72 protein-coding genes and 2 tRNA genes are annotated in these 52,451 nt (G+C 63.5%); 62 read left to right on the top strand and 12 right to left on the bottom strand.

Annotated features, from left to right (window positions below; all coding sequences use genetic code 11):
* Positions 1–104: 104 nt before the first annotated feature.
* The 10 genes from BLU04_RS17130 to BLU04_RS16100 all read left to right on the top strand — a co-directional run bounded on the left by BLU04_RS17130 (position 105) and on the right by BLU04_RS16100 (position 5,792).
* Positions 105–236, top strand: coding sequence for a hypothetical protein (locus tag BLU04_RS17130; protein ID WP_255360054.1), 132 nt, complete (start codon positions 105–107; stop codon positions 234–236).
* Complete coding sequence (locus tag BLU04_RS16135) at positions 233–841, top strand: hypothetical protein (protein WP_093288333.1); 609 nt, start codon at positions 233–235, stop codon at positions 839–841. Before BLU04_RS17130 ends, BLU04_RS16135 begins: the two co-directional genes overlap by 4 nt.
* A gap of 25 nt (positions 842–866) precedes the next feature.
* Positions 867–1,604, top strand: coding sequence for a hypothetical protein (locus BLU04_RS16130; protein ID WP_093288240.1), 738 nt, complete (start codon positions 867–869; stop codon positions 1,602–1,604).
* Positions 1,601–3,133 (top strand): GDSL-type esterase/lipase family protein, encoded by a 1,533-nt coding sequence (locus BLU04_RS16125; protein ID WP_093288330.1) that lies wholly within the window; start codon positions 1,601–1,603, stop codon positions 3,131–3,133. The genes BLU04_RS16130 and BLU04_RS16125 overlap by 4 nt, the downstream gene beginning before the upstream one ends.
* A gap of 401 nt (positions 3,134–3,534) precedes the next feature.
* On the top strand, positions 3,535–3,708 hold the full coding sequence (locus tag BLU04_RS16725) for a hypothetical protein (RefSeq protein WP_157895426.1): 174 nt from the start codon (positions 3,535–3,537) through the stop codon (positions 3,706–3,708).
* A gap of 18 nt (positions 3,709–3,726) precedes the next feature.
* Positions 3,727–3,978: a hypothetical protein gene (locus BLU04_RS16120; protein WP_093288236.1), complete on the top strand. Its 252-nt coding sequence runs from the start codon at positions 3,727–3,729 to the stop codon at positions 3,976–3,978.
* A 31-nt stretch (positions 3,979–4,009) separates the two neighbouring features.
* Positions 4,010–4,735 (top strand): hypothetical protein, encoded by a 726-nt coding sequence (locus BLU04_RS16115; RefSeq protein WP_093288233.1) that lies wholly within the window; start codon positions 4,010–4,012, stop codon positions 4,733–4,735.
* Positions 4,736–4,738: 3 nt separating this feature from the next.
* The gene (locus tag BLU04_RS16110; protein WP_093288230.1) at positions 4,739–4,960 is read left to right on the top strand and encodes a hypothetical protein; all 222 of its coding nucleotides are present in this window, start codon (positions 4,739–4,741) and stop codon (positions 4,958–4,960) included.
* A 71-nt stretch (positions 4,961–5,031) separates the two neighbouring features.
* Positions 5,032–5,274: a hypothetical protein gene (locus tag BLU04_RS16105; protein ID WP_157895420.1), complete on the top strand. Its 243-nt coding sequence runs from the start codon at positions 5,032–5,034 to the stop codon at positions 5,272–5,274.
* A gap of 95 nt (positions 5,275–5,369) precedes the next feature.
* Positions 5,370–5,792, top strand: coding sequence for a hypothetical protein (locus tag BLU04_RS16100; protein WP_093288225.1), 423 nt, complete (start codon positions 5,370–5,372; stop codon positions 5,790–5,792).
* Here the strand turns inward: BLU04_RS16100 and BLU04_RS16095 are convergent.
* A complete protein-coding gene (locus tag BLU04_RS16095) occupies positions 5,789–6,145 on the bottom strand; it encodes a hypothetical protein (RefSeq protein WP_093288222.1) in 357 nt (118 codons plus the stop codon). The two genes, BLU04_RS16100 and BLU04_RS16095, sit on opposite strands and share 4 nt — an antisense overlap.
* Before the next feature lie 146 nt (positions 6,146–6,291).
* Here BLU04_RS16095 and BLU04_RS16720 point away from each other — a divergent pair.
* Together BLU04_RS16720 and BLU04_RS16090 are read left to right on the top strand one after the other, a co-directional pair.
* Positions 6,292–6,359 (top strand) — tRNA-Arg (locus BLU04_RS16720).
* A gap of 314 nt (positions 6,360–6,673) precedes the next feature.
* Complete coding sequence (locus BLU04_RS16090) at positions 6,674–7,654, top strand: hypothetical protein (protein ID WP_157894988.1); 981 nt, start codon at positions 6,674–6,676, stop codon at positions 7,652–7,654.
* 83 nt (positions 7,655–7,737) lie between these two features.
* Here BLU04_RS16090 and BLU04_RS16080 read toward each other — a convergent pair whose 3' ends face one another.
* From BLU04_RS16080 to BLU04_RS16075, 3 genes are all read right to left on the bottom strand, one after another.
* Positions 7,738–8,364, bottom strand: a complete 627-nt coding sequence (locus BLU04_RS16080) for an ImmA/IrrE family metallo-endopeptidase (protein WP_093280661.1) — start codon at positions 8,362–8,364, stop codon at positions 7,738–7,740.
* On the bottom strand, positions 8,348–8,548 hold the full coding sequence (locus BLU04_RS16715; protein ID WP_157894987.1) for a hypothetical protein: 201 nt from the start codon (positions 8,546–8,548) through the stop codon (positions 8,348–8,350). The genes BLU04_RS16080 and BLU04_RS16715 overlap by 17 nt, the downstream gene beginning before the upstream one ends.
* A gap of 151 nt (positions 8,549–8,699) precedes the next feature.
* A complete protein-coding gene (locus BLU04_RS16075; protein ID WP_093280658.1) occupies positions 8,700–9,182 on the bottom strand; it encodes a hypothetical protein in 483 nt (160 codons plus the stop codon).
* A gap of 782 nt (positions 9,183–9,964) precedes the next feature.
* Here BLU04_RS16075 and BLU04_RS16065 point away from each other — a divergent pair.
* The 18 genes from BLU04_RS16065 (at position 9,965) to BLU04_RS15990 (ending at position 19,438) form a co-directional block, all read left to right on the top strand.
* Positions 9,965–10,174, top strand: coding sequence for a hypothetical protein (locus tag BLU04_RS16065; RefSeq protein WP_093280650.1), 210 nt, complete (start codon positions 9,965–9,967; stop codon positions 10,172–10,174).
* A complete protein-coding gene (locus tag BLU04_RS16060) occupies positions 10,167–10,409 on the top strand; it encodes a hypothetical protein (RefSeq protein ID WP_093280647.1) in 243 nt (80 codons plus the stop codon). The genes BLU04_RS16065 and BLU04_RS16060 overlap by 8 nt, the downstream gene beginning before the upstream one ends.
* Positions 10,406–10,600, top strand: a complete 195-nt coding sequence (locus BLU04_RS16055; protein WP_093280646.1) for a hypothetical protein — start codon at positions 10,406–10,408, stop codon at positions 10,598–10,600. The genes BLU04_RS16060 and BLU04_RS16055 overlap by 4 nt, the downstream gene beginning before the upstream one ends.
* On the top strand, positions 10,597–10,773 hold the full coding sequence (locus tag BLU04_RS16710) for a hypothetical protein (RefSeq protein ID WP_157894986.1): 177 nt from the start codon (positions 10,597–10,599) through the stop codon (positions 10,771–10,773). The genes BLU04_RS16055 and BLU04_RS16710 overlap by 4 nt, the downstream gene beginning before the upstream one ends.
* A complete protein-coding gene (locus BLU04_RS16705) occupies positions 10,770–10,913 on the top strand; it encodes a hypothetical protein (protein ID WP_157894985.1) in 144 nt (47 codons plus the stop codon). Before BLU04_RS16710 ends, BLU04_RS16705 begins: the two co-directional genes overlap by 4 nt.
* Positions 10,914–10,947: 34 nt before the next feature.
* Positions 10,948–12,078: a hypothetical protein gene (locus BLU04_RS16050; RefSeq protein ID WP_093280631.1), complete on the top strand. Its 1,131-nt coding sequence runs from the start codon at positions 10,948–10,950 to the stop codon at positions 12,076–12,078.
* On the top strand, positions 12,078–12,527 hold the full coding sequence (locus BLU04_RS16045) for a hypothetical protein (protein ID WP_093280629.1): 450 nt from the start codon (positions 12,078–12,080) through the stop codon (positions 12,525–12,527). The genes BLU04_RS16050 and BLU04_RS16045 overlap by 1 nt, the downstream gene beginning before the upstream one ends.
* Positions 12,528–12,645: 118 nt before the next feature.
* Positions 12,646–13,677 carry a hypothetical protein gene (locus tag BLU04_RS16040; protein ID WP_093280628.1) on the top strand — a complete coding sequence of 344 codons (1,032 nt, stop codon included), beginning with the start codon at positions 12,646–12,648 and terminating at the stop codon, positions 13,675–13,677.
* A complete protein-coding gene (locus tag BLU04_RS16035) occupies positions 13,677–14,582 on the top strand; it encodes a PD-(D/E)XK nuclease-like domain-containing protein (protein ID WP_093280622.1) in 906 nt (301 codons plus the stop codon). The genes BLU04_RS16040 and BLU04_RS16035 overlap by 1 nt, the downstream gene beginning before the upstream one ends.
* Entirely contained in the window at positions 14,579–14,935 is a 357-nt protein-coding gene (locus BLU04_RS16030) for a hypothetical protein (protein ID WP_093280620.1), read from the top strand. The genes BLU04_RS16035 and BLU04_RS16030 overlap by 4 nt, the downstream gene beginning before the upstream one ends.
* 18 nt (positions 14,936–14,953) lie before the next feature.
* The gene (locus BLU04_RS16700) at positions 14,954–15,127 is read left to right on the top strand and encodes a hypothetical protein (protein ID WP_157894984.1); all 174 of its coding nucleotides are present in this window, start codon (positions 14,954–14,956) and stop codon (positions 15,125–15,127) included.
* A complete protein-coding gene (locus tag BLU04_RS16025) occupies positions 15,124–15,447 on the top strand; it encodes a hypothetical protein (RefSeq protein ID WP_093280618.1) in 324 nt (107 codons plus the stop codon). The genes BLU04_RS16700 and BLU04_RS16025 overlap by 4 nt, the downstream gene beginning before the upstream one ends.
* Entirely contained in the window at positions 15,444–15,665 is a 222-nt protein-coding gene (locus tag BLU04_RS16020) for a hypothetical protein (RefSeq protein ID WP_093280616.1), read from the top strand. The genes BLU04_RS16025 and BLU04_RS16020 overlap by 4 nt, the downstream gene beginning before the upstream one ends.
* A 31-nt stretch (positions 15,666–15,696) precedes the next feature.
* Positions 15,697–16,959 (top strand): DNA cytosine methyltransferase, encoded by a 1,263-nt coding sequence (locus BLU04_RS17255; protein ID WP_093288324.1) that lies wholly within the window; start codon positions 15,697–15,699, stop codon positions 16,957–16,959.
* Positions 16,960–16,977: 18 nt separating this feature from the next.
* Positions 16,978–17,454 (top strand): hypothetical protein, encoded by a 477-nt coding sequence (locus tag BLU04_RS16010; protein WP_093288321.1) that lies wholly within the window; start codon positions 16,978–16,980, stop codon positions 17,452–17,454.
* A gap of 56 nt (positions 17,455–17,510) precedes the next feature.
* The gene (locus BLU04_RS16005) at positions 17,511–18,056 is read left to right on the top strand and encodes a hypothetical protein (RefSeq protein WP_157895425.1); all 546 of its coding nucleotides are present in this window, start codon (positions 17,511–17,513) and stop codon (positions 18,054–18,056) included.
* Positions 18,046–18,960 (top strand): hypothetical protein, encoded by a 915-nt coding sequence (locus tag BLU04_RS16000; RefSeq protein ID WP_093288315.1) that lies wholly within the window; start codon positions 18,046–18,048, stop codon positions 18,958–18,960. The genes BLU04_RS16005 and BLU04_RS16000 overlap by 11 nt, the downstream gene beginning before the upstream one ends.
* 253 nt (positions 18,961–19,213) lie before the next feature.
* A complete protein-coding gene (locus BLU04_RS15990; RefSeq protein WP_093288308.1) occupies positions 19,214–19,438 on the top strand; it encodes a hypothetical protein in 225 nt (74 codons plus the stop codon).
* Positions 19,439–19,538: 100 nt separating this feature from the next.
* Here the strand turns inward: BLU04_RS15990 and BLU04_RS16695 are convergent, their stop codons facing one another.
* The gene (locus BLU04_RS16695; RefSeq protein WP_157895424.1) at positions 19,539–19,925 is read right to left on the bottom strand and encodes a hypothetical protein; all 387 of its coding nucleotides are present in this window, start codon (positions 19,923–19,925) and stop codon (positions 19,539–19,541) included.
* On the opposite strand from BLU04_RS16695, the gene BLU04_RS16690 reads away from it, so the two are divergent.
* The 28 genes from BLU04_RS16690 to BLU04_RS15845 all read left to right on the top strand — a co-directional run bounded on the left by BLU04_RS16690 (position 19,916) and on the right by BLU04_RS15845 (position 40,652).
* Positions 19,916–20,443: a hypothetical protein gene (locus tag BLU04_RS16690; RefSeq protein ID WP_157895423.1), complete on the top strand. Its 528-nt coding sequence runs from the start codon at positions 19,916–19,918 to the stop codon at positions 20,441–20,443. The two genes, BLU04_RS16695 and BLU04_RS16690, sit on opposite strands and share 10 nt — an antisense overlap.
* A 251-nt stretch (positions 20,444–20,694) precedes the next feature.
* Complete coding sequence (locus BLU04_RS15975; protein WP_157895422.1) at positions 20,695–21,360, top strand: hypothetical protein; 666 nt, start codon at positions 20,695–20,697, stop codon at positions 21,358–21,360.
* Positions 21,341–23,176 carry a terminase gpA endonuclease subunit gene (locus BLU04_RS15970; RefSeq protein WP_157895421.1) on the top strand — a complete coding sequence of 612 codons (1,836 nt, stop codon included), beginning with the start codon at positions 21,341–21,343 and terminating at the stop codon, positions 23,174–23,176. The genes BLU04_RS15975 and BLU04_RS15970 overlap by 20 nt, the downstream gene beginning before the upstream one ends.
* A 16-nt stretch (positions 23,177–23,192) precedes the next feature.
* Positions 23,193–23,558: a hypothetical protein gene (locus tag BLU04_RS15965; protein WP_093288293.1), complete on the top strand. Its 366-nt coding sequence runs from the start codon at positions 23,193–23,195 to the stop codon at positions 23,556–23,558.
* A 12-nt stretch (positions 23,559–23,570) separates the two neighbouring features.
* On the top strand, positions 23,571–25,115 hold the full coding sequence (locus BLU04_RS15960; RefSeq protein WP_093288289.1) for a phage portal protein: 1,545 nt from the start codon (positions 23,571–23,573) through the stop codon (positions 25,113–25,115).
* A 6-nt stretch (positions 25,116–25,121) separates the two neighbouring features.
* The gene (locus BLU04_RS15955; protein WP_093288286.1) at positions 25,122–26,000 is read left to right on the top strand and encodes a S49 family peptidase; all 879 of its coding nucleotides are present in this window, start codon (positions 25,122–25,124) and stop codon (positions 25,998–26,000) included.
* Between the two features lie 29 nt (positions 26,001–26,029).
* Entirely contained in the window at positions 26,030–26,704 is a 675-nt protein-coding gene (locus tag BLU04_RS15950) for a hypothetical protein (protein ID WP_093288284.1), read from the top strand.
* Between the two features lie 30 nt (positions 26,705–26,734).
* Positions 26,735–27,706, top strand: a complete 972-nt coding sequence (locus BLU04_RS15945; RefSeq protein ID WP_093288281.1) for a major capsid protein — start codon at positions 26,735–26,737, stop codon at positions 27,704–27,706.
* A 12-nt stretch (positions 27,707–27,718) separates the two neighbouring features.
* A complete protein-coding gene (locus tag BLU04_RS15940; RefSeq protein ID WP_093288278.1) occupies positions 27,719–28,141 on the top strand; it encodes a hypothetical protein in 423 nt (140 codons plus the stop codon).
* Between the two features lie 76 nt (positions 28,142–28,217).
* On the top strand, positions 28,218–28,526 hold the full coding sequence (locus BLU04_RS15935) for a hypothetical protein (RefSeq protein ID WP_093288276.1): 309 nt from the start codon (positions 28,218–28,220) through the stop codon (positions 28,524–28,526).
* Positions 28,523–29,353 (top strand): hypothetical protein, encoded by an 831-nt coding sequence (locus tag BLU04_RS15930; RefSeq protein WP_093288273.1) that lies wholly within the window; start codon positions 28,523–28,525, stop codon positions 29,351–29,353. The genes BLU04_RS15935 and BLU04_RS15930 overlap by 4 nt, the downstream gene beginning before the upstream one ends.
* Complete coding sequence (locus tag BLU04_RS15925; protein WP_093288269.1) at positions 29,350–29,874, top strand: hypothetical protein; 525 nt, start codon at positions 29,350–29,352, stop codon at positions 29,872–29,874. Before BLU04_RS15930 ends, BLU04_RS15925 begins: the two co-directional genes overlap by 4 nt.
* A gap of 23 nt (positions 29,875–29,897) precedes the next feature.
* Complete coding sequence (locus BLU04_RS15920; protein WP_093288266.1) at positions 29,898–30,278, top strand: hypothetical protein; 381 nt, start codon at positions 29,898–29,900, stop codon at positions 30,276–30,278.
* Positions 30,279–30,285: 7 nt separating this feature from the next.
* On the top strand, positions 30,286–30,897 hold the full coding sequence (locus BLU04_RS15915) for a hypothetical protein (RefSeq protein ID WP_093288263.1): 612 nt from the start codon (positions 30,286–30,288) through the stop codon (positions 30,895–30,897).
* Complete coding sequence (locus tag BLU04_RS15910) at positions 30,894–32,402, top strand: hypothetical protein (RefSeq protein WP_093288260.1); 1,509 nt, start codon at positions 30,894–30,896, stop codon at positions 32,400–32,402. The genes BLU04_RS15915 and BLU04_RS15910 overlap by 4 nt, the downstream gene beginning before the upstream one ends.
* Positions 32,399–33,052: a hypothetical protein gene (locus BLU04_RS15905; protein ID WP_093288257.1), complete on the top strand. Its 654-nt coding sequence runs from the start codon at positions 32,399–32,401 to the stop codon at positions 33,050–33,052. Before BLU04_RS15910 ends, BLU04_RS15905 begins: the two co-directional genes overlap by 4 nt.
* Entirely contained in the window at positions 33,045–33,416 is a 372-nt protein-coding gene (locus tag BLU04_RS15900) for a hypothetical protein (RefSeq protein WP_093288254.1), read from the top strand. Before BLU04_RS15905 ends, BLU04_RS15900 begins: the two co-directional genes overlap by 8 nt.
* Positions 33,416–34,642, top strand: a complete 1,227-nt coding sequence (locus BLU04_RS15895; protein ID WP_093288251.1) for a hypothetical protein — start codon at positions 33,416–33,418, stop codon at positions 34,640–34,642. Before BLU04_RS15900 ends, BLU04_RS15895 begins: the two co-directional genes overlap by 1 nt.
* Complete coding sequence (locus BLU04_RS15890) at positions 34,642–35,100, top strand: hypothetical protein (protein ID WP_093288248.1); 459 nt, start codon at positions 34,642–34,644, stop codon at positions 35,098–35,100. The genes BLU04_RS15895 and BLU04_RS15890 overlap by 1 nt, the downstream gene beginning before the upstream one ends.
* On the top strand, positions 35,097–35,495 hold the full coding sequence (locus BLU04_RS15885; RefSeq protein WP_093288245.1) for a hypothetical protein: 399 nt from the start codon (positions 35,097–35,099) through the stop codon (positions 35,493–35,495). The genes BLU04_RS15890 and BLU04_RS15885 overlap by 4 nt, the downstream gene beginning before the upstream one ends.
* Entirely contained in the window at positions 35,492–35,704 is a 213-nt protein-coding gene (locus tag BLU04_RS15880; protein ID WP_093288243.1) for a hypothetical protein, read from the top strand. Before BLU04_RS15885 ends, BLU04_RS15880 begins: the two co-directional genes overlap by 4 nt.
* Before the next feature lie 25 nt (positions 35,705–35,729).
* On the top strand, positions 35,730–36,467 hold the full coding sequence (locus BLU04_RS15875) for a hypothetical protein (protein ID WP_093288240.1): 738 nt from the start codon (positions 35,730–35,732) through the stop codon (positions 36,465–36,467).
* Positions 36,464–38,569, top strand: coding sequence for a GDSL-type esterase/lipase family protein (locus BLU04_RS15870; protein WP_093288237.1), 2,106 nt, complete (start codon positions 36,464–36,466; stop codon positions 38,567–38,569). Before BLU04_RS15875 ends, BLU04_RS15870 begins: the two co-directional genes overlap by 4 nt.
* Positions 38,570–38,587: 18 nt before the next feature.
* Complete coding sequence (locus tag BLU04_RS15865; protein WP_093288236.1) at positions 38,588–38,839, top strand: hypothetical protein; 252 nt, start codon at positions 38,588–38,590, stop codon at positions 38,837–38,839.
* Positions 38,840–38,870: 31 nt separating this feature from the next.
* Positions 38,871–39,596 carry a hypothetical protein gene (locus tag BLU04_RS15860; protein ID WP_093288233.1) on the top strand — a complete coding sequence of 242 codons (726 nt, stop codon included), beginning with the start codon at positions 38,871–38,873 and terminating at the stop codon, positions 39,594–39,596.
* A 3-nt stretch (positions 39,597–39,599) separates the two neighbouring features.
* Complete coding sequence (locus tag BLU04_RS15855; protein ID WP_093288230.1) at positions 39,600–39,821, top strand: hypothetical protein; 222 nt, start codon at positions 39,600–39,602, stop codon at positions 39,819–39,821.
* Between the two features lie 70 nt (positions 39,822–39,891).
* On the top strand, positions 39,892–40,134 hold the full coding sequence (locus tag BLU04_RS15850) for a hypothetical protein (protein ID WP_157895420.1): 243 nt from the start codon (positions 39,892–39,894) through the stop codon (positions 40,132–40,134).
* Positions 40,135–40,229: 95 nt separating this feature from the next.
* Positions 40,230–40,652 (top strand): hypothetical protein, encoded by a 423-nt coding sequence (locus tag BLU04_RS15845; protein ID WP_093288225.1) that lies wholly within the window; start codon positions 40,230–40,232, stop codon positions 40,650–40,652.
* Here the strand turns inward: BLU04_RS15845 and BLU04_RS15840 are convergent.
* Positions 40,649–41,005 (bottom strand): hypothetical protein, encoded by a 357-nt coding sequence (locus tag BLU04_RS15840; protein ID WP_093288222.1) that lies wholly within the window; start codon positions 41,003–41,005, stop codon positions 40,649–40,651. The two genes, BLU04_RS15845 and BLU04_RS15840, sit on opposite strands and share 4 nt — an antisense overlap.
* A 146-nt stretch (positions 41,006–41,151) precedes the next feature.
* Here BLU04_RS15840 and BLU04_RS16685 point away from each other — a divergent pair.
* A tRNA-Arg gene (locus tag BLU04_RS16685) sits at positions 41,152–41,219 on the top strand.
* A gap of 168 nt (positions 41,220–41,387) precedes the next feature.
* Positions 41,388–43,217, top strand: coding sequence for a heparinase II/III family protein (locus BLU04_RS15835; protein WP_157895419.1), 1,830 nt, complete (start codon positions 41,388–41,390; stop codon positions 43,215–43,217).
* Positions 43,218–43,225: 8 nt separating this feature from the next.
* Here the strand turns inward: BLU04_RS15835 and BLU04_RS15830 are convergent, their stop codons facing one another.
* Genes BLU04_RS15830 through BLU04_RS15820 form a run of 3 tightly spaced genes read right to left on the bottom strand, consistent with a single transcriptional unit; the run spans position 43,226 to position 47,320 of the window.
* A complete protein-coding gene (locus BLU04_RS15830; protein ID WP_093288218.1) occupies positions 43,226–43,981 on the bottom strand; it encodes a class II aldolase/adducin family protein in 756 nt (251 codons plus the stop codon).
* Between the two features lie 4 nt (positions 43,982–43,985).
* Positions 43,986–45,614: a fucose isomerase gene (locus BLU04_RS15825; protein ID WP_093288741.1), complete on the bottom strand. Its 1,629-nt coding sequence runs from the start codon at positions 45,612–45,614 to the stop codon at positions 43,986–43,988.
* An 11-nt stretch (positions 45,615–45,625) separates the two neighbouring features.
* Entirely contained in the window at positions 45,626–47,320 is a 1,695-nt protein-coding gene (locus BLU04_RS15820) for a ribulokinase (protein ID WP_093288216.1), read from the bottom strand.
* 85 nt (positions 47,321–47,405) lie between these two features.
* Here BLU04_RS15820 and BLU04_RS15815 point away from each other — a divergent pair, with 85 nt between their 5' ends.
* Positions 47,406–48,275 carry a helix-turn-helix domain-containing protein gene (locus BLU04_RS15815; protein WP_157895418.1) on the top strand — a complete coding sequence of 290 codons (870 nt, stop codon included), beginning with the start codon at positions 47,406–47,408 and terminating at the stop codon, positions 48,273–48,275.
* A 23-nt stretch (positions 48,276–48,298) separates the two neighbouring features.
* Here the strand turns inward: BLU04_RS15815 and BLU04_RS15810 are convergent, their stop codons facing one another.
* From BLU04_RS15810 to BLU04_RS15800, 3 genes are all read right to left on the bottom strand, one after another.
* Positions 48,299–49,225, bottom strand: a complete 927-nt coding sequence (locus BLU04_RS15810; RefSeq protein ID WP_093288211.1) for a hypothetical protein — start codon at positions 49,223–49,225, stop codon at positions 48,299–48,301.
* Positions 49,226–49,293: 68 nt separating this feature from the next.
* On the bottom strand, positions 49,294–50,088 hold the full coding sequence (locus BLU04_RS15805) for a ThuA domain-containing protein (RefSeq protein ID WP_093288209.1): 795 nt from the start codon (positions 50,086–50,088) through the stop codon (positions 49,294–49,296).
* A gap of 45 nt (positions 50,089–50,133) precedes the next feature.
* Positions 50,134–51,192 (bottom strand): Gfo/Idh/MocA family oxidoreductase, encoded by a 1,059-nt coding sequence (locus tag BLU04_RS15800; protein ID WP_093288206.1) that lies wholly within the window; start codon positions 51,190–51,192, stop codon positions 50,134–50,136.
* Positions 51,193–51,344: 152 nt separating this feature from the next.
* Here BLU04_RS15800 and BLU04_RS15795 point away from each other — a divergent pair, with 152 nt between their 5' ends.
* Positions 51,345–52,277, top strand: a complete 933-nt coding sequence (locus tag BLU04_RS15795) for an AraC family transcriptional regulator (protein WP_093288204.1) — start codon at positions 51,345–51,347, stop codon at positions 52,275–52,277.
* The last annotated feature ends 174 nt before the right edge of the window (positions 52,278–52,451 follow it).

The following is a 52,451-nucleotide window of genomic DNA, read 5'->3' as shown; positions in this document are numbered from 1 at the left end:
TGCGGTTGCGCTGGGGAGGACGTGAAGACCTTCACCTTCACCATCACGCAGGCCTTCCTCGGCGTCGACGGCTGCAAACCGTGCGCCATCAAGTTCGCACGGTCATGACCGCCGATAATGGGTGCGGCACCTACGCCACCTTCACGATCACCGGCCCCTACGGAACCGGATTCGGAGGTTACCTCGGCGACGCGGGGACCATCGACATCTCCACCAGCTGCATTGCCCCCTCATGATGAAACCTCCGATCCGACGCGTCGGCGACAACGTCATCGTCTGCAAGGCCCAGCTTTCGGCCCAGCAGGGCAGACGCCAATCCTTCGCCCAGTCGGTCATCGCGGCGGCGACGCTCAACGAGGACGGCGATTACGTCCTGCCTCACGACAAGATGCTCGCCCTGATGCGCGTGAAGGTCACCACCAACCCGAAACCCAAGCGGGCGCAAGACGCCACCATTGCCGCCCGGGAGGCCATCTGCAAGGGATGCTCGTTCTGGGAACCCGCCGGATTCGGCAAAATGCACGAAATGCATCACGTGCAGCGGCCGGGGGCTTCTGGTCCGCGCCTTCAGCAAGTGCCCTCTTCCGTCGCCGAAGTGGGGGCCGGAGTTGACTGGCGCGGAAGGCGTATGAGCAACGTGAAGGAAACGCCCTCGATCCCCAAGGAAAGCGAGTTGGTGTCGGTGGTGGTGCCCCGGAGGGACGTGCTGGCGGTCATCCAGTTCCTCAATCGCTCGCGGCTCGAGGGCCACGAGGTTCCCACCTTCGTCAACGTCATGGGGCCGCTTCATCGCGCCGCGCAGGGACCGGCCGCCCAAATCGAGGTGAAGTCCCCCGCCTAGACCGGGTTGACACCCCCAAAGTGACGTGCAGCTCTACTTCGACCTGAACGCCGGTTCGCTCGTTGTCGGGCCGCTGAATAACACCGCCGTCGCGAAGCTCGCCTTTAAGCGGGGGGACTCGCAAACCATCAGCCTCCAATTCTGCCGCGGGGGAAGCGTCGTCGACCTGGACGATACGGCCTCAACCGGCATCTTCGGCATCAAGGTCAAGGGGGACTACAATGGGGGGTACATCGTCTCCGACCTGGCTTGGGAAAAGGCCGGAGCGGGTGCAAGTGCCGTCTACACCTTCTCGCCGTCGTTCAATACGACCGAGCTAAACACCCTCATCGACAACGGAGGGCATCCGCTGGCCTCGGTGACCTGCATGGGGGAAATCCAGGTCCGCAGCACGGCGGGCCTCATTACTTCCTCGAATACCTGGGACGCCATCATTCTCGACGACGTGATCAAGGGGGACGAAGGCATTCCCACGGATGCCGAGCCTGTCTATCCCTCCCCGGTCGACATCCTCACCGTCTCCCTTACGGGCTCCATCGCCCTGGTCGTCGGCCAGCAGGACTACACTGCCGATCTCACCGCCCTGGGGTTGTCCAGATCGCCTCGCGCCCTCCTGACCCTCTCCCTCCCGACGGACGCCGACGACATCCGCGCCCATCGGAACAAGACCGCCACCACGGCCACCTCCCTTGCTATCCACCTTTCCGCCGCTCCCGAATCGAGCGAGTCGGGCGGATCGATCGATTACCTGCTCATTCCATGAAAAAACTCCTCCTCCTCGCCCTCCTGGGCGCCTCCGCCTGCGCTCACGCTCAGGACAAGGTCAACAGCCCCAACTTTCAGGGCGCTGCCCGAAGCAATCTCGACATGGGCGGCCACTCCGTCATCGGCGCAGGGGCGGTTTCCATTGGCTCCGGTTCCGGGGCGGTTTCCGTCTCGGCCTCCTCCGGCGGGCTGAACGTCAGCGGAGCAGGCGGAACCGGTGGAGTCACCATTCAGGGAAACACCTTCAACGCTGCCAACCAGCTTGTGAAGCTCGATGGTGGGGGCATGCTTTTGCCGCAGTTTCTTCCGAAGGCCACCAGTTCTATTCTGGGGGCTGTGAAGATCGGCGGTGGATTGGCTGTGGCGGGCGATGGAACCCTTTCACTGCCCGTGGCATCCGCCTCGGTCCTGGGCGGCGTCAAAATCGGTTCCGGCCTCGCAATCGACGGTAGCGCTATCCTCTCTTTGGACGCTTCGGCAACAACGCAGGGGAATGCGTTCAATGCGCCCGGAAAATTGGTCAAGCTGAACACCGACCAATACTTCATTTTCGAGGGCGACTCGATCACGGCGGGCGCGTTCGCAACACATCCCTTCTCCTATTATTTCGCCTCGATGTCCTTCGCGTCCGGGCGCGGAACGATCATTAATGATGCCGTTAGTGGGAGCACGATCTCTCCGGGGTCGGGATCGGGAAATAACGTATCCGATCGCTACAACTCCAACGTGAAGCCCTATCGCCCGTCAGCGAGCGGCGGAAGCGGTGGAGCGACCGCTTATCTGTTCCTCATGATCGGGACGAACGATATAGGGAATCTCGGTAATACCGGATCGCAGGTCATCACCGCCCTCGGCACCTACTGCGCCCAGGCGCGGAGCGACGGCTTCACGTTGGTGCTCTCCACGATCACGCCCCGGACGAGCGCCTACGGCTGGACAGCGACAATGGAGGGCTATCGTCAGCAGGTGAACAGCGCCATTCGTAACGGAACAATTCCCTGCGATATCCTGATTGATTACGCCGCCGCGCTCTCGAACCCAGCTGACACTGGGCTCTACTACGATGGACTCCACCCGCTCGACGCGGGGCAGCAGGTACTGGCGCGATATCTCAATGGCGTCATGGCTGGCAAAGGGGCGGGTGTTCCTGCGACGCCCGGCTACACGGACGTGCCTTTCGCAGGCATGAATTTCACCGGCCCCATCACGTTTCCGCAAAACTCCAAGTTAACGGACGGCAGCTCCAACACCCTCTCGTTTTTCTCTAGCGGGTCGATCCCTAGTGGCCCTTCTTTCGGCGTCTCGACGGCGAACGTTTATTTGGACGCCGCGGGGGGATCGAGTTCCGAAATCGGAATCGGCAAGAATCACACCGGGTCTAAAATCCTGCTCCGCGGGTATGAACTCAATGCCGACACCGAGCACGGAATGACTTTAAATAGGCAACGTCATCGACGGCACTCCAATCCTTCACACGCTTTACACGGGAAATCCGATATTCGATATCATCGAGTCGCCATCCAATGAGGCTAATTCTTCCAGCGCCACGTGGCTCTGGTCGAACGGACATGCGCTCGCGCTTGATACATCGTCTGGCACGGATGCCTTCACTGTTAACAGCATCTATCATGGGCCGATCAACATGGGGCAGGCGCTCACGATCACGCCGTCCGGATCTGGGCCGACCTCTTGGACTAAAACCAACGGGAGTGACCTGACGGGTGGGGGTGGCGGCCTCGCTGTTTATAGTGGCGGAGGAAACCTGTATGGCATGCACCTCGGCGGAAACGCGGCGGGCTTCGCTACGGAGATTGTTTGGGCGTCCGGCCAGAACGGCGTCTCCTTCCGCCCCATTGCCACCGACGGCACGACGGGAAGCGTTGTTGCTGCGATTTATGGAAATGGTTTTGCCTCGTTCGGGGGGGGACATGAATGACGGGGTCAACGCCCTCCAGGTGAATGGGACTATTAGGATCGGGTCATCCCCCCCCGCGAACGCCACCTCTTCCGGTGTTGCTGGTACGATTACCTGGGACTCGTCCTACATCTACGTCTGCACGGCGACGAACACCTGGAAGCGGGCCGCGCTTTCGAGCTGGTAGCCGCCCCTACCCCTAATTATGAGCTACGACGAATTAAAGGCCCGCCTCGACGCCCAGGACATCCTTCTTAACGAGATCAAGACGGCCGTGGTGGGAAACCCCGCATTCGGAACGACCGGCCTTGTTCTTCGCGTGGCCACCGTCGAGCGGGATGTGGCCGAGTTCCAGGGCGACAAGAAGAAAGTCATGGGGGCTGCCTTCGTACTTTCACTCCTGGGTACGGGCTTGATGGCCCTCATCGAGTGGGGCCTCCACCTGTTCAAGGACTAACGAGGATCGGTTGACAGGCGGCGAGGGGAGTATGAATCTCCTCCTTCGCCTCCTCATCCCGGTCCTCTTCGACCTGGTTTCCCCCGCCCTTGCGGCGTTCGGCCAGTGGCTCCGATCCCTCGGCGTCCACCCGGAGCACGTCGACCCCCTCATCCAGTTCGTCTCCGATCATTTCTCGGGCTGGGTCTTCATCACCGCGGGAGCCATCTACGCCGTGATCCACTCCGTCACGCTGCGGAAGAAGATCGTCGAATGGGTCCGGGCCAGGTTCTCCGGTCCTGGCACCAGCCCGGCGGCTGTCGTCCTCCTCTTCTCGGCCTCGCTCTTCGTCTCCGGCTGCGCGGAACTGACCAGCGCGGCGAAGTCGGCGGGCTCCACGGTCGAGAAAGCCGCGACGGTCGTAGCCGCCCTCCCCGCCTCGAACTTCGTCGCCACGGCCGCCGGGGACTACGCAGCCGGTCGCATTCTAGCGAACGTCCAGGGCAGCGGGACGGGGAAGATTGGCTCCCTCGTCACGGGAGCCCTCTACAAGATCACCTCCTCGACCGGCACCGTCGACACCTCCGATGCCTCGATCGCCGCCGCGAAGGCCGAGGGCAAGGCGGGCCTGAGCGACGCCGAGGTCGCTATCTACGACGCCATTTTCGACGCCACCGCCTCCGCCCTCAAGACCTTCCTAACGCAGTATCCGAACAGCTCCGCCCTCACCTCAGCGTTCCTCTACGGCATGGAGGTCCGGTTCAACGCCGGGAGCTAGGTCATGGTCATACCCGCCTGGCTCACTGCCCTCCTGCCGGAAGCCCTTAAGGCCTGGGCTGAGACGGCGGGCCTCATCAAACAGCGCGATACCGAGAGCAACACCCCGGCCATGATCCAGAACGCGCAGACCCTCCGCGAGGCCGCCGAGGTCGAGAAAGACAACGAGGCCGAAGCCAAGGCCATCAAGGGAGACGAATCCGATGCGCAATCTCGCCTGTCTTAGCCCTCGCCTTGATCTTGGCTGGGTGCGGCACGGTCGCTCCGAAGCCCGTCCCCGCGCCGGAGACCCCCGCTATGTGGACCGAACCGCACGCCCCCGTCTTCGACGCTCAAGGAAAATGCGCCGGATACCGGGTCAGTGCCTACTACGTCACTCACTTCACCGACCTAGCGGCGACCTATGGCACCCGCTTTCATCCCGCCCTCAAGGGAGGCGAAGGGATGACGGCGACCGACACGGCGGGTTTCGTCACCGTCGATCGGGATCTTCAGAACATGAGTCTGGCGCGGTGGGCGCGGGAAGCCGCTAAGCCCTAGGTTGACTCGCCGCATTTGATGCGGGGGATGTCCCGTTCCGCAAGGCCGGGAAGGGTTTGCATGTTTCCCCTCCTTCCATCCCCCGCACCACTTTCATGCCGACCCCATCCGCCAACCGCATTCGGATCGAGCTGACGCAATACGGCCAGGGCAAGAGCGTCGGCGGTTGGGACTCCTACGAGGATGACGACACGAACAAGGGCCTGGCCTCCTTCGGCGTCCTGGTCGACGGGGAGACGCTCGCCATCACCCGCGCCATCGTCGCCTTCTTCCCCTTCCTGCGGCCGCGAGACATGATCCAGATCGAGAGGGAGGACGGCACGGTCCTTTTCGCGGGTCAGTACCTCGACCATGCGGAGTGGAACAACCCGGCCTTCACCGACTCAAAGAAGTGGGCGGCCAACTTCAAGCTAGCCCGCATCGATCGCTTCATGCGCCATTTCGATCCCACCCTCCCCGACGGCCTGAGCGAGCCGCTTTACGCCTCGATCCCGGCGCGTAGGGCGGGATTGGCTTAGGAATCTTTAATGACGTAGGAGTGGAGTGTCTTGTTTGGATACTTCACCAGCCCATCATCAATTGCATCAACGCGAACGGGCGCTAAAGTCCTCGCTTTGTTCTTCGGGTAGTTCTTGAGGAGTATCAGGCCTGTAGCACGTTCCCCCTTCAAAGATTTTGACTCTCGGTCTGAATCGGCTTTGGCGGTCTCGGCATCGCATTCCACAAGAACGCCGTCATCTTGCACTTGCATGATATTTCCTACGATCGCGTAGACCTTCTTCTCCTCAGCGGCGGGGAGAGGGGAGAGGTCTTCCGCATAGACTGCGGACGCCATGAGGAGGAAGGCGGCCAGCGGGCGAAGAAACTTCATGGGCGTATAGTGCTACAAGTTGGAAATTTGAACAAGCCATTAGCATGCGTATCGTGTAACCCTTTAAGGAAGGGATGCTCTAAACGAAAGAGCCACCAAAAAGCCAATCCATCAATTATCGGACGTAATGTGCTTAATATGCAATTCGTTATGATCCAAAAACCGCCCTTTCCTAAAGGGTAGGTCAGCGGTTCGACTCCGCTCGGGACCACCAGTTTATAATATGGTCTTCGGCTTGATTTTAAGCTGATAGAATGGCAGTATAAGCCAGATAACCCACGGACGTTAGATACCATAACAGACCAAGTTGGACGATTTAAAGAGCCAATAAAAGCCACTATGCCGCGAATTTCCGCCATCACCATCCAGAAAGCCGGGGATCGCTTCATTGTTGTGATCCCTCCTCTATTTTCCGAAACCGGCAAGCGAAAGCGCCTTTTCTTCTCTTCGCAAACCAAGGCCAAGGAGGAGGCCAAAGCCCGCAGGGACGCTTTCTTTTCCGGCAAGCGAGCTAATCCCACCACCGACGTGGACGAGGCCGTTCTCCTTCTTGCTAAGGAGCGCGGACTCACTCCACAGCAAATGGCCGATGCGATCCGATCCTATTCCCCCGCCCCTGTCGCCAGCACCTCCACCCTCCGCCAGCGGATCGACGAGTTCATAGACCATCAGCGCGATGTCATGAAGCGGGCCGACCGGACCATCAAGAACCTCCGATGGAAGCTGGGGCCCTTCGCCCGCGCCTCCGGCGGACTCCCCGCGGCACTGGTTCGGCCGGAAGACCTTCTCGCCGTTCTGGAGGCGATTCCCGACATGGAAACCCGCCGGAGCCACTACCTTGGAGCAACGGTCTTTTTCGGATGGCTGACCCGGCGGGGCTTCGTTTCGGTGAATCCCATGCGCGTCCCGGGCCGCCACATCGAGCCCATCGAGGTTCCGTACAAGGCTCCGATCATCTTGACCCTTGAGGAAGAGAAGGCGCTTCTGGATGCCTCCTCCGGCGAAACCCGGGCACTGCTCGCCTTGAAGTGTTTTGCGGGAATACGGTCCATCGAGCTATTTTCCGAATCCTGGGGGAGGCCCCGCCTCCAGTGGGAGGATTTCGATTGGAAAGAGGGAGTCATCCACATTCGCCGAGAGGTGGCAAAGGGAACCCGGAAGAAGGACAATGAGCGCTGGGTTCCGATCAACGATGCGCTGCGGGCCTGGATACCGGCGGCAGATCGAAAGAAGGCCGGGCCGGTTGCCTCGCGGACCCAAAAGTACATCTTCGACGATTTCCGGGCCCTCCTCATCAAGGCGAATGAAAAGCTCGAAAAGAAGCTGCGGGAGTGGCCCGACAACGGCCCCCGCCACTCGTTCGCTTCCTACTTCCTGGCCGCCTATCCCGAACGCGGAGCGGCGGAGCTGGCGCGGATCATGGGGAACTCGGAGACGGTCGCCTTGGGGAGCTACGTGAAGTCGATCAAACGCCAGACCGGGGGGGCGTGGTTCGCGTTGCGGCCTTGATCTGAAGGTGAAGAAGTAGAGAGATGCTTGTCGAGGTTGAACTGACAACCATCGGTTTGCAAAACTGGTGCTCTACCGCCGAGCTAAAGCGGCATTGGAGAGAGTTGCCCGTATGCCTTTTTCCGCGAGGCCTGATAATCGGACGACAGAACGAATTCAACGGCCTTCTGCGGGACGCGAAGCCATTTCGCGAGATCAAGAGTAGTTTGTCCAGCAGCCAGGCGAGCGAGGCATTCGGCATTGAACTGCCACGGGATCATCAGTTCGTAAGCCACGTAAATGGCGTATCTTTCTGACTCGAACGGCTGACTGCCGTCGACCTGCAGTGGCGCTTTGTTGATGAGCTCTTGAACAAGGCGAATCGGATCAGTTGTGAAGCGACTGGGATCGGTGTCGATGATCAGATGGGCCAATTCCTTCGCCATGATGAAGCGACGCCAGCACCCATTATTGATTCCGGGATAGATAACCCGGGCGCGGTCTTTATATCGCAGGAGCATCCCGATGAGGGCCTCCGGAGTCCAGGTGTTCTCCTCGAAATGGATCTTGAAAGCAACACCCACCGATAGGCGTTTTTCGATGGCCTCTCGGACATCCCCCATGATGTTAATGGGGGGCTGAAGGTTCGGAATGCTGGCCAACACCTCAAGGACTGACTGGCAGACTTCGAGGAAGGTGATGGCGGGGTGCGGACTAGACGGCTCCGACATGGGCCGCCTTGGGGGAGAGTGCCTTGTTTGCCTCCTCCAGGAAGCCTTCGACCGTCGTGTTCTCGACGCCGGTAGCGAAGAACTTGATATCAACCAATCCGTTAGCCTTTTCCTTCTCGCACCATTCTAGGAATTGACGAGTGGCGGGACCAACGGGGGCGGAGGTGGTCGTGGTAGCGTTCATTGGTTTTATTGAGCGGTCCTATATATCCGAACCTATCGTGATGTCAACAAATATTTGTCTTCAACCCCTTGATTCAGAGTAACTCATAATCGGCTTAATGCAACACGCTTTACTTACACAGTGTAACGCGCATGCCTGTCATATCATCGGCTTATTCCTGGTACTTCTGTAGCCGAAACTTCAGAGCGTGGGCCTTCTGCCGGGCCGTTCGGCCCTTCCACGCTACAACTTCGTGAACTTCGTTCCAGAGCTTCGGGTCATTGATCTTGCGGATCTGTCGTATGATCTCCCCTAGCTCGGCCTCGGCGCTGGCGCTAGCCCAGGGCTCAGCCCTCTCTCGGGCCTCCTTCGCTAGTTCTGCCAGCATCTCGGCCATGCGGTGATTGCGCGAGCCCCCGGGGGCCTCTGGTTCATCGTACTCGGGAAGATCCTCGGATATCTGAATGCCCTCCTCGCGAAGAGCGCGGAGCGATACGTCCAGGAGCCACCCGGAGAGGTCGAAACCCTGCCTCTGGGCGTTGTGAATAAGTACGGCTTTAAATTCCGTTGAACAGCGGAAGCTAATATTTACGGCCTTCTTCGCGTCTAACGAAGTTAGACGCCGACTCGGTCGACTCCCGTTTGTGGTGCTCATAATATGGATGGAATGAAGATCGTTTCCTTAATGCAGAACGCGTGCCGGTGGAGTATCTACTTCGGCCAGCTACTCGCCTTTTTCCTTGCGTGGGGGCTGTGGCGGGCGCGGCTTCTGGGATGCGATCTTCGCCTTTTTGCTCGCCTCCTGCTCAATCGTTTCCCTGTCTACCTCGCGCTTCAAAAGATTAGCGATGTACTGAGAAAACGATAGCCCCAGGCTTCGCGCCTTCTTCTGCCCCGCATTCTTAAGTGATGGGCTGATAGCTATGTTTTGTCGTACGCGTTTTTCTCCTTCTCCGTCAATAGGTATTTGTCCCATAGCATAAAGATTGCGCAATAATTGCTGTAGACTCAAGTTTTACTTTTTCATTGCGCAAAGGTTGTGTAATGATGGGTGAATGGCAAATCGAAAGACGAATCATCCCAAAGTTCGGACGAACTTAGCGCTAGACCCGGTCCTGAAAAAATCGTCATCCCGGTTGGCGTTTAAACGCGGGATTAGCTTCTCCCGTTATGTGTCCGACCTTCTCGCAAGAGATCTGGAGGCCTCCAAATGACCTCCCCCTCCTCTATTGACCCTGTTTGGGAGGGCATCGCATGGGTGTCCGAATATACCGGACTTCATCCGCGCCGGATTAGGCGCATGGCCTCCCACAAGCCCAAGGCGCTTATCCCTGCCCATCGTCGAGAGGGAATGCGCGATTGGCGCTTCAAGACCTCGGAGATCAAGGTGTGGTGGGCCGCCGCCTATAACGGCGCTGCGCTGCCGAAGGGGGGCGCGTGAACCTCTCCTCCATTCTCAAGGACGCCCATGGGGGCGAGATGACGCAGGCGAATTTCCGCATGCCCCGCACCACGAAAAAGCGGATGGATGCCATCTGCAAGGCGCATGGCGTTTCGGCCTCGCTCGCGATTCGTCGGTTGGTCATGGGTTTCGTCGACAGCTACGACGCCCAGGCCCCGAAGCGGAAAGGAGTGCGCCGTGGCTGATATCTACGCCGCCGTCCACGTCCGCGTCACCTGCAAGCCCGATGACATCGCCGACGTGAAAGCCGCCGAGGCTGCCGTCCTGCGCTTCGTCGAGATCGGTCTCGACCATGTCCGGGACACCCACCCCCTCGTCCTGGACGCCCGAGTGCGCGGCGTGGAGGTCGAAGAGGACCGGTCGGACTTCGACAAGGTCGATCGCCACCCCCAGGGAACTGAGCCGGAGAATCGCCGATGAGCCTCCGCACTGAGTTCTTCTATTCCGGGTATGAGGCGGGCTTCGCGTATGGCGACTCGGGAGCTATTCCCAACGCAGCCATCATCGAGGCGATGTCTCCCGAGAACCGGGAAGATTTCCACGCCGGGTTCCGACAGGGAACCGAGGCGGCCCGCATTGCGGGCGCTGAGGTGGCGAGGGGGATGCGATGAGCCTCCTCCGCTTCTTCCGCAGGAAGGCGTCCGCACCCTCGATGATCGACGTTCGCGGCCTTCGGATTGCCACTCCGCGCCGGGTTCGTCCCGCGCCCAGCGTGAACCTCGACGTGCCGACGTTTCAGCGTCAAGGCAAGTCGGTACAGGCCGCCCGGAGGATCATCGAATGAGCCGCTTCACGAAGGACATCCCGGACATGTGGCCGCCCCTGTGGGGGATGATCGCGGTTCTAGTCATCGCGGGAATCGTCTTCATCACCGCCCTCATCCTCGCGGTCGACTCCGTTATCCGACTTTTTTCCACCCCGTAATTCAGTCCCAAAAAACACCAACCACGCACCAACCATGCTCAAAAATATCGTTAAAAAGAAAATCACCGCGAAGGCCAAGAAGCCCTCCGCGCCCGCCGTCTCCGACAAAACCGTCCTCGTCCTCCGTTCCTGCACGGCGGAGATGCGCGGACCCCACGGAAGCTCCTTCACGTGGCCCAAGGAGGGCCCCGTTGAATGCCCCGACTGGAATGCCGCCGCCCACTGCGGCAACGGCCTTCACGGCTGGCTCTGGGGCCAGGGCAATCTCGGCATGAAGGTCAACGACCCCAAGGCGGTCTGGCTCGTCGTCGAAGTCGCCGAAAAGGACATCGTCGACCTCGACGGAAAGGTGAAGTTCCCTCGCGGCAACGTCATCTATTCCGGGAACTGGTGGCAGGCTTTCGAGATCATCCGTTCCCGCCGCCCCGCGGCGGAAAAATTTGAGAAAATCGCGACCGGCAACTCCGGCCACGCGGCGGCGACCGGCAACTCCGGCCACGCGGCGGCGACCGGCTACTCCGGCCACGCGGCGGCGACCGGCTACTCCGGCCACGCGGCGGCGACCGGCGACTCCGGCCACGCGGCGGCGACCGGCAACTCCGGCCACGCGGCGGCGACCGGCAACTCCGGCCACGCGGCGGCGACCGGCAACTCCGGCCACGCGGCGGCGACCGGCTACTCCGGCCACGCGGCGGCGACCGGCTACTCCGGCCACGCGGCGGCGACCGGCTACTCCGGCCACGCGGCGGCGACCGGCAACTCCGGCCACGCGGCGGCGACCGGCTACTCCGGCCACGCGGCGGCGACCGGCAACTCCGGCCACGCGGCGGCGACCGGCGACTACGGCCACGCGGCGGCGACCGGCTACTACGGCCACGCGGCGGCGACCGGCAACTACGGCCACGCGGCGGCGACCGGCGACTACGGCCACGCGGCGGCGACCGGCTACTACGGCCACGCGGCGGCGACCGGCAACTACGGGATTGCTGTTGCGCTCGGAAAAAATGGGCGGGCTAAAGCCGGGAAGGACGGCCTCGTCGTTCTCCGCTACCAGGACGACACCGCGGATCGCCCTCGGGTGGTGGTCGGTTATGTCGGCGAGGACGGCGTGAAGGCTGACACGTGGTACGTCGTCCGGGACGGCAAGCTCTCGGAGGTCAAGTAATGAAGCACATCCAAGGGGATCTCCTCGCCATTGAGCGCGGCATTCTTGTTCATCAAGTGAACTGCATCGGAGCCATGGGCGGCCTCGCGGGTCAGGTCCGTGAGAAGTGGCCCTTGCTGGGTCGTGAGTACCGAGGCCTCTGCGCGGCGGACAAGCTGCGCCCGGGTATGGTTACGTTCTTCCGGGCTGCCCCGGAACTCATCATCGCCAACTTGGCGGGCCAGTTGGGCGTCGGTCGCGCAGCCACCGATTACGACGCCTACGAGGTGGCTCTCCCGGCCATTAAATCAATGTCCGCCGTTACGGGCCTTCCGATCTTCTTCCCCCACAAAATCGGTTGCGGCTTGGGCGGCGGGGATTGGGACCGGATGTTTTTGATCCTGAAGAACCACTGCCCGGACGCGACGCTCGTTGAGTTCCTTCCCGACCTGGAGGAGATCGAAGCGTGAAGCCTGCTGAACCTCCTAAACCCCACCTCTACGTCCTTCGCCGTCGCAGAAAGCTCTTCACCACCCGCCGGAAATTCTGGCGGACGATGAAATCGAACTAACCCCACTCCATACCTTTATGTCCGAAACCACTCCCACTGAATCCAATCAAGCGCTCATTACCAAGCCCGCTGTCTCCCGCGAAATCCGCGTCGTCCATGACGACGGCCCGAATGCCTTCCTTCTCGACACCGCCCGATACGAGCACATCTGGCGAATCGCCACGTCGATGGCGGCCGCGTCGCTCATCCCCAAGCACCTCAAAGGAAACACGGCGGAGCAGGCCCGGGCGAACTGCTTCCTCGTCGTCAACCAGGCCCTCCGGTGGGGCATGGACCCTTTCGCAGTAGCGCCGGAAACGTACGAGGTTGGAGGCAAGCTTGCCTTCCAAGGGAAGCTCGTCGCCGCAGTCATCAACGCCCGGGCGGGATTGGCGAAGCGCCTTTGCTACGCCTTCACCGGCAAGGGGGATGCCATGACGATCACCGTCTCCGGCACGCTGCTGGGCGAGTCCGAGCCTCGAACCATCACCCTGTCCGTCGGCGACGCGAAGACGGAAAACAAGATGTGGAAGAACGATCCCGAGCAGAAGCTCGTCTACTCCGGGGCTTTGAAATGGGCTCGCCGCCACGCGCCGGAGATCATCCTTGGTGTCTATTCCGAGGACGACGTGGATCGCATCCAGGAGGAACGCGCCGTTCCTTCGCGCTCCTTCGCTGAGGCGATCTCGGTCGGTAGTGAGATTCAGCCTCGCGAGATCAGAGTTTGCGAGGACGGCGTGAGCAAGACAGCCAAGGTCATGATGACCGAGCCTGTCCCGGAAGAGGAACCCCGGCGCGGACGGTCGGCGCCCCGTCCCGTCCCGGCTGATCCTGCTGACGATGTACCGATGGGGGACGCGCCTGCTTCCGCCACTCATCTCCAATCGCTTCTGGAAGAGGCTGCGAAGTGGGGAAAGGCCGAGATGGTGGAACAAGCCGAAGTCCTCGCCGCCGCCTCGACGCGCTGGTCGGGATTCAAGGGCTATAAGCGGTACGCCGATCTCCCGGTCGACCTCCAGACGGACCTTAAGCGGGGCTTCGAGATCCTCATGACCGAGGGGGGGAAGTAATGAATCCCGGAATTTACTACGGGCTCCCCGCCGACGAGTACCACGCCGCTCCCGGCGTCTCGGCCTCGATGCTCAAGGCTATGCGTCGCTCTCCCGCCCACATGCGGGCCGAGATGGCGAACCGGAAGGAAACGGAGGCGATGCGTTTCGGAACGCTCCTCCACCTCCGCCTCCTGGAGCCGGAACGGTACAAGGCCGAATGCGTTATCATTCCCCCCGACGCGCCGGATCGCCCCACCAAGGCACAGCTCGCCGCCGCCAAGCCCGCGCCGAAGACGGTCGAGCAAATCGCGTGGTGGGCGAAGTTCGACGCCGAGACGGTCGGGAAGACGGTTATCGACCAGGAGGAAGCCTTCACGATCGAGCGCATCGCCCGGAACGTCTTCGCCCATCCCATCGCCCGCGAGCTATTGACCGGAGAGGGACAGAACGAGGTATCCATCTTCGCCGTCGATCCCGTGACCGGACTGCCTCTCCGGTGCCGCGTGGACCGGATTAAAGGCCGGGTTTTCGTGGACATCAAGAAGACCGTCAACGCCGCGGATTGGGAGTTCTCGAAGACCGTCGCCGACATGGGGTATCACCTCCAGGGGGCCCTCTACCTCCGCGTGGGTGCGTTGGCCCAGCTCGCCCCGGAATACTTCGTCCTCATCGCCATCGAGCCGCTTCCTCCCTATGCCGTGAACTGCTTCGCGTTGGGCGTGAAATCCCTCAGCCGGGGCGATGAGGAATGCGCTGCGCTCCTCGCCCAATACAAGGAGTGCGAGGCGTCCGGGATCTGGCCCGCCTACAAGCAGACGCTCCGCACCTTGGAAATCCCCCGGTACGCGCTCATGCGCCCCGAGGACGCCGAGGTTGTGTTCGATCCCGCGGAGTCCACCGCCGACGAGGAAGGAGTCGCATGAACTCCCCCATGACCCAAGAGGAGGCGACCGGGCTTCAGACCATCTTCAAGACGCAGTCCCTCCGTGCCTCATGCGTGGCGATTGCAGTCGCCGCCAAGGCGGGGGAGTTCTGGCCGGATGAGGTTGACCTCTCACTCCCGAAGGCGGACCGCAACTGCATCGGCAACGCGTACAAGCTCATGAAAGACACGTTGGGCGTTATCGCCCTGGCGGAGCCCCACGTCGTTCGCCGATCGAAGAGCGGGCCGAGTCGAGGCCACCTCATCCGCAAGTACCGAACCGTTGATTTCCGCCTGGCCCGGACGATTGCCCGCCTCGCGCCGTCGGACCAGCTCGACCTCATTTCCAACTAACCATCACTCCATCCAAACATGTTTTTCAAACCCAAAACCAAGAAGGCCCTCGAGGCTGAAATCGCAAAATTGCAGGCCATCTATAACGAGGTGGATCGCCGCGGAGGCGGGGCGGTCTACTTCTCCGAACAGGTGAAACGCGCCGGGCGCATTGCCGAACTCAAGTCCCACCTCAACCACGCCATCCTGTGAGCAGCGCACTCGAAAAACAGTTCCTATTCCGCTGGAAGCTGGCCGGAGGGCCGAAGCTGACGCCAGAGCATCAGTTCCATGGTGCGCGGTTGTGGCGCTTCGACTTCGCCTTGCCGGAGATGAAGATCGCCTTTGAGATCGAGGGGGGGATCTGGGTTAAGGGCCGTCATGTGCGGGGCTCCGGCATGGTGGAGGACTGTCACAAATATTTGGCCGCCGCCTTGCTTGGCTGGCAGGTGATCCGCCTCGTTGAGCCTCAACTCAATCTCGATACGGTCCGGGACATCGTCGCGTACGTCAAGGGAAGGGGGAGGGCGTGAGCGAGTTCATTGCGGAACGCGGCCCGCACAAGGCCCGGGATGTGGCGCGGGATCTATCGTCGGGCGGAATCCCGCGTTTCTGGACCGATAGTGAGACGATGGCGAACCAGATCTGCGACCGGCTCCGAGAGTCGGGATTCACTGGAAAACGCCGCTGGGACAAGCACGCCCTGGCCTTCGTGGTGACGTGCGAGGGGAAAAGAGAGGTGGCGTTGTGATCTTCCTCCTCTTGATCATCCTGGGGGTGCGGTGAATGCACGCGCCTACTACAACGAGGTCGACCCCTACGTCGCGCAGTACCTCCGCAACCTCATCGGAGCAGGGCTTATTGCCCCTGGAGATGTCGACGAACGAAGCATCGTCGACGTTCGGCCAGACGATCTCCGAAACTACACTCAATGCCATTTCTTCGCCGGAGAAGGCGTCTGGAGTGGAGCCCTGCGTCGCGCCGGATGGCCTGACGACCGCCCCGTCTGGACCGGCTCTTGCCCCTGCCAGCCGTTCTCGGACGCTGGGCAAGGGAAAGGGTTCGACGACGAAAGACATCTTTGGCCCGCCTTCTTCGCCCTTATCGCCGAGCGCCGCCCTGTCGTTTGCTTTGGCGAGCAGGTTGCGAGTAAGGACGCTCTCGCTTGGCTCGACGTTGTACAATCTGACCTGGAAGCTACGGACTACGCCGTCGGGACGACTGATTTTTGCTCTGCGAGCGTCGGCGCTCCGCACATCCGACAGCGCCTCTACTGGGTGGCCGACGCCGGACGCCTCGATAGCTCAGGACGGGGAGAGCTTCGAGACGTGGGAAGCCCGACGCTTGGCGACCAAGGAGCGGGTGGGGAACGGGAACGGCTTCGGGATGCCGCTGACGATTGCGGCCTTGCCCTCGGCTTGGCCGACACCTCAAGCCCACGACACCAACGGGCGATCCAAGACGCAGAAGGAGAAGCACGGAACGAAGCACGGATGTTCCTGTCTGGTTCGGAGTGCGGACCTCGCGGGGTGGCCCACACCGAACACGACGAACAACGGGAAGGGGGAAGATCCGGGGGCGAAGGAACGCAGAGGATTGAACCCCGGATTAAATCCTGCGGACGCGGCGGCTCTGGCGGGATGGGCGACGCCAGTGGCGAGCAACAATCGCAAGTCCTCACGGGCGATGACGCCGAGCACAAACAACGGGCGTCGGAGTGGGGGAGGACAGAGCTCGCCTCCGGGGCTGGAGCAGGAAGCGGAACTGGCGGCTGGGATCATCGCGGAGGATGTGAGGCAGTCCGGCTTGCCGGAGACATGGCCGAAGTGGAGCGGCCCGGCCCGGTTAATGGCTTCTGGGGAGCTTCTGATTGGCTCCGATGCCGGGATGAGCGGTGGCGGCCAGTTGAACCCGGCACATTCCCGTTGGCTCATGGGGCTCCCGCCCGAGTGGGACGCCTGCGCACCCACGGAAACGCGATCAACCTTATCCAAGCGTCGGAGTTCATCTCTGCCTACCGGTTCGTCCGAGGGGAGATCGTCTAGCCATTCACCTAAAAATCTATGATCACCATCCATTCCATTGATTTGGAAATCACTAAAACGGCAAACGAGATCCACGGCCTGAAGGCTGATCTCGAGCGAAAGACCAACTACATCGGCCGACTCAACAGGGCGAAGGCCGCGCTCTCCGATCTCGATGAGGAGGGGGGCGTGCCTAAAACACCCGCCGCCGCTCCTGCGAAGGCGAAGACCGCTCGTCAGGAGAATGCTGCCCTCGATTCGTCCCTTATCCGCGACAAGATCCTTGAGGTGCTTCTGGAAACGGGAACACCCATGCGCAGCGTCGATATTGCAGAGCACCTGCACGTCGTACTAACGCACGATCAGCGCGGCGGACTCGATCTGCGAGGGTTCAAGAGTCGGATTTCGTCGTTGCTCTACAAGCTCGGCCACCACGGAATCGATAAGGACATTGTTGCGACGGGCGATCGTGGACGTTATGGCCTGGCTGAGTGGAAGGGGAAGGGGGCGTTGTGAAGATCGGCACGAAAAGCATCCTGTTCGGGGTTCACGCCTTCTGGTTGCACCCCATCTTGATCGCTATCGGGTGGTGGCGGCTGTACGGATTCCCGCTCGACCTCCGGCTTTGGGTGGCGTTCTTCGTTCACGACCTAGGCTATTTCGGGAAGCCGAACATGGACGGTCCGGAGGGGGAGATCCATCCCGAGTTCGGTGCCGCCATCATGCGGAGGCTCTTCGGCGACGAGTGGGGCGACTTCTGCCTCCTCCACTCCCGCTACTACGCCAAGCGCGTCGGGCGGCCCGTCTCGGCCCTCTGCCACGCCGACAAGATGGTGATTATCCTCGAACCCTCGTGGCTCTACATCCCGAGGTGTTGGCTCTCCGGGGAGCTTCAGGAGTTCATTGACGTCGCCCGCCGGCGGTCGGCGACGAGAACCGGCCCGAGCGACAACCTGAGCGACGCCGAGCGCGAAGGCCTGGGTTCGGGGAATCCCTGGCGGTGGCATCGCGCCCTCAAATCCTACATGCGCCGATGGATCGCCGCCCACAAGGACGGCGCGACGGATACCTGGACGCGGGTCCGCAACGTCGAGCAGGAGCACATCAATGGCCGGTGACTGGATCAAGTGGACCAAGGGGCTCACCCGGAAGAGCGAGGTGCTCCGCATCGCCGCCGCCTTGAACATGGAGCCTGCCCAGGTCGCCGGGCATCTCATGGAGTTTTGGGAATGGTGCGACAACAACGCCGAGGTCGGCGACGACGGTGACGCTCTTGTAACGCTCGGAGCGTTACAGCATGTAACGGTCGACCGCATCGTTCACGTAACGGGCTTCGCCGACGCACTCCTATCGGTTGGGTGGATGATCTCGGAAAAAGGCATCCTCCGGCTCTCGAACTTCGGCCGCCATAATGGGCAAACCGCTAAGACACGGGCACTTGGGAAGAATCGGGTGGACCGGTCTCGTAACGGTGAGAGCGTTACATCTGTAACGGTAAAAGCGTTACCAGAGAAGAGAAGTAAAGAGAAGAGTACTAATACCCCCCAACCCCCGCAAGCGGGGGAGAAGGTGGAGCTTCCTTTTTCGTCGGCTCGCTTCGCGGCGGCGTGGGGGGACTGGCGGAAGCACCGGACCCAGATCCGCAAGCCGCTCCGTCCGCTTCAGGAGCAGAAGCAGCTCGAGGAGATGACGGCCCTCGGCGAGGTCGAAGCCATCCGCCGCATCGAGCAGAGTATCCGGCAGGGCTGGCAGGGTCTCTTCGAGATCAAGGACGCCCAGGGGATGCCCGTCGCGCCCCGACCGGTCGAGAAGCCCGCCAAGCCGGTCCCGGACTGGGTGGTCGAACTCGACGCGTGCCGGGGATCATACAGCGAGAGGCTTTACGCCAAGGTGGCCGATCCGGCGGCGGACGCGTTCCTCATCGCTCGCATCAAGCGGCTTCCTCGGGAGGCGTGGGAAGCCTCAAGGGAGGAGCTGCAAGGCATGCTGGGGCGGCTTGAGGGGAAGGGTGGGGGATTGTGAGGGTCATAGAGCGTCCTGCCGTCCAGGCCTCGCCGAACTGGGACTCCATCGCGGCCGACGTGCGCCGAGGTCGCGCCATTCAATGCGACACATTCCGAGAGGCCCGCGCTGCCGTCATGGCGATGCGCAGGCGCGGTGTTCCGGTCTTCCAGCGGAAACGGAACGAGGGGGGGTGGATCGTGTCGTGACCGTTGTGACAAACGTGACCGGCGTGACTTAGGAGTTTTCCGGTTTATGTGGCAGAACAGCGGTCATGATTTTTGAAGCCAGCCATAAGCGCCCCGTCACAATCACCGAGCCGCCGCATTCCTTCGCCGAAGCCCTCAAGCTGGCAAACGATCCCAACGTGCTTCATCTCATCAACAAGGTGAGGGCTAAGGGAATTCGGGTCGGGGTTAGTGCGGAGGCCTTGCGCGAGATCGACGCGGCGAATGCGCGGTACGCGGTGCGGTTCGGGATTGCGGAGGTGGTGGCGTGAAGGAGGCCTGGGACAAGGTGATTCGCCGCGGCGTTCGCATCCAGAATCTCGTCCGCTGCAAATGCCCTGAGGTGATCCTGCGGAACGAACGGCGGATGCTTCAACAGGCGGTTGTCGCTTTCGTTGAGTCCACTGAGAAGGGGCAGAAATGAGGGAGCCATCCTACGAGCATCATCCGGTCGAGGATATCGAGCCCGAGGAGGCGGAGCGATTTCAGGAGGGGGTGCAGCTCTATTTTCGCCGCCTCTTCGCCTGGATGAATGACGGCACCACATCGGCCCAAAACTGGATGAGGTTCGATGTGTTTTGCATGCTGATCTTCCCGGATCTTCGCCATAGGACCGGCGAGACCATCGCCCGGGATCACAAGGTCACGCGCATGGCCGTCGATAAGGTGGTCACCAATCTCCGAGAAAACAGCGCCTTTTTTGGGCGCGTACAAACCCGCTCCATGCGGAGCAACAGCAACCGAGAAAAATGCAGACAATCGCAAATCGAAAAGAACCGAGTCCGGCGCTCCTCGCCGAAATCGAAGATATCCACCTCAAGACTCAAGAGTGTGCAAACCATGCGGCCGGATTCGCCCGAGGCGCGGTAGAACTGGCGCACAAGGCGGGCGTCGCCCTGGCCGAGATCAAGGCGCAGTTTCATCGACCCTCGGAATGGGATGTGTGGCTCAACCGTCATGCGAGTGAGGCCCTGCGGGATTGGTCGGTTCGGTATCTCGCTATCGGGCAGCTTGAGCTTGATTTCGATCAGACGGCAGCACTCCGTCGGCAGATGACGCTTCTCGAACTCGTCCCGGTTGAGGATCGTCAAGGGGGCGATGGAGCTAATCCGGTGGAGGCTTCGGCGGATATCGAGCGCAAGCTGCTGGTGGCCTCGGACCGCCTGCACGCCATCTTTGGGAAGCTCGGGCCGCTGGATGAGCGGAAGCGGAGTAGCTATCGCGTTCAACTCAAGACGCTTTACGACTGGCTGAAGGACGAGGTCTTTACGGAGTAGGGGATGTACAGCCCGATGAGGTATGAGGCGTGGCGGGCGATGGGCTTCAACCCGGACGACGCATAGGACATCGTGAAAATCAGGGAAGGGGATGCGAAGGGGAAACCGTGTCAACTAAACGCCACGTAAATACTTGAAGACCAACGCTACCCCCGGTAAGGAATCTATTAGAGGGGTGGCAGGGGCATGCGGGTTTATTGTCTTGCTGTCAGTTCCCACGCGTTTAGTAGGTTGACCCGGTTTAGTAGGGAGTGAGTCCTACTAAACTTGCCGAGTCGTTGGGTGTGTCGAAGGGGATGGTATCCCAGTGGCGCAAGAAGGGGATGCCGTGCGACAGCGTCGAGTCGGCGAATGCCTGGCGCGAAACGAATGCCCCACCCCGGGGCCGCAAAAAGCCCTCCGCCAGCCCCGATATCGAGTCATCCGCCATCGAGGCCCCCGCCGATCTGATCCCTCCGCGTGAGGAGCGCCACCAGATCAACCGCATCGACGACCAGGGCGAGGCCGAAGGCGACCAATCGAACAACCCCTACGACGCTCTCCGTCAGGCCAAGCTCGCCGAACAGGAGGCCAACCGCCAGCGCCAGCGCGTAGCCGACGCCGACGGCGACCCCATCGAATACGCCAAGGCCCAGGCCAGCTTCATCCAGGCCCAGAAGCATCGCATGTGGATGCAAAAGCAGGTCAGCCAGTGGGCGCGGGAGCAGGGAATCACCCTCTACGTCTCCGAGGCTAAGGCCATCTACCTCCAGGCGTTCAACTCCATCCTCCGCCGCCTCGACCTCCTCGGCGCAAAGACCGCGCCCCTCTGCTCCAATCCGAAGACAGCGAAGACCGCGATCGAGGAGGGCGTGAATAGGATTCGCGCTGCGGCAATGGAGGAGATGGAGGGTAGTCGTGACGCTGGGGGCAACTAAGCTCCTCGCCGATTACGTCGACGTTCTCCGCCCCATCGAGCATCGGAGCGTCGTCCTATGGGCGAGAGACAACATCATCCTGCCGGAGGTCGTCACCCAGAACGACGGACCCTTCGATACCTCCAACTGCCGTTACGTCGACGAGGCCCTCGAGGACTTCCGCGACCCCACCGTCTCGGACAACACATGGTGCTGGGCCGCCCAGGTCTTCAAGTCCACGGCCCTCATGGTCGGCCTTGCCTACAAGATCGACCAGCACCCGGAGAACGCTATCTGGGCGATGCCCAACAAGGATCTCCTGAAGGCCTTCGCCGAGACGAAGTGGAAGCCCGTCGTCGAGGCCAGCCCCGCCCTGCGGAAGCACATCCCCAAAGAAGCCGACCGCTTCAAAAAGCTGGAGCAGCAGTTCGGGCGGATGGTCCTCACCTTCATCGCCACCGGCTCCCAGAAGAATTCTAAGGGCCGCTCCGCCGCCCTCATCCTCATCGACGAAATCGACGACGTCGAGGCGGAGTGGAACAAGAAGGGCATGTCGGTCATCGGCATGCTCGACAGCCGAACGAAGAGCTTCTCCGGATCGAAGGTTTTCAAGACCGGCACCCCCCAGCTTCCCAGCGGCCCGAGCTGGAAAGGGTTCATGGCGGGAGACCGCCGCCTCTACTTCGTCGACTGCCCTCATTGCCGGAAGGAGACGACCCTCGAAATTTCCCCCGAGCATACCGCCCAGTACTTCCCCGGAGTTCCCGCCGCCCGCGTTGTTTGGGGTGAAGATGCCGGGGGGCCTTCCGCGAAGAAAGCCAACGGCGAGTGGGATTTGAAAATCGTTCAGGACACCGCCCGCCTGAAATGCCCTCACTGCGCCAAGCTCATCACCGAAGGCGAGAAAGCCGCCGCCGTCGCCCTCGGCCGCTGGAAGGCGACCAACCCCGACGCCCCCGAGGGAAAGCGGAGCCGTCGCATTCCGTCCATCTACAGCCCGCACGCGAAATGCTCGATCGCCGCCCTGGCCGTCAAGTTCCTCACCTGCCTCGACACCCCCGGCGGCCTTCGGAACTTCCTGAACGAAGAGTGCGCCCTGCCGTGGCAGCCGAAGGGGAGCACCGTGGCGAAGAGCGATATCGACGCCGTCGTCGAGCGCTCCCCGGAGTACCTGCTCGGCGAGATCCCCAACGTGGCCGACTTCGCCATGATGACCCTCTCGGTCGACGTGCAGCAGTCCTGCTTCTGGTGGGTGAAGCGGGCGTGGTTCGGAACCGCGGCGTCCGCCTTGGTCGACTACGGCCAGATCCTCTCCTTCGACGAGATCATGACCCTGGCCGACATGAAGCACCGGATCAAGGGAACCGACCAAACCGTCTCCTGCATGTTCGGCCTGATCGACATGGGCTTTCGGGCGAAGCGATACAAGGGCGTCTACGACTTCGTGCTGGGCCCCGGGGCGGGTCGCTTCTCCGCGACCCAAGGCCGAACGGGCGGCCACGGCTTCACGAAGACGATTATTGAAAACACCTTCGACCACGCCGGGCGGCAGGGCCCCCTCATCCAGTTCGACGACCCCACTTTCAAGTACGCCCTCTACCTGAACGCCGTGAAGGACCGGTTGAAGAACAACTGGTGGCTCCCGCGCAACCTGGGGAAGGACTACGAGGTGCAGCTGACCGACGAGTACCTGACCGAGAAGGAGGGCTGGAAGACCAAGGAGGACAACAACCACTTGGGCGATTGCGAAAAGCAGCAGCTCTTCCTCCCGACGCTGTGGGGATCGGAGATGCTCGCGGCCCTCGCCGCCAAGGTGAAGGAGAACGCCGCCCGTTGACAGCCCCGCCCTGACAATGGCCGCCACAAAAAGCCTTCTCGCCTCCGCCCTAGTCCGCCTCGCCAAGCAGCAAGGCGACGCGGTGGCATACCTGACCGGCCTCCTCGCCCCCCTGGCGAAGTTCATCACCTCCGGCGATGGACGGACCCGCGTCGGCACCAGCACCGGGGGGAGTTCCGCCTCCTGGACCCTCCTCGACGGGATGACCGCCGCCGACGCACTGGAGGTCGTCGAGCTGGCTCTCCAGATCGTCGAGACGAACGTCGACGCCACCCCCACCTACGACGAGGACGGCAATCTCGTCTGCGTTCCCACCATCGGCCAGCTCCCCAACTCGAAGCGGACGACCTCTTACGGCCAGTTCGGGGCCATCCAGCACTAACGCCGTACCGCCATGGCCCAGAAACAGCAAAAGCCGATTCGGCGTCAACGCCTCCAGAGCATCGGAAACACCTACTACGAGTCCGCCCAGATCACCGGGCAACGCTCGCAGGCCTTCCTCGCCTTCCCCCAGACCGCCGAGAAGGAGTTCAGCTACTACAACCGGCGTACGATCCTGCGAAAGAAACGCTACCTCGAGGCGAACCTCTCCATCATCGGGGCCCTGATCAAGAAGGTCGGCAAGTACTCCGTCGGCATGGGCGTCCTGCCGATGCCCTGCACCGGAGATCAGGCGTGGGACGACCACACGACCACCGAATTCATCGAATGGGCCTCGAACCCCCTCGTCTGCGACGCGATGGGCATGCAGGACTTCTTCGAGATGCAGAAATGGAACGTCGAATCGGAGTTCGGCGAGGCCGAGGCGTTCACCGCCATGGTTTCCTCGGCGAAGGCCGACTCCCCCCAGCTCCAGCTCATCGACCCCGGCGAAGTCGAATACTACGCCTCCTCGGGAACGCCCCCCGGGCTCCTCAATCCGGGCGAGTCCTCCTACATCGACGGCGTTAAGGTGAACTCCAAGGGCCGCATCCTCGCCTATGCGGTCCGCGTCACCGAAGGCGGCGGCGGGTCCGGCACGATCGATGTCGATGCCTCGAACATGATCCACCTGTGCGACCGCCGCAGGCCGAATCAGTACCGAGGCCTCTCGGCATTCGCCTCCGTCGCCAATTCCGGCGTCGACGTGATGGACCTCAAGGCCCTGGAAGTCGCCACCGTCAAACTCCACTCGGCCCTCGCCATCGCCTACACGAAAAACGAGGGGAAGGGAATGGGGGCGGGCGGCTTCACCGACCAGCTCAAAACCATGCTGGCGACCTCCGCCGCGGAGAACGGCACGCAGACCCCCACCGGGAAGACCGTCTTGGGTGAAGACATCTTCGCCGGGGCAATGATCAAGTCCCTCGGCGTCGGGGAGGACATCAAGCTTCTCTCCTCATCCCGCCCCACCGTCAATCTCATCTCCTTCCTGGAGTGGTTCTATCGTGAAATCGCCGTCGGCACCGAACTGTCGGTCGAGCTGATTTGGAACCTCTCCCTGCTCGGCGGGGCGAATGCCCGAATCAACCTCGCCGACATCCAGGCCCTCTTCGACATGAAACAAGGGAAGCTCAACCGCCGCTTCAACCGCCGCGTCTGGATCTGGTGGCTCTCCAAGAAATTCGCCCAGGGCTACCCGATGCCCAACGCCCGTCGCTGGTGGGACTGCCATTGGCTCGGACCGGCGAAGATCAACGCCGACGCCGGAAACACCGCCCAATCCCGCATAGCCGACCTCGCCGCCGGATTCGGTAGCTGGGCGGAATTCTGGGCCTCCCAGGGGAAGAGCTGGAAAGGCCAGATCACCCAGCGCATCTCCGAGGTGAAGTTCGCCCAGGAGGAGTGCAAGCGCCTCGGCGTCGACTACGCCGCCGTGTTCCCGCCGCCCGCAGGGACCGCAGCCGTCGTTCCGCCCGATCAGGCCGAGATTCTTCCCGCACCCCAACCCGCCTCCTAATCCCTCATGCGCCTCCAGCACATCATTCAGGCCGTCTACAACGAGCCGTGGCTCATCACGGCCGGGGGGCACGCCTCCGTCCAGCGGCTCCTGGAGGCGAAGATGGGGCGAGCCCGGGCCGACGACGACGCGGAGCCGCTGGACGCCTCGATCATGGTCGAGAACCCCCGCCGCGACGCCTTCGTCGACGACAACGGGATCGGTCACATCCACATTTGCGGCGTCATCGGGAAGCACCTGGGCCTGATCGAGAAATCGTGCGGCAATACCGATGTCTGCGACGTGCGTCGGGAGTTCGACGCGCTCCGACAGCAGAGCGCGAAGGGGATCATGCTCTACGTCGACTCCCCCGGCGGCACCATTGGCGGCATCCCCGAGATGTCCCGCATCCTCTCGGACTGCGACATTCCCCTCTACGCCTGGACCGACACCATCATCGGGTCGGCAGCCTACTGGCTCGCCTCCGCCGCGTTCCAAATCTGGTGCACGCCCTCCTCCGAGGTGGGAAGCATCGGCGTCATCTACCCCTGGATCGACAAGAGCGCGAGATGGGAAATGGAAGGGCTCACCTTCGCCCCCATCGTGAACGCCGAGGGGATCTACAAGTCCGCCGGCCACGGCCCCTCCTTCACGCCCGAGCAGAAGGAAGAGATTCAGGGACGGGTTCAGGCCCTTTTCGATCGTTTCCAGGGCTTCGTCATGGCGCGGCGTCCGATGATCGATTCCGATTTCATGCGCGGGCAGAGCGTCATGGGCTTCGACGCCGTCGCCGCCGGGTTGGCCGACAACCTCGGGGAATTCGAGGACGCCTATGCCGACCTCTGCTCGGCCTCCGGGGTCTTTCCCATGTCGATCCCCGATTTCTCCGCCCCCGAAAAATCGTGACCGCCGGTTGACACGCCGAGAAGGGCAATATGACCCTTCCTGAGCTTATCGCCAAGATGACCGGCCTCGAGGGCGAGCTGACCGCCCTCAAGGCCAACGCTTCCGCCTCCACCGCCGAATCCGCCACCCTCCGCGCCTCCCTCGCCGAGGCTACCGCCCAGATCGCCAAGCTGAAGGCCGAAGCGCCCGAGGAAGGGGATTCAGCCCCCGACGCGAGCGGCGGCATCTCCGAGAGCGTCAAGGCCATCGAGAACGCAATCTCCACCCTCCAGGGCGTCCTCAAGGACATCAGCAGCAAGGTTGGAGCGGACGCGGGCGATGCGGCCGACGAAGACGCCGACGCCGAGGCGGGCGACGACGCCGACATGGAAGCGAAGGCCGGTAATTGGCCCCGCGCCCTCGCCCTGCGCCAGCGCCAGCTCAAGAAGCTGACCGCCCGCGTCGCCCGGAAGACGGCGACCGCCCAGTCGAAGGAGGCTTTCGACAAGGCCGTCGCCGCGGCGTCCGCCGCGCAGATCTCCGCGCTCGGCATCGAGACGCCGCTCGCCATCTCCAGCGATCCCAACCAGAGCCCCGCCCAGAAGATCGCCGCCTCCATCAAGCCCGGCACGCATGGGCGCGGCACGAAGATCGCCGCCGCCGCCTTCAACGCCTCGCCCGAGGTGGAGGCCCTCAACCGCGCCTTCGGCCGGAAGGCTTCCTAACCCGATCACCACCCCCACCACACCACTCCTATGCCCGACCTGAATCTCCTCGATATCGTGCGACTCAACAACGGCGATGCCGTCACCGGCCTCGTCGAGTCCGCCGTCACCTCCAAGGTGGAGCTTGATCTCTTCCCCGCCGTCTCCCGCGCCGGAACCTCCTTCCAGGTTTCCCGCCGGACCGCCCTGCCGCCCGTCAACTTCGCCAAGCCCGGCGGCGGCGTTCCCACCTCGAAGTCGACGATCGTCCTCGACGACCATGAGATGTTCTACATGGAAGCCCAGCTGGAGGTTCCGAACGGCATCATCGCCGCGCAGAAGCGCAGCGTCGGCGATGTCCTCGCCATCGAGTCCGAGGGCACCCTCAAGTCGGCCTTCTACCGCCTCACCCAGCAGATGTACTACGGCAGCAAGGCCGTTGGCACTGGCAAGGGCGACGCGGGTGTCGTCTCCGACGCGCTCGGCTATCCCGGCGCGATCCAGATCATCAACGGCGATACCGATTACTGGATCAAGGGCGGCGGGGCCTCGGGCTCCAGCACCTCCCTCTTCCTCTTTTGCCTCCACGAGCAGGGGGCGCACCTCTCCGTCGGCCAGGACGGCAACATGACGCTGACTCCCTGGATTCAGCAGCAGATCGCCCTCGCGAACGGCAACAAGACGATGGCGCAGGTCGCCAGCTTCATGGGCTGGTTCGGCATGAGCGTCGTCAATCAGTTCTCGGTCTACCGGATCTCGGGCCTCGACGGCACCACGGGGAACACCCTCACGGACGATCTCATTGCCCAGCTCGTCCAGAAGATCCCGACCGAATACCGGGTCAACATGCACGCCTTCACCAGCCGTGCCGGTGCCCGTCAGCTCCAGGTCAGCCGCAGCTCGATCAAGAACCAGCCCGCCGACAGCACCGGCAAGGTTGGCTGGTCCCCCGCGCCGACCGAATCGAACGACGTCCCCCTTCACGTCACCGAGGCCATCGTCGCCACGGAATCCAACGCCTAACCCCACCCCACCATGTCCATCCAGATCAATCAGCAGAAGCAGGTTCTCGACCCGAACTTCAGCGCCGACATCTCCATCCCGGCGGCGGGCGGTGCCGACGTTCAGACGACCCCGTTCGACCTCAGCCAGGCGGGCGACGCCGGGCTAGACCACATCTTCGGCGAGCTTCTCGTCGACGCCCTGCCGAACAACGTCACCAGCTCGATCAGCGTTGCGGTCAGCCTCTACGCCGGGGCGACGGCGGGTTCCCTCGCGCTCTTCGCGGAAGTCCCGGCCCTGTCCGTCCCCGGCGTGGCGACGACGGGCTCCGCGCAGGCGAGCTTCCAGTTCCGGTTCCCCCCGGATACCCCCGAGTTCGTTGCGGCCAACGTCCACGCCCCGACCGGCGTCGGCAATAACACGGCTCAGAAGGCGCATTTCAACATCCGCTTCTAAACCCTCCACCCCGCGAACGCGCCCCGGTCCCCACAGGCCGGGGCGTCTTCGTTTCGGTTGACCCCGCCCCATCAGCATGAGCGACGCCACGTCCGACCTCGAGGCCGCCCGGATCGAGATGGAGAGCCTGTTCGGGGAGACCGCCATCCTCGACGGGGTGAGTCTCCCCGTCATCGTCCCCACCCAGGGCATCGCGCAGACTCTCGCGGCGGGTGCCTTCATCGACGGAAAAACGGGTGCCGTCAGCATTCGGAAGTCCCTCCTCGCCGCCGCGCCCATCATCGGGACCAGCAAGGCCACCGTCCGCGGATCGGATTGGCGCGTCGCCCGCGTCGACGCGAACCTCGTCACCTACGAGATCACCCTCCAGAGCCTCAACCGATGAGCATCACCCTCACGGTCGATACCACGCGGTACGCCGCCCTAGTTCGGGATCTCGCGAAGCGCACGGGACGAACCGTCCAGAAGGAACTCAAGGTGGCCGCCCGCGGGCTGTGCTGGGAACTCGCCAAGGCCATGCAGCCGTTCGGCATGGACGACAAGGCCAAAGGGCAGGGGGAGAGCGCCATCCGGCGCGACCTCTTCGGGAGCGGCCAGAAAGGCCTGACCTCGAGCACGGTGCGGCGGTTCGGCATCTTCAAGACCCTCCCCGACTCCATCATCGCCAACGCCACCGAGGAGGAGTCGACCACCGTCCAGATCTTCGCCAAGAAAAACGGCGAGGTCTACGGGACGGACAAGGAGCATTTCATGCGGAACCCCTCCGTCGGCGACCTGGACGCCATCCACCACAGCGCGTTCCGCGACGGCCGCATGAGCAGCGTGAGCGCCTTCGACCGGACGATCGGGCGATGGAAGTTCATCACCCGGACCGTCATCCCCGAGTCGAAGGGCGTGCAGATCCTCAACATGCTCGTCGCCCGCGTCGGCTTCGCCAAGGCGGGATGGGCGACCTGCGCCCGGATCATCGGTGATGCGGCCAACTCGACCCGCGATTTCCCCCGATGGGTGAAGCGGCACCGGGACGCCCCCGGAGAGGTCGAGGACCGGACCGACGACCCCAACCAGCCGACCCTCACCATCGTCAATAACATCAACTACACCCGCCGCGTCCTGAGCCAGCAGAACATGTCCATCGCCCTCAAGGACGCCGAGTACAAGCTCCGCGCCCGCATCCAGAACGCGATCGACCATCCCCCGAAATCGTCATGAGGAAATCCGCCACCGCCCACTCCGAGAACGCCTTCGCCGCGTTCCTGAAGAGCCAGGCCGCCACCGACCTCCTTTCCCCCCTGTCGTTCTATTCGGCCCAGAGCGGCCTCTTCACCGGCAGCCTCTTCACCTGGACCGTCCCCGGCAGCAACCCCCTCCAGCCGATCACGATGACGCTTCCCGGCGTCGTCATTCAGGCGACCAGCCCGATCCAGTACGGTTACGATTCTGGGAAGTTCGATCTCTCCCTCAAGGTCGGGGTGATGACGCAGGTCGACGACGCCTCGGCCATCTCCGGCGGCGTCGCCCTCCACCGGCAGCGCGTCGAGGCGCTGAGGGACATCATCGAGGAATTCACCGCCTCGACCTCCCCGCTGAACTGGACGGCCGGAGATACCGACCCCCGCGTGGTCCAGAACATCGCCGTCTCCTGCATCGTCTATAACGGGGAGATCGAATCGGAGACCGATCGAAGCCTGGTCACCGATATCAGCTACGACATCACCGTCGGCATCCTCTAGCCGGTTGACACGCCCGATTGGGCATGAGCAACAGCCAGTATCCCGTGGGGGCCGTCCAGAATTTCACGCTCCCCCTTCATACCGGATTCGACGTTACCAAGTTCCAGCCCGTCGACGGATACCAGGAGAACGAGTGGAATCACGACGTCAACGGCAACCGCCTCAACCGCATCGCCGTCGACGGAGGCGTGACGATCGAGGTTGAGGAAGTCGTCCAGCCCGGGACCGAGATCCCCCTGGAAAACACCGCCGTCAGCTTCACCAGCGTCGTCTCCGCCATCTCGACCCACGTCAGCGCGGGCAGTCTCGATCTGCTCATCATTTCCCCCGTCAAGCGCCTCGGCGATCCGGGAAAGACGATGAAGATCGGCTACACCGGCTTCAAGAACGACAACGTCCCCTAAGGCGTGAATGAGCCACGCCCCCAAATGCAGCGCATCGGAGGCGATCAGCGATAGCTTTCTCCACGGGGAGCATTTCCTCCTCGGGCGGGAGCTTCTGCCCTTCTCCCTGCGCCACTTCCTCCTCCTGAAGTCATTCGACTCCCCTGTCCTGCTCGGCGGCATGGTTGGCTTCAGGGACATCCAGCTCGCCGTCCGCGTCTGCTCGACCGGTTCGGACAAGGAGCTGCGCGATTCCCTCAAGCGCCCCTCCCTGCGCTGGAGGCTCTGGGAGCGGTACACCCGCTATCTGAACGTCTCCGTCTCGCTCAAGGCGTTCTCCGACTACTTCGACGACTACCTCCCTCCCTTCCCGTTCTGGCCCACGCCGGGACAGGGAGAGAGCCGTTGCGAGCCCTATGTCGTCTGCGCGGCCCGCCTCGTCGGGTCGGGCGCGGATCGGGACAAGGTCATGAACATGGGCCTCGGCGAGGTCGTCACGTGGAGCCTCGCGAAGATCGAGGCCGAGGGCCACGAACTCAAGACCCTCATGACCGATACGGAGGTCGAGATCCTGAGGAAGTACGACCGCATGGAAGCCGACGGCACCGCGCCTTGGCTGAAGAGGAAGGAGGCTGCGTGAGCGGCGACAACGTAAAAGTAAAAGTCGGAGGGGACATCTCCGAGGCGAACGCCGCGCTGGACGCCGCCGACCGAAAAGCGGAAGAGACCGGCCGGTCGATGCGGGAGAAGTTCGGAATCCAGGGGTTGAAGGGCGGCCCGAAGCTCAAGCGCCAGCTCGACGGCATTTTCAAGGACGCGAAGAACGCCGGAAGCGGCTTCGATCTGGCGGGCGACGCCTTGCAGCGCCTCGCGGGTAGCTTCCGCATGGCGCTCCCGCTCATGGTCGCGTTCACGGTCGGCGTGCAGGTTTTTAGCGCCATTAAAGGCTCGATCGACAAGGCGAACGAAACCGCGAAGGAACTCCGCGATTCCCTCGACAAGTTGAAGCAGATCGACGTCGATACTGCCTCCATCGATGAGCTCCAGAAGGCGATGAAAGACGCCCAGAAGGCCATTGACGACGCGCAAGCCAAACACGGCTTCTTGTGGGCGATCCTCCATGGGCGGGACGAAGAGGGCATCGTCTCCGAAGCAATCGATCAGGCTAAGCGCCTCAGCGATGCAGCCGCCGCTGCCATCGACAAGCAGACGAAGCAGATGCGGGACAAGGCTGCTGGATACTCAGAGGACGATGATGCCGACGCCATTAAGGCGAAATACGAGAAACAGATCGCCGATCTTACGCAATCCGGGCGGAAAACCATCAAGCACAAGGCCGCATACGATTCCGAGAGTGGCAACGAGATCAGCTCGGAATCCGTTGAGGAGGTCCAGACGAACGCCGATATCATTGCGTCCCTTCATCGGCAGATGGAGGAGAAGATCACCGAGATCCACCAACGCGCTTCGGACAAGCGGTCCAAGATCGACCAGGAGACCGCCGACAAGGTGGCGAAGCTGAACGAACAGGCCGCCGAGGAGCGCGAGCGGCGGGAGGAAGCGGAGATGACCAAGCCCGACCGGCTGAAGCATCTCCAGGACAAGATCGACGAAAGCAAGAGCGCCACCCTTGCAGCGGCCGATCCCGTCGAATTCGCCAAGCACCAGCTCGAAACGGAAAAGCTCATCACCGAGGAGCATCGCCTTCAGCTCGAAATCTCCAAGGAGGCCGCCGAGGAAATCGCCAAGGCCGCCGAGGTCGAGAAGAAAGCGCAGGAAGAGGCCGCCAAGGAGGCCGAACGGGCGGCGAAGGAGCGGGCCAAGCAAATCGAGGAGGAGGAGAAGACCCGGATCGAGGAGGCGAACGCCTTGGCGAAGTCGATCAAGGACGCCGAGAAGGATCTGAACGCCCCCTCCAAGCTCAACCTCACCGAGCGCGAGTGGCGTCAGCGCCAAGCCTCCCATGGCGGCTTGGTGTTCTCGGCCGGGGCGTTCGGCCAGGGCCTCGCCGAGCGGGCCGCCGGGGCGGGGGCTCATGACGGCCTCGAGGCCGCCAGGCAGCAGCGGGCCGAGCAGCTCAACCAGCTTCAGGCGATGAAGGGCCAACTCGAGATTCTCAACCAGAAACTGATGGGGGTGTCGTGAGCAACTCGATTTACCCCGCCTTCAACGGCCTCAGCCTTCAGGCCGAATCGACGACCGATGTCGACGTCGCCGGGATGGTGTCGCAAAACGCGATCTACAACGGCTCCCTGGAGGACATCCAGCGCCTCAACTGGAATATCGGCACGCCGCACCCCACCTACGCCTACGTCGGCATCGACACCTTCCGCATCACCTCCAAGCGCGGCGGGTGGGGGCAGATCGAGCTTCGCTACAAGGGCGCATTCGCCTTCGGCAGGCTCTACTACGCCCGGCAGAAAAGCCTCGTCACCATCCCCGTCCAGCAGGCTTCCAACTTCGCCCAGGTCGCCGGGTCGGCGGCGTCCCCGCAGAATGGCGCAATCTTCGATACGTCGACCAAGGCCTTCACCGGCTGGAAGAGCGGAAGCGCCTACGAGGGGCTCCTCACGCTCGACGCTACCAAGATCGTCGTCACCGAGACGAGCGTCACCGCCAGCCCCAAGGACGGCCCCTCCGTCGGCGGTCAGCCTGACACGATTCCCGGCCCCTACTCCGTCGGGAGCGGTCTCTTCATGGGCCCGTCGAATACCCAGATCGGCGGCATCTGCTACCGGAACGTCCTGACCTGGCAGAACATCCCCACTGCCGAGATCCCCATCGCCCATGAGTGACGAAGTCTCCATCAACGACCTCCCCGAGGCTCCGAACGACGGCGGCACCTACCTCGTCTCCGGGAAGCACCTCCGCGTCATCCGGGGCCTCTTCCAGAAGCTCTTCCGCGGGGACAACGTGTCCGTGTGCGGAGGCCTGGAGATCAGCAAGGCCGACGGCATGGGGTATTCCATCACCGGCCGCCCCGGCGGTGGCGGCGCGGGGACGCCCTGCTGGCTCGCGGGGGTCCAATACTGGACCTCCGCCGACGACCTCGAAAAGCTGAAGGCCTCCCTCGCCACCGATGACGATCCCGACCCCGACATTCGGAAGGTCCAGCCCGTCTTCGCGCAAACGAACATGAACCTCTCCCAGGATTTCTAATGGCCCAGACAACGCCCCCCACCTCCGGCGGCAACGGCGGCCTCGGCGGAACCGGCCTTGAGTCCGTGATCTGGCACGGCCGAGGCGAGCCCGGCTCCGGCCAGCCCAACGAGCACGCGGGCGAGCTGCAAAACTACTGGCTCCGGGTCGACCGCATCGCCGAATCCGATACGCCGCCGCTCGCCTCCGACATCTACGGCCGCCTCGATTTCCGCTACAACGGAACCGACGCGGTTCTCTATTCCGCCGTCTACGACAACGGCGGAGACCATCGGATCGACACCTTTCTCGACTTCGGCATGGGCAAGTTCACCCAAGTCCACGGCGACACGCTGGAGACCTCGGACGAGAAGGGGTATTGGTACCTCAGCTCCGCAAACGACCAACGCTTTCTCTCCCTCGACGCCCGGGACGCCTCCTTCTGGATCAACAACCAGATCGACGATTACTATTTCCTGGTCCACCAGAAAAAGCTCGTCGTCGCCAACCAGGGCGAGAGCACCTTCTGCCAGCTCGACGCCACCGACGGCTCCGCCTGGATCTACGGCGGAGGGCATGAGCACGGCATGGGAGGAGGAACGGTCTACGGAAGCGATATGGGCCACGCCAATTATGCCGCGTTGGGGGGCGCGGACGGGTCGGTCTATTGCTTCAGCCCCGCGTACTCGCAGATCATGCGGGCGGGGATTATATCGACATCCAATTCGGCTGGTACGTCCTACGCCGCCCTGAACGCCACCGATGGGTCGATCTACGCATACGATGCTACGGGATACAATTTCCTCTACAGGCGCGGCGACCTCAAACTTTATAGCAGTAACTTTGCCACCACGATTGAGCTTCAGGTCTTATCGACGGCATCCTCGTTTGAAATGTTTTCGCCCGATTCGGCGTCACATGCGGAAATGATCGTCAGCAATTCTCAGGTGGCCTTTCAGATGCTCGACGCATCCGGCGCGGGGTTAAACTATAACTCGACGGTCGGTAATTTTTCAGTTCTCAATGGGACGGGAGGTGTGGGTCAATATGCGGCGGCGACAGCATCTTTAAATGACGGATCGCACACGGGAACATGGTGGCCTAGCGGACTCACCCTCACCAATGGAACCGGAACTGTCTCGATCGATTGCTCTGACTTCACGGGGACGATGTCCGCCCAGCAAGTCACCCTCTGCGTCGACGGCGTGAGTAAGACGGCCTACTTCCTGATGACGACCCCGGCGTAATGGCGTTCGTCCTCCCCACTCCCGACGCGGACGGCCACTGCCCGACCTCCTGCTGCAAGCTTCCGGACGAGGGCTGCTCCCTCACGTTCACCTACGACAACGTGAACAGCGTCCAGGATGACGCCTTCGACATCCAACTTCAGAAGAACGATGGCACCTGGGTCACGGCAGGGAACCTGGACGGGGTTTGCAACGCCTACACCGACCATGCGGACGATCCCTGCGGTTGCGCTGGGGAGGACGTGAAGACCTTCACCTTCACCATCACGCAGGCCTTCCTCGGCGTCGACGGCTGCAAACCGTGCGCCATCAAGTTCCGCACGGTCATGACCGCCGATAATGGGTGCGGCACCTACGCCACCTTCACGATCACCGGCCCCTACGGAACCGGATTCGGAGGTTACCTCGGCGACGCGGGGACCATCGACATCTCCACCAGCTGCATTGCCCCCTCATGATGAAACCTCCGATCCGACGCGTCGGCGACAACGTCATCGTCTGCAAGGCCCAGCTTTCGGCCCAGCAGGGCAGACGCCAATCCTTCGCCCAGTCGGTCATCGCGGCGGCGACGCTCAACGAGGACGGCGATTACGTCCTGCCTCACGACAAGATGCTCGCCCTGATGCGCGTGAAGGTCACCACCAACCCGAAACCCAAGCGGGCGCAAGACGCCACCATTGCCGCCCGGGAGGCCATCTGCAAGGGATGCTCGTTCTGGGAACCCGCCGGATTCGGCAAATGCACGAAATGCATCACGTGCAGCGGCCGGGGGCTTCTGGTCCGCGCCTTCAGCAAGTGCCCTCTTCCGTCGCCGAAGTGGGGGCCGGAGTTGACTGGCGCGGAAGGCGTATGAGCAACGTGAAGGAAACGCCCTCGATCCCCAAGGAAAGCGAGTTGGTGTCGGTGGTGGTGCCCCGGAGGGACGTGCTGGCGGTCATCCAGTTCCTCAATCGCTCGCGGCTCGAGGGCCACGAGGTTCCCACCTTCGTCAACGTCATGGGGCCGCTTCATCGCGCCGCGCAGGGACCGGCCGCCCAAATCGAGGTGAAGTCCCCCGCCTAGACCGGGTTGACACCCCCAAAGTGACGTGCAGCTCTACTTCGACCTGAACGCCGGTTCGCTCGTTGTCGGGCCGCTGAATAACACCGCCGTCGCGAAGCTCGCCTTTAAGCGGGGGGACTCGCAAACCATCAGCCTCCAATTCTGCCGCGGGGGAAGCGTCGTCGACCTGGACGATACGGCCTCAACCGGCATCTTCGGCATCAAGGTCAAGGGGGACTACAATGGGGGGTACATCGTCTCCGACCTGGCTTGGGAAAAGGCCGGAGCGGGTGCAAGTGCCGTCTACACCTTCTCGCCGTCGTTCAATACGACCGAGCTAAACACCCTCATCGACAACGGAGGGCATCCGCTGGCCTCGGTGACCTGCATGGGGGAAATCCAGGTCCGCAGCACGGCGGGCCTCATTACTTCCTCGAATACCTGGGACGCCATCATTCTCGACGACGTGATCAAGGGGGACGAAGGCATTCCCACGGATGCCGAGCCTGTCTATCCCTCCCCGGTCGACATCCTCACCGTCTCCCTTACGGGCTCCATCGCCCTGGTCGTCGGCCAGCAGGACTACACTGCCGATCTCACCGCCCTGGGGTTGTCCAGATCGCCTCGCGCCCTCCTGACCCTCTCCCTCCCGACGGACGCCGACGACATCCGCGCCCATCGGAACAAGACCGCCACCACGGCCACCTCCCTTGCTATCCACCTTTCCGCCGCTCCCGAATCGAGCGAGTCGGGCGGATCGATCGATTACCTGCTCATTCCATGAAAAAACTCCTCCTCCTCGCCCTCCTGGGCGCCTCCGCCTGCGCTCACGCTCAGGACAAGGTCAACAGCCCCAACTTTCAGGGCGCTGCCCGAAGCAATCTCGACATGGGCGGCCACTCCGTCATCGGCGCAGGGGCGGTTTCCATTGGCTCCGGTTCCGGGGCGGTTTCCGTCTCGGCCTCCTCCGGCGGGCTGAACGTCAGCGGAGCAGGCGGAACCGGTGGAGTCACCATTCAGGGAAACACCTTCAACGCTGCCAACCAGCTTGTGAAGCTCGATGGTGGGGGCATGCTTTTGCCGCAGTTTCTTCCGAAGGCCACCAGTTCTATTCTGGGGGCTGTGAAGATCGGCGGTGGATTGGCTGTGGCGGGCGATGGAACCCTTTCACTGCCCGTGGCATCCGCCTCGGTCCTGGGCGGCGTCAAAATCGGTTCCGGCCTCGCAATCGACGGTAGCGCTATCCTCTCTTTGGACGCTTCGGCAACAACGCAGGGGAATGCGTTCAATGCGCCCGGAAAATTGGTCAAGCTGAACACCGACCAATACTTCATTTTCGAGGGCGACTCGATCACGGCGGGCGCGTTCGCAACACATCCCTTCTCCTATTATTTCGCCTCGATGTCCTTCGCGTCCGGGCGCGGAACGATCATTAATGATGCCGTTAGTGGGAGCACGATCTCTCCGGGGTCGGGATCGGGAAATAACGTATCCGATCGCTACAACTCCAACGTGAAGCCCTATCGCCCGTCAGCGAGCGGCGGAAGCGGTGGAGCGACCGCTTATCTGTTCCTCATGATCGGGACGAACGATATAGGGAATCTCGGTAATACCGGATCGCAGGTCATCACCGCCCTCGGCACCTACTGCGCCCAGGCGCGGAGCGACGGCTTCACGTTGGTGCTCTCCACGATCACGCCCCGGACGAGCGCCTACGGCTGGACAGCGACAATGGAGGGCTATCGTCAGCAGGTGAACAGCGCCATTCGTAACGGAACAATTCCCTGCGATATCCTGATTGATTACGCCGCCGCGCTCTCGAACCCAGCTGACACTGGGCTCTACTACGATGGACTCCACCCGCTCGACGCGGGGCAGCAGGTACTGGCGCGATATCTCAATGGCGTCATGGCTGGCAAAGGGGCGGGTGTTCCTGCGACGCCCGGCTACACGGACGTGCCTTTCGCAGGCATGAATTTCACCGGCCCCATCACGTTTCCGCAAAACTCCAAGTTAACGGACGGCAGCTCCAACACCCTCTCGTTTTTCTCTAGCGGGTCGATCCCTAGTGGCCCTTCTTTCGGCGTCTCGACGGCGAACGTTTATTTGGACGCCGCGGGGGGATCGAGTTCCGAAATCGGAATCGGCAAGAATCACACCGGGTCTAAAATCCTGCTCCGCGGGTATGAACTCAATGCCGACACCGAGCACGGAATGACTTTAAATAGCAACGTCATCGACGGCACTCCAATCCTTCACACGCTTTACACGGGAAATCCGATATTCGATATCATCGAGTCGCCATCCAATGAGGCTAATTCTTCCAGCGCCACGTGGCTCTGGTCGAACGGACATGCGCTCGCGCTTGATACATCGTCTGGCACGGATGCCTTCACTGTTAACAGCATCTATCATGGGCCGATCAACATGGGGCAGGCGCTCACGATCACGCCGTCCGGATCTGGGCCGACCTCTTGGACTAAAACCAACGGGAGTGACCTGACGGGTGGGGGTGGCGGCCTCGCTGTTTATAGTGGCGGAGGAAACCTGTATGGCATGCACCTCGGCGGAAACGCGGCGGGCTTCGCTACGGAGATTGTTTGGGCGTCCGGCCAGAACGGCGTCTCCTTCCGCCCCATTGCCACCGACGGCACGACGGGAAGCGTTGTTGCTGCGATTTATGGAAATGGTTTTGCCTCGTTCGGGGGGGACATGAATGACGGGGTCAACGCCCTCCAGGTGAATGGGACTATTAGGATCGGGTCATCCCCCCCCGCGAACGCCACCTCTTCCGGTGTTGCTGGTACGATTACCTGGGACTCGTCCTACATCTACGTCTGCACGGCGACGAACACCTGGAAGCGGGCCGCGCTTTCGAGCTGGTAGCCGCCCCTACCCCTAATTATGAGCTACGACGAATTAAAGGCCCGCCTCGACGCCCAGGACATCCTTCTTAACGAGATCAAGACGGCCGTGGTGGGAAACCCCGCATTCGGAACGACCGGCCTTGTTCTTCGCGTGGCCACCGTCGAGCGGGATGTGGCCGAGTTCCAGGGCGACAAGAAGAAAGTCATGGGGGCTGCCTTCGTACTTTCACTCCTGGGTACGGGCTTGATGGCCCTCATCGAGTGGGGCCTCCACCTGTTCAAGGACTAACGAGGATCGGTTGACAGGCGGCGAGGGGAGTATGAATCTCCTCCTTCGCCTCCTCATCCCGGTCCTCTTCGACCTGGTTTCCCCCGCCCTTGCGGCGTTCGGCCAGTGGCTCCGATCCCTCGGCGTCCACCCGGAGCACGTCGACCCCCTCATCCAGTTCGTCTCCGATCATTTCTCGGGCTGGGTCTTCATCACCGCGGGAGCCATCTACGCCGTGATCCACTCCGTCACGCTGCGGAAGAAGATCGTCGAATGGGTCCGGGCCAGGTTCTCCGGTCCTGGCACCAGCCCGGCGGCTGTCGTCCTCCTCTTCTCGGCCTCGCTCTTCGTCTCCGGCTGCGCGGAACTGACCAGCGCGGCGAAGTCGGCGGGCTCCACGGTCGAGAAAGCCGCGACGGTCGTAGCCGCCCTCCCCGCCTCGAACTTCGTCGCCACGGCCGCCGGGGACTACGCAGCCGGTCGCATTCTAGCGAACGTCCAGGGCAGCGGGACGGGGAAGATTGGCTCCCTCGTCACGGGAGCCCTCTACAAGATCACCTCCTCGACCGGCACCGTCGACACCTCCGATGCCTCGATCGCCGCCGCGAAGGCCGAGGGCAAGGCGGGCCTGAGCGACGCCGAGGTCGCTATCTACGACGCCATTTTCGACGCCACCGCCTCCGCCCTCAAGACCTTCCTAACGCAGTATCCGAACAGCTCCGCCCTCACCTCAGCGTTCCTCTACGGCATGGAGGTCCGGTTCAACGCCGGGAGCTAGGTCATGGTCATACCCGCCTGGCTCACTGCCCTCCTGCCGGAAGCCCTTAAGGCCTGGGCTGAGACGGCGGGCCTCATCAAACAGCGCGATACCGAGAGCAACACCCCGGCCATGATCCAGAACGCGCAGACCCTCCGCGAGGCCGCCGAGGTCGAGAAAGACAACGAGGCCGAAGCCAAGGCCATCAAGGGAGACGAATCCGATGCGCAATCTCGCCTGTCTTAGCCTCGCCTTGATCTTGGCTGGGTGCGGCACGGTCGCTCCGAAGCCCGTCCCCGCGCCGGAGACCCCCGCTATGTGGACCGAACCGCACGCCCCCGTCTTCGACGCTCAAGGAAAATGCGCCGGATACCGGGTCAGTGCCTACTACGTCACTCACTTCACCGACCTAGCGGCGACCTATGGCACCCGCTTTCATCCCGCCCTCAAGGGAGGCGAAGGGATGACGGCGACCGACACGGCGGGTTTCGTCACCGTCGATCGGGATCTTCAGAACATGAGTCTGGCGCGGTGGGCGCGGGAAGCCGCTAAGCCCTAGGTTGACTCGCCGCATTTGATGCGGGGGATGTCCCGTTCCGCAAGGCCGGGAAGGGTTTGCATGTTTCCCCTCCTTCCATCCCCCGCACCACTTTCATGCCGACCCCATCCGCCAACCGCATTCGGATCGAGCTGACGCAATACGGCCAGGGCAAGAGCGTCGGCGGTTGGGACTCCTACGAGGATGACGACACGAACAAGGGCCTGGCCTCCTTCGGCGTCCTGGTCGACGGGGAGACGCTCGCCATCACCCGCGCCATCGTCGCCTTCTTCCCCTTCCTGCGGCCGCGAGACATGATCCAGATCGAGAGGGAGGACGGCACGGTCCTTTTCGCGGGTCAGTACCTCGACCATGCGGAGTGGAACAACCCGGCCTTCACCGACTCAAAGAAGTGGGCGGCCAACTTCAAGCTAGCCCGCATCGATCGCTTCATGCGCCATTTCGATCCCACCCTCCCCGACGGCCTGAGCGAGCCGCTTTACGCCTCGATCCCGGCGCGTAGGGCGGGATTGGCTTAGGAATCTTTAATGACGTAGGAGTGGAGTGTCTTGTTTGGATACTTCACCAGCCCATCATCAATTGCATCAACGCGAACGGGCGCTAAAGTCCTCGCTTTGTTCTTCGGGTAGTTCTTGAGGAGTATCAGGCCTGTAGCACGTTCCCCCTTCAAAGATTTTGACTCTCGGTCTGAATCGGCTTTGGCGGTCTCGGCATCGCATTCCACAAGAACGCCGTCATCTTGCACTTGCATGATATTTCCTACGATCGCGTAGACCTTCTTCTCCTCAGCGGCGGGGAGAGGGGAGAGGTCTTCCGCATAGACTGCGGACGCCATGAGGAGGAAGGCGGCCAGCGGGCGAAGAAACTTCATGGGCGTATAGTGCTACAAGTTGGAAATTTGAACAAGCCATTAGCATGCGTATCGTGTAACCCTTTAAGGAAGGGATGCTCTAAACGAAAGAGCCACCAAAAAGCCAATCCATCAATTATCGGACGTAATGTGCTTAATATGCAATTCGTTATGATCCAAAAACCGCCCTTTCCTAAAGGGTAGGTCAGCGGTTCGACTCCGCTCGGGACCACCAGTTTTGATTTCAACGTTCTTCCTCTCAAAACCGATGCGCCCTTTTTCCGTTCTCCGATGCCTTTTGCTTTGCCTGGGGGCTTTTCTTTTACTGGGGGCCGACGCGGGGCGGGCGGAGGTGCCGGGGCAGGCGATTCCTTCCATCGCTTCGGACTATCCCCGGCTCTTGATGAGGCCGGCCGATGTGGCCCGGTTGAAGGAGCAGATCGTCGCCGATCCGGTCTCCCGCCGGCTTTCCGAGGTGCTGCTCCGGCGGGCCGACAAGCTTCTGACGACGCCCCTGCTCGTTCGCCAGATGCGGGGACGGCGTCTCCTCGATGTCTCGCGTGCGGCGGAGTCGCGGATCCTGGTTTTGGCGATGGCGGCGCGGTTGACCGATGATCCCCGTTACGTGGCGCGGGCGCGGGCGGAGCTTCTCAATGTCGCGGCCTTCGACGATTGGAATCCCTCCCACTTCCTCGACGTGGCCGAGATGTCCCTCGCGGTCTCCATCGGCCTCGATTGGCTGCACGACAGCCTTTCTCCCGCCGATCGGGCGCTTCTTTCGGAGGCCCTGCGGACGAAGGCGCTCCGGCCTTCCTTCGACGCGCCGGTGGGGCAGCTCTGGTGGATCACGGGGGATAACAACTGGTGCCAGGTCTGCCACGGCGGCCTCGTCGCCGCCGCGCTCGCGACGTGGGAGGACGATCCGGCGCTGGCCGAGTCGGTGATCCGGCGGGCGCGGGCGAACCTCGGCAAGGCGGCCCTTGCCGCCTATGCGCCCGACGGGGCCTATCCCGAGGGGCCGGGCTATTGGGATTACGGCACCACCTTCCACGTGATGCTGGTCTCCTCGCTCCAATCGGCGCTCGGGAGCGACCTCGGCCTCGCCGATTTTCCCGGCTTCGCGGTCACGGGCGATTACATGGCGCAGGTGACCTCGCCGACGGGGAAGTTCTACGACTACGCCGACAGTCCGACGGGACGGTCCCTCTCCCCGGCGCTGTTCTGGTTCGCGCGGCGGTTCGACCGGCCCTCGCTCCTCGACTGGGATCTGGCGCGGCTCGACGCGAACCTCGCGGCGTACGACAAGGGGAAGGCGGCGGGAGGGGATGACCGGTTCTTCCCCCTCGCGCTCCTCTGGTGGCAACCGGCATTCCAGGCGACCGCTTCCCGGGCTCAGGCGTGGCCGCCGACGAGCTGGCTGGGACGGGGGAACAACCCGCTTGCGATCCATCGCTCGGCGTGGGGCGACCCCCTCGCAGTCTATCTCGGATTCAAGGGCGGGAGCCCGAGCGGGAATCACGGGCACATGGACGCCTCCTCCTTCATCGTCGAGGCCGACGGGGTCCGGTGGGCGCTCGACCTGGGGATGCAGGATTACGAGACGCTGGAGAGCAAGGGGATCGCACTCTGGGAGGGCAAGCAGGGCGGCGGGCGGTGGACGGTCTTCCGCATCGGGGCGGCCTCGCACAACATCGTGGTCTTCGACGGGGGCGATCCGTTCGTGAAGGGGATGGCCTCGTTCGTCCGCTTCTCGGCGGCGGGGCCGATTCCCCATTCGGTGATCGACGTCTCGGCGCTCTGGCCGGGGCGGGTGAGCCGCTATTGGCGCGGCGCGGCCCTGCTCCCCGACCGCCGCGTCCTGCTGGAGGACGAGTGGACGACCGCCTCCGCCCCCGTCGCCCTCCGCTGGCAATGGCTGACGAAGGCGAAGGTGACGGTCGAGGCTCCCGACCGGGTCCGGCTGGAGCAGGAGGGGAAGACGGCCCGGCTCATCTTTCAACGGGAGGGAGGCGGAAAGGTCGACCTCGCCGTCACCGAGGCCGCCGCGCTCCAGCAGCCGTACGATGCGGAGAACAAGGATACCCGGCGTCTCGACGCCTCCTTCCCGAGCCCCGCCGGGGAGACGGGCCGTCTCCGCGTCTGGTTCGTCCCGGACAAGGCTCCCTTGCCGGGGACGGGCTTTGAGGAAGCCCTGCCCGCGTCGCTCGCGGCGTGGAGCGGGAATCTGCCCTAGCTTTTCCCTTACTTCATCCCGAGCGCGCGCTGGCGGTAGTGCTCGTCGGGGCGGCCGGAGATGCGGACGATCTGGTCCGGCGTCAGGAAGACCGGCCCGCCGAGGGCGGCGGCCTCGACGAAGATCTGCGCCGCCTTCTCGGCCATCAGCATCGCGGCGAGGACCGCCTTCGTCGTCGAGCCGAGGGTGATGATGCCGTGGTTCTCCAGCAGGACGACGCGGGGGGCGAGGCCGTGCTTCCCGATGAACTTCGTCGTCCCGTCGCGGATGACGACGGCGAGGGGGAGGCCGGGATCGGTGTAGGGAATGAAGACCGAGGCGGGGCCGCAGCAGACGACCTCGTCGGGGAAGAGCCGATTCTCGGCGAAGTCCCGCGCCCGGGGGGAGCAGAGGATCCCGTTGACGGTGGTGGCGTGGGTGTGGCCGACGAAGTCGACGCCGGGGAGGGTGAGGAAGTAGGCGTGAAAGAGGGCCTCGACGGAGGGCTTCCCCTGCTCCGGATTCACGCGGGCGGCGAGGAGGCGGTCGTCGATGGCGGTGTCGGAGAGGCCCTTCTCCTCGAGGAGGGGAAGGAGCGCGTCGAAGCGGCATTCGGTGAGGCCGTCGGGGCCGAGGGTGGCGAGGTTCTTCCCGCTCGATTTCACGACGAAGGAATCGGCACCGACGCGGGCCGAGGTGTTGCCCTCGCCCAACATGGCGAGGCCCCGCGCCTCGAGGCCGAGTTCATGCGACAGGGCGAGGATCTCTTCGATGCGCGTGCTCATCGGGTCAGATCGTACCACAGATCGAGACCTTGAGCCCGAGTTCTTTCATCGCGGCGGCCTTGGCATGGAGGCCCTTCTTCGCGCCCGCCTTGTCGGGGGCGTAGACGACCTGGATGTGGTTCGCCTTGTGGCGGGCCATCATCTGGTCCCGGCTGACGCCCTGGAGGACGGCGTGCATGATCGGCCACTGGGAGGTGGTGAGCTTCAGGCGATCGTCGGTCTCCTCCTGCGGGAGGGAGACGACCTCGGCGAGGCCGGTGTCGTAGTGGAGGGCGTCTCCCTCGACGAAGACGCGGCTCCAGACGACCCAGCCGGGCTTGCTGACGCCCTTCACGGTGCCGCCGCCGAGGCGGAAGTACATCGCGGGCTGACGCTCGCTGGTCGTCCCCTTCCACCCGCCGATGAGGTGGGCGGGGGGAACCGCCCCGGAGATCTCAAAGACCCAGACGTAGGCGTCGAGGGCCTTCCCCGCGCCGTCCTTGCCCTGGTAATGGCGGGCCCAGCGGAGGTCGTGAAGGGTGTTCTCGGGCTCGAAACCGGGGCCGAGTTTCTTCCAGAGCTGGTAGGTGACCAATCCGTCGAGGCCGGCGCATTCGTCGACTTCGTTGAAGTGGGGGAGCGCCTCGCGCTTGAACAGCTCGGTCCGGGTTCCCTCGCGATAGACGGGAGGCCGGTCGACATTGTTCAGCGTTCCCTCGACGAGGTCGGAGGCGGGGAGGAGGTCCTTCAGGCCCTGCTGGTACTGGATGCCGACGGTGGCGCAGCCGAAGTCGTCGGCGATGCGGACGGCGGCGATGTAGGTCTTCGCCTGGAGGAGGACCTGGTTCTCGGTGAGGTCGGTCTCCTCGTCCTTTCCGAGCTGGAATTTCATCCCCTTGTCGAGCCACCACCGGTAGACGGCGCGGGCCTCGGCGTCGGTGACGGTGAGGGTCCGGGCGTAAAGGGCCGACTGGCTGAGCCGTTCCTTGAAGACGCCGGTGGCGTGGAGGAGGTGGTCGGGAATGATGGCGTTGTACATCCCCATGCAGCCCTCGTCGAAGATGCCCATGATCTGCTGCTGCTCGCGGAATGCCTTCGCGAATTTCGTGCCGAGGGCGGTGGCGGAGGCCGGAGCGGTTTTCTCGCTCCACTTCGCGACGTGGGAGGTGTCGTGCCTCACCTTGCCGGTGGTGAGCCAGCTGCGGAGGTTCTTCAGGAACTTGGCGTCCGAGGCGAAATCCTCGCTCCAGAGGGTGCTGTAGGGGACGCCCTGCTTCGTGAGGCTGCCGTTGAGGTTGAGCATGCCGACGAGGCCGGGCCAGGTGCCGCTCCAGTTCGCGACGGTGAGGATCGGGCCGCGATGGGCGGCGAGGCCGGGGAGAAGGTGGTGGCTGTATTGCCAGACCGCCTCGGCGACGATGACGGGGGCCTCCTTCGGGATCAAGCGGAAGACCGCCATGCCGTACTTTTGGCTGTCGATGAAGCCGTGGCCCTTGGCCTTGTCGAAGCCGTGGGCGCGCTTCACGGCGTGGCCTTCGGCCTCGATCGCGGCGACGAGGCTCGCTTCGAGCCCGGCCTGGGCGGCTTCGCACTTCTGGTTGGCGCTGGCGCGGAGGTCTCCGTTGGCGACGAGGTAGACGAGTTTCTTTTTCATGGGGCGGAGGGTCATTGATTGGCTTGATTTGCTGAGTTCTTGAGGGAGATGAGCTCTTTCATCACGGTGGAAAGGTCGACGCCCGGGGCAACGCCGCCGAAGGCGTCGTGGAGGCGGAGGTAGAGGGCGTAGAGGTGGTCGTAGGCGGCGGCGTGCGCGGGATCGGGAAGGTAGGAGAAGGGCTTCACCGAGGTCATTGCCCGCTGGGCGGCGGGGAAATCGGCGTGGCCTCCCTTTGCGGGACCGGCGAGGACCGCCGCGGCGACGGCGGCCCCCAGCGCGCAGGCTTGCCCCGATCCGGCGACCTGCATGGCGCAGCCCGTCACGTCGGCATAGATCTGCATGAGGAGGGGGTTTTTCTCCGCGATGCCGCCGCAGCAGACGATCCGCCCGACGGGGACGCCGTATTGCCGCAGGCGCTCGATGATCACGCGGGCCCCGAAGGCGGTGCCCTCGATCAGGGCGCGGTAGACTTCGGCCGGGGTCGTGTAGAGGGTTTGCCCGACGAGGAGGCCGGTGAGCATCGGATCGACGAGGACGGTGCGGTTCCCGTTGTTCCAGTCGAGGGCGAGGAGCCCGCTCTGGCCGGGGCGCAGGGCGGCGGCCTCCGAGGCGAGGCTGGCGTAGAGGGCGTCGTTCCCCTTGCAGAAGCCCTCGACGAACCATTTGAAGATGTCCCCGACGGCCGATTGGCCCGCCTCAATCCCGTGGTGGCCGGGAAGGATCGCGCCGGGGACGATGCCGCAGATCCCGGGAATATCGGCGACCTGCTTCGTGGCGGGGACGACGGCGCAATCGCAGGTCGAGGTGCCGATCGCCTTCACGAGGGTTCCCTCCTCGATGCCCGATCCGATCGCGCCGTAATGGACGTCGAGTTCCCCGATGGCGATCGGAATGCCGGCGGGGAGGCCCAATTTCTCGGCCCAGACGGGGCAGAGCGTTCCGGCGGGCTGGGTGGCGTCATGGGCCTTCGCGTCGATGCGGTCCCGCAGCGCGGCGAGGGAGGGATCGAGGAGGGCGAGGAATTCCCGATCGGGGAGCCCGCCCCATTCGTCGGAGTAGAGGGCCTTGTGCCCGGCGGCGCAGATGCCGCGCCGGACCTCCCGGGGGTCGGCGATCCCGGCGAGGACGGAGGGAATGTAATCGGCCAGCTCGATCCAGCTGTGGGCGGCGGCGAAGACCTCCGGTGCGGTCCGTTGGCAGTGCCAGATCTTCGACCAGAACCACTCGGAGGAGTAGGTGTTGCCGCATTTCGCGATGTACCGGGGGCGGTGGAGGGCGGCGAGGCGGGTGATCTCGGCGGCTTCCCAGTGAGAGGTGTGGTCCTTCCAGAGCCAGCATTGCGCGGCGAGGTTTTCCCTCCACTGCGGATCGAGGGCGAGGGGGACGTTCCGGGCGTCGACGGGGAGGGGGCTGGATCCCGTGGTGCCGACGCCGATGCCGATGATGCGGTCGGGGGAGAAACCGGAATGGGCCTCTTGGGTTTGGGCGAGGGAGATCGCCTGCCCGATGCACTGTTCGAGGCCGAAGAGGTAATCCCCGGGATGTTGCCGGGCGAGGAGGTGGTTCTTCGGATCGAGGAGGACACCCTGGCGTCCGCCGGGATAGGGAACGACGGCGGTCGCGATTTCCTTCCCGTCGGCGGTCGCGACGATGAGGGCGCGGACCGAATTGGTCCCGTAATCGAGTCCGAGGGCGTAGTGCATGAAAGGGGGAAGAACGGGTGGAAAGTGAAAGCCGGAGGCCGATTGCGAGTGACAAGATTGTACCCGCTGCGGCACGCTTTTGTCTGTGTCCGATCCTGGCAGTTTTGTATCTAAAAATGATCCTCCTCTCCTGCGGGGAGGGGTTAATCCTCGGCGACTCCATCTCCACGAGTTCGATCGCTGGGGGGCGGGGAACTTCCAGCTTCACGAGATCGGCTATCTTCCCCTCGGCCTCCGGTGGCATTACGACCGGCTCTGCAATCCGTTCTGGCGGTTTTATTACAACTCAAAGCCCGGGAGCTATATCGAGATGGGGGGGGAGCGCCATCGACTCGAACCCGACCAGGTGATGGTGATTCCGGACAACACGCTGTTCAACAGCCGGGGCGCTCCGGGCGTGCCCCATCTTTGGATTCATTTCTCGCCCCCGCTGACGGCCCGCTTCGTCGCGGAGCGGTTCACGCTCCCCCTGAGCGCGGCCCTGGCGGCGACCATCGGGGAGTTGCAGGAGCAATGCCTCGGTCCGCGCCAGACGCGGGTCGAGCGGCAGCGGATCTTCCATGCCGGGCTCGCGGTGATCCATGCCTGCTTCAGCCGATCCCCGTTGGGGCAGGAATCGCCCTTTCCCCCCGCGCTCGGGCTGATCCTGGAGGGGATCGAGCGCTCCCTCGGCCAGCCTCAGCCGAACGGGGAGCTGGCGCAGCGGGCGGGGATGAGCGTCGAGGGCTTCGGCCGGTGGTTCCGCCGCCATCTGGGGATCACCCCGGCGCGGTATGTGACGCGGCGGCGGGTGCGCGAGGCGTGCCGCCTCCTGGCGCTGACCGATCTATCGATCGAGGCGGTGGCCGAAAACGTCGGCTTCGCGAACCGGCACCATTTCAGCCGGGTCTTCCACGAGAACGCGGGCCGTTCCCCCGCCCAGTTCCGGCGGGAGCATGCGGAGCGGGTCAGTTAGCCGCGCCGTCGCGGAAGAGGGATCTACATCCCGCCGGTGAAGACGGTGTGGATCATGTTCAGCGGGATGTTGATCAGGGAGGTGACGAGGCCCGGCTTCCCGATGTGGGAGGCGACGAGGACGCCGTCGTGGAACTGGAGCTCGACGCTCTTGTCGATGAGGAGTCCCCGTTCCAGGTTGAAGGCGAGGAGCGAGCGTTTGTCGGGAACGCAAAGCAGGATCTCCTGGTCCCCGAGCGCCGCGTTGCCCGTGCGGAAGGTGAGGGTGAGGGGGACGACGGGGCGGAAGAGGATGCCGGAGTATTGATCGGCGACGACGGGGGCGGCGGGATCCCGGGTCCCGGTTTGCATCGCCTTCGGGTCGGGCTTGGCAGAGGAAGCCGCCAGGGCCGGGGTGATGTCGAGGCGGATGCCGCGGCGGCCCAATTCCCGCCGCACCGCCGCCACCTGGGCCGCGTTGAAGGGATCGAAGCGGTAGGTGAAGGGGACGGCGTCCCCGGCCGGTTCCGCTCCGAAGTCGAGCGGCACGGGGGCCATCTGCGCGATGGTGAGGGCGGCGGGGGCACCCTTGCCGAGCGTGGCCGAGGTCACGGTGTCGAGCAGGGCTTTGTCGTTCACGATCAGCCGGGTGTCGCTGTCGAGGAAGACGTTTTCATCGGGCCTGAAAAAGAACCGCATCGTCCGGTCGGGCCGGAGGTCGACGGCGGCGGTGAGGGTGAAGTCGCCCTTGTGGACGGTCGGCTGGTCCTTCACGTCCCGGTCGGCAGGCTCGACGAGGCCGGAGAGGACGATCGTCCCCTCCGGGATATAGTAATAGGTCCCGTTCACCAGCCCGTTCCGGGCGGAGACGTCGGAGGCCGAGGTGTTGAGGCTGGTCGCCGTCGTGCAGCCCAGGAAGGCGAGGCACGGGGAAAGAACAAGAAGGGTGAAGAGAGCGGAAAAGGCGCGCACTCCCCATCTTACATGCGTTCCCGCGGAACGCAAAAAAGGGGAGGCGCGCCCGTGTCCGGAGGCGGGGCCTAGCGGTATCCGGCTTCGCCCGCCTTGTGGAGGGAGAGGCCCTTGGAGACGATCTTCTCGCACGCCTGCTCGACGGGGATGTTCGGGGCGGAGTCGATCCACTTGCTGCCCTCGGGCTTGGCCCAGGAGACGGCGTTGCGGATGACGCGGCGGACGTTCTTGTCGAAGTACGTCGGGTAGGTCTCGTGGCCGGGGCGGAAGTAGAAGATCTTCCCGTTGCCGCGCTTCCAGGTCGCGCCGGAGCGGAAGACCTCGCCGCCTTCAAACCAGCTGATGAAGATCATCTCGTCCGGGGTCGGGATGGCGAAGGGCTCGCCGTACATCTCCTCGTTCGCGAGCTCGAAGTGGCGGTCGATCCCCTGGGCGATGGGGTGGCCAGGATTGCAGACCCAGAGGCGCTCCCTCTCGCCCGCCTCGCGCCACGTCAGGGAGCAGGTGGTGCCGAGGAGTCGGCGGAAGATCTTCGCGTAGTGGCCGGAGTGGAGGACGATGAGGCCCATCCCCTGGAGGACGCGCTGCTGGACGCGGTCGACGATCTTGTCGTCGACCTGCCCGTGGGCGCAATGGCCCCACCAGGTGAGGACGTCGGTCTGCTCGAGGACGGCCTCGGTGAGGCCGTGCTCGGGCTGGTCGAGGGTCGCGGTGCGGACCTCGATCTCGTCGGTGCCGGACGTTTCGCGGAGGCCGGCGGCGATGCATTCGTGCATCCCCATCGGGTAGACCTGGGCGACGGCGGCGTTCTTGTGTTCGTGGACGTTTTCGCCCCAGACGGTGATGCGGAGTTTGTTGCTCATAATGAGGAGTGGAGGGTTAAGGGAGGGTTCCGTGATTGGGCGCCATTAAGCGTACTTGGGGATCGAGACTTCCTTGTTCACGGCGCTCGAGGTCATGATGCCTTCGAGGATCGCGATGACGGAGAGGGTCTGCTCGACGGGAACCGGCGAGGGCTTGTCGTTGCGGATGGCGTCGGCGAAGGCGAGGATCTCCTCGGTGTGGGCGGGCTTCACGCCCGGCTTCGGCTGGATGACGCCGTCGATCAGGGAACGGTTGATCGCGGTGTAGAACTTCCCCGTCGGCCAGGTGACGGAGGCCTTCTTGCCGAGGAGGGTGGCGTTCCAGTCTTCCTTCTCCTGGTGCTGGAGCCAGCTGGCCTCGAGGGCCATCGTCGCGCCGTTGTCGAAGTGGACGTAGCCGGAGGCGAAGTCCTCGACCCCGTACATCTTCCGGTCCCACTCGCCCCAGGCGCCGGGGATCTCGTGGCCCTTGGCGAAGTTCGTCAGGGCGCGGCCGCTGACGCGGACGGGGCGGGGGAAGCCCATGAGCCACATGGCCGTGTCGAGGGCGTGGACGCCGATGTCGAGGCAGGGGCCGCCGCCGGAGAGCTCGGGGTTGATGAAGCCGGGGCTGGTGGGGAGATGGTTACGCCGGGTGGCGTTGACGCGGGCGTGGTAGACCTCGCCGAGGGCGCCGGTGTCGACCCACGCCTTGATTGCCTGGGAATGCTCGCCGAAGCGGCAGTGCTGGGCGGTCATCAGGATCTTCTTGGCGGCCTGGGCGGCCTTCTGCATCTGGAGGACTTCCTTCACCGTGGTGGCGAGGGGCTTCTCGCACATGACGTGCTTGCCCGCCTTCAGCGCGGCGAGGACCATCGGGGTGTGGAGCTTGTTCGGCGTGCAGATGTCGACGGCGTCGAGGCCCTTCATCTTCACGAGGTCCTTGTAGTCGTTGAAGACGTGGGGAATCTGGAACTTGTCGGCCAGCTTCTGGGCGGCGATCGGGTTCACGTCGCAGACGGCGACGACTTCGCAGTCGGGAACGGCGAGCCAGCCGGGGTTGAGGTGGGCGCCCTGGACGATGCCGCCCGCGCCGATGAGGCCGATCTGGAGTTTCTTGTTCATGGGGGAGGAGTGGGGGGTGATGGGGGTATTGGTGATTATTGAACTTTTACGCTGCTGCGATTTTGCCGAGATTAGGCCAGAATAAGGCTTTGGATCAGCGGTTCAATCGGCTTTACTGGGATAAAAGAACAGAATAATAGGATTTTTCCGTCATGCCCTCCGACACCTCCTTCCATCGGGCCGCCGCCCGCGACGAGGCCGCTCTGCGCCGGGAGACGGCGGCATTGCTGGGCCGCTGGGCGGGGACGCTCCAGCGGGGGCGGCTCCGCTCCCACCTGCCGCGCCGGGCGGGGCTGATGCGCTTCGCCGCCGACATGCCGTTCCACCTGAAGCCCGAACTCTTCCTCCAGGTCTCGGGCTCGACGACGTTCACCTTTCCCGAGCAGAGGATCCGGGTGGGGCCGGGGGAACTGTGCCTCGTCCCCTCGGGCCTGCCCCACCGGGAACGGGGCCGGGACGACGTCGACGGGACGCCGTTCTGCAACCTCGTCTTCGCCTACCAGGAAGGGGAGTTCCGCTTTCATCTGGCGCGGCTGGGGAAGGGGGGGAAGCCCTTTATCGCGATCGCGAGCCGGGCCGAGACCGGGCGGCCCGCCGACGCGGCCCGCCTCGCCCTCCTGCTGGAGCCGCTCCCCGATTGGGGGGAGGAAAAGGGGCGGGACTGGGAGTGGGCGGTGCGGGGGGCGCTCCTCGCCCACCTCGCCCTCCTCGGGGCGGCGCTCCGCCATGCGGGGACCGTTCCGGCGGTCCCGACGGAGCCGCTCCGGGTCGCCCAGGTCCGTCGGCTGGTGATGCAGAACCTCGCCCGGCCCGAGCTTTCGGTCGGCTGGATCGCGCGGACCCTCCAGAGCAGCCCCGATTACCTTTCCCGCCTCTTCCGGTCGGTCACCGGCATCGCGCTCGCCTCCTACCTCGACACCCAGCGGATGGCCCAGGCGCGGGCCCTGCTGGAGACCTCGACCGAAAACATCGCCCAGGTGGCCCGGGCCTGCGGGTACGACGATCCGGGCTATTTCTCCCGCCGCTTCCGCAAGAGCCAGGGCGTCACCCCCCGGGCCTACCGGCGGGCGGCGGGGCGGCGTTGAACGGGAACAAAGCCGGGGCCAGGACCCCGTTTGAGTCCGGTTGACTCGTTTCCCAATTGCCCCTAGAGCCTGTCCTGCACTTTGGAAAGCCCGCGCCGGAGGGGCTGCGCCCCTCTCCCCTAGGCGTGCAATGCCGTCGCGTGCCTGAATGGCACGTAAGGCATTGCAGAACAA

Source organism: Verrucomicrobium sp. GAS474, from assembly GCF_900105685.1.
In the GTDB taxonomy this organism is placed as follows: domain Bacteria; phylum Verrucomicrobiota; class Verrucomicrobiia; order Methylacidiphilales; family GAS474; genus GAS474.
Note: the sequence above shows the minus strand (reverse complement) of the source record. Positions and strands in the feature narration are given on the sequence as shown.

Coding starts and splice junctions, on each gene's coding strand:
- BLU04_RS17130 (WP_255360054.1), top strand. CDS start 105: ATGACCGCCGATAATGGGTGCGGCACCTACGCCACCTTCACGATCACC.
- BLU04_RS16135 (WP_093288333.1), top strand. CDS start 233: ATGATGAAACCTCCGATCCGACGCGTCGGCGACAACGTCATCGTCTGC.
- BLU04_RS16125 (WP_093288330.1), top strand. CDS start 1,601: ATGAAAAAACTCCTCCTCCTCGCCCTCCTGGGCGCCTCCGCCTGCGCT.
- BLU04_RS16725 (WP_157895426.1), top strand. CDS start 3,535: ATGAATGACGGGGTCAACGCCCTCCAGGTGAATGGGACTATTAGGATC.
- BLU04_RS16120 (WP_093288236.1), top strand. CDS start 3,727: ATGAGCTACGACGAATTAAAGGCCCGCCTCGACGCCCAGGACATCCTT.
- BLU04_RS16115 (WP_093288233.1), top strand. CDS start 4,010: ATGAATCTCCTCCTTCGCCTCCTCATCCCGGTCCTCTTCGACCTGGTT.
- BLU04_RS16110 (WP_093288230.1), top strand. CDS start 4,739: ATGGTCATACCCGCCTGGCTCACTGCCCTCCTGCCGGAAGCCCTTAAG.
- BLU04_RS16105 (WP_157895420.1), top strand. CDS start 5,032: ATGTGGACCGAACCGCACGCCCCCGTCTTCGACGCTCAAGGAAAATGC.
- BLU04_RS16100 (WP_093288225.1), top strand. CDS start 5,370: ATGCCGACCCCATCCGCCAACCGCATTCGGATCGAGCTGACGCAATAC.
- BLU04_RS16095 (WP_093288222.1), bottom strand. CDS start 6,145: ATGAAGTTTCTTCGCCCGCTGGCCGCCTTCCTCCTCATGGCGTCCGCA.
- BLU04_RS16080 (WP_093280661.1), bottom strand. CDS start 8,364: ATGTCGGAGCCGTCTAGTCCGCACCCCGCCATCACCTTCCTCGAAGTC.
- BLU04_RS16715 (WP_157894987.1), bottom strand. CDS start 8,548: ATGAACGCTACCACGACCACCTCCGCCCCCGTTGGTCCCGCCACTCGT.
- BLU04_RS16075 (WP_093280658.1), bottom strand. CDS start 9,182: ATGAGCACCACAAACGGGAGTCGACCGAGTCGGCGTCTAACTTCGTTA.
- BLU04_RS16055 (WP_093280646.1), top strand. CDS start 10,406: ATGAGCCTCCGCACTGAGTTCTTCTATTCCGGGTATGAGGCGGGCTTC.
- BLU04_RS16710 (WP_157894986.1), top strand. CDS start 10,597: ATGAGCCTCCTCCGCTTCTTCCGCAGGAAGGCGTCCGCACCCTCGATG.
- BLU04_RS16705 (WP_157894985.1), top strand. CDS start 10,770: ATGAGCCGCTTCACGAAGGACATCCCGGACATGTGGCCGCCCCTGTGG.
- BLU04_RS16050 (WP_093280631.1), top strand. CDS start 10,948: ATGCTCAAAAATATCGTTAAAAAGAAAATCACCGCGAAGGCCAAGAAG.
- BLU04_RS16045 (WP_093280629.1), top strand. CDS start 12,078: ATGAAGCACATCCAAGGGGATCTCCTCGCCATTGAGCGCGGCATTCTT.
- BLU04_RS16040 (WP_093280628.1), top strand. CDS start 12,646: ATGTCCGAAACCACTCCCACTGAATCCAATCAAGCGCTCATTACCAAG.
- BLU04_RS16035 (WP_093280622.1), top strand. CDS start 13,677: ATGAATCCCGGAATTTACTACGGGCTCCCCGCCGACGAGTACCACGCC.
- BLU04_RS16030 (WP_093280620.1), top strand. CDS start 14,579: ATGAACTCCCCCATGACCCAAGAGGAGGCGACCGGGCTTCAGACCATC.
- BLU04_RS16700 (WP_157894984.1), top strand. CDS start 14,954: ATGTTTTTCAAACCCAAAACCAAGAAGGCCCTCGAGGCTGAAATCGCA.
- BLU04_RS16010 (WP_093288321.1), top strand. CDS start 16,978: ATGATCACCATCCATTCCATTGATTTGGAAATCACTAAAACGGCAAAC.
- BLU04_RS16000 (WP_093288315.1), top strand. CDS start 18,046: ATGGCCGGTGACTGGATCAAGTGGACCAAGGGGCTCACCCGGAAGAGC.
- BLU04_RS15990 (WP_093288308.1), top strand. CDS start 19,214: ATGATTTTTGAAGCCAGCCATAAGCGCCCCGTCACAATCACCGAGCCG.
- BLU04_RS16690 (WP_157895423.1), top strand. CDS start 19,916: ATGCAGACAATCGCAAATCGAAAAGAACCGAGTCCGGCGCTCCTCGCC.
- BLU04_RS15965 (WP_093288293.1), top strand. CDS start 23,193: ATGGCCGCCACAAAAAGCCTTCTCGCCTCCGCCCTAGTCCGCCTCGCC.
- BLU04_RS15960 (WP_093288289.1), top strand. CDS start 23,571: ATGGCCCAGAAACAGCAAAAGCCGATTCGGCGTCAACGCCTCCAGAGC.
- BLU04_RS15955 (WP_093288286.1), top strand. CDS start 25,122: ATGCGCCTCCAGCACATCATTCAGGCCGTCTACAACGAGCCGTGGCTC.
- BLU04_RS15950 (WP_093288284.1), top strand. CDS start 26,030: ATGACCCTTCCTGAGCTTATCGCCAAGATGACCGGCCTCGAGGGCGAG.
- BLU04_RS15945 (WP_093288281.1), top strand. CDS start 26,735: ATGCCCGACCTGAATCTCCTCGATATCGTGCGACTCAACAACGGCGAT.
- BLU04_RS15940 (WP_093288278.1), top strand. CDS start 27,719: ATGTCCATCCAGATCAATCAGCAGAAGCAGGTTCTCGACCCGAACTTC.
- BLU04_RS15935 (WP_093288276.1), top strand. CDS start 28,218: ATGAGCGACGCCACGTCCGACCTCGAGGCCGCCCGGATCGAGATGGAG.
- BLU04_RS15930 (WP_093288273.1), top strand. CDS start 28,523: ATGAGCATCACCCTCACGGTCGATACCACGCGGTACGCCGCCCTAGTT.
- BLU04_RS15925 (WP_093288269.1), top strand. CDS start 29,350: ATGAGGAAATCCGCCACCGCCCACTCCGAGAACGCCTTCGCCGCGTTC.
- BLU04_RS15920 (WP_093288266.1), top strand. CDS start 29,898: ATGAGCAACAGCCAGTATCCCGTGGGGGCCGTCCAGAATTTCACGCTC.
- BLU04_RS15915 (WP_093288263.1), top strand. CDS start 30,286: ATGAGCCACGCCCCCAAATGCAGCGCATCGGAGGCGATCAGCGATAGC.
- BLU04_RS15900 (WP_093288254.1), top strand. CDS start 33,045: ATGAGTGACGAAGTCTCCATCAACGACCTCCCCGAGGCTCCGAACGAC.
- BLU04_RS15895 (WP_093288251.1), top strand. CDS start 33,416: ATGGCCCAGACAACGCCCCCCACCTCCGGCGGCAACGGCGGCCTCGGC.
- BLU04_RS15890 (WP_093288248.1), top strand. CDS start 34,642: ATGGCGTTCGTCCTCCCCACTCCCGACGCGGACGGCCACTGCCCGACC.
- BLU04_RS15885 (WP_093288245.1), top strand. CDS start 35,097: ATGATGAAACCTCCGATCCGACGCGTCGGCGACAACGTCATCGTCTGC.
- BLU04_RS15880 (WP_093288243.1), top strand. CDS start 35,492: ATGAGCAACGTGAAGGAAACGCCCTCGATCCCCAAGGAAAGCGAGTTG.
- BLU04_RS15870 (WP_093288237.1), top strand. CDS start 36,464: ATGAAAAAACTCCTCCTCCTCGCCCTCCTGGGCGCCTCCGCCTGCGCT.
- BLU04_RS15865 (WP_093288236.1), top strand. CDS start 38,588: ATGAGCTACGACGAATTAAAGGCCCGCCTCGACGCCCAGGACATCCTT.
- BLU04_RS15860 (WP_093288233.1), top strand. CDS start 38,871: ATGAATCTCCTCCTTCGCCTCCTCATCCCGGTCCTCTTCGACCTGGTT.
- BLU04_RS15855 (WP_093288230.1), top strand. CDS start 39,600: ATGGTCATACCCGCCTGGCTCACTGCCCTCCTGCCGGAAGCCCTTAAG.
- BLU04_RS15850 (WP_157895420.1), top strand. CDS start 39,892: ATGTGGACCGAACCGCACGCCCCCGTCTTCGACGCTCAAGGAAAATGC.
- BLU04_RS15845 (WP_093288225.1), top strand. CDS start 40,230: ATGCCGACCCCATCCGCCAACCGCATTCGGATCGAGCTGACGCAATAC.
- BLU04_RS15840 (WP_093288222.1), bottom strand. CDS start 41,005: ATGAAGTTTCTTCGCCCGCTGGCCGCCTTCCTCCTCATGGCGTCCGCA.
- BLU04_RS15835 (WP_157895419.1), top strand. CDS start 41,388: ATGAGGCCGGCCGATGTGGCCCGGTTGAAGGAGCAGATCGTCGCCGAT.
- BLU04_RS15830 (WP_093288218.1), bottom strand. CDS start 43,981: ATGAGCACGCGCATCGAAGAGATCCTCGCCCTGTCGCATGAACTCGGC.
- BLU04_RS15825 (WP_093288741.1), bottom strand. CDS start 45,614: ATGAAAAAGAAACTCGTCTACCTCGTCGCCAACGGAGACCTCCGCGCC.
- BLU04_RS15820 (WP_093288216.1), bottom strand. CDS start 47,320: ATGCACTACGCCCTCGGACTCGATTACGGGACCAATTCGGTCCGCGCC.
- BLU04_RS15805 (WP_093288209.1), bottom strand. CDS start 50,088: ATGAGCAACAAACTCCGCATCACCGTCTGGGGCGAAAACGTCCACGAA.
- BLU04_RS15800 (WP_093288206.1), bottom strand. CDS start 51,192: ATGAACAAGAAACTCCAGATCGGCCTCATCGGCGCGGGCGGCATCGTC.
- BLU04_RS15795 (WP_093288204.1), top strand. CDS start 51,345: ATGCCCTCCGACACCTCCTTCCATCGGGCCGCCGCCCGCGACGAGGCC.